Raw genomic sequence first — 55,454 nt, 5'->3', positions numbered from 1 at the left:
CTCGCCTGGAAAGTGAGTATGGGCCAAAAGCCCATCGAGGGTTCGAATCCCTCCCGCTCCGCCACGGCGTCAAGCTTCGCGCGCTCCAGCGCAAAGGTCCGATTTCGCGAGGTGCGCAGTCTGACTTAAACCCTTGTGCTCAGCCGCGAAAAAGCGTCGCGATATTGCGGCCTCGGCGCGAGTAATGGGGCTGGTCCTCGAGCGAACTCTTAGCTGGTCAGGTGAGCACTCACTCAACTACCTCCTTTTCGCTTTTTTGCTGTTCAATCGCAGTCAGGATGTTGCGGATCGCGTCGGTGATCGCCTCCGGCGCGTCGATCTCGATGTTGTGGTGGCTGCCCGGGACGATTCGGTGCGCGCCGCGGGTCGAGAGACGCGCAGTCTGTCGGTGAAGGAAAAGATCCGCTTGGTACGACGCGGCCTCAAACCGATCCTCGGAATCGTGGATGCCATGGGTGAGAACGATCAACGGTCTGTTGCCGAGCATCCCCGGCTGGAACAGCGCCGCATAAGCGACATCCGGCGTGGGTGGCCCATAGACGCTGTTGGCAATTTCGGAGGCCTGAGCCTGCTGGTAGGAATATCTCCCTTGAAGGCGCGCCCGCTCGGCCGCGATCGTCGGCCCGAGCTTTGGCCGTACGGGGTCGGTGCAGGAGCGGTAGATAGTCGACCCGGAAGCCAGATCGGCAACTCGCGCGGCGCTGGCGCACTCGCGATAATGGTCGATTAGCTTGTCAATCCAGGGCTGGTCGGAAAGCTCGATCCGAGCGGCCAGCGCGGGGCCATAGCGATTGCGCAGGAACGCACGGGAGCGCTCCGCCGCCCGCTCCTCGGCGGGATCGACCAGCACGAGACCTGCGACGTCCTCTGGGTAAAGCGCCGCGTAGAGCTTGACGTTGAAGCCGCCGAGTGAGTGGCCGACCAGGACCAGCGGCGTATTTAGCTCCGCGCGGTGGATAAGCGCATGTAGATCGTCAACGATCGCGATCGGGGAGCGAGGTCCCTTTGCAGGGTCGCTGTAGCCAAGGCCAGCGCGGTCGTAGGAGCAGACTCGCGCCTGCGTCGAAACGACGGGCTGAACCAGCGCCCAGATGACCGACCAGTCGCTTCCACCCGCGTCGAGCAGCACAGCTCGCGTTCCCTGGCCGCTGCAATACAGGTTAAGCTTTCTGTCCACTCCAATATCGACCAGTTGATGTGAGCGAACGAAGTCCGCCGCGATGCTCGGCCACACGAGCTGCGGCGCCACGACCTGCGCGGCCGCGGCTGGGGATAAAGTGAGGAGCGTAGCAGCAGCGAAAGCCCATATCGGACGCGTGGACCGCCTGCGCCCCGGTGCCCGAGAAAGCTGGGCGCCCGGATGATCGTTCATGCGCATGGGGGAGTCTTTTGGTGGCTCGGGCGTCAAAGCTCGACTGCTTTGACGGCGGTGGCCGGATCACCCGTGTTCGGCGTGTCGTTCGGGTCGAGAAGGATGAGTTTGACTTCGCCCCGCCGCGCAGCGGGACGATGCTCAACCCCCCGGGGGACAACAAGCAGTTCGCCAGGCCTCACCGTGACGCTGCCGTTCTTGAAGTCCATGTCGAATTCACCCTCGACGATCAGGAACAACTCGTCAGTCTCATCATGCTTGTGCCACACCCACTCGCCAGAGGTCTTTACCAGCCGCACCTCATTGTCATTATATCGCGCGACTATCTGCGGCGACCAATGGGCGTCAAATGCACTGAATTTATCAGCCAGCCTGACCGGCTTTGGGATTTTCACGTCCATCTTCAATGATCCATTTGCTGTTCGGCGCATAGTTGCGGGATCCGTTAGCGGGCGGGAGATGGACGATGGTCAATTAGCGGGGATATCTCGCCACCGCGCCAGTCGTTCTCGCATTCCGGAGCGTCGCGTTCACACCGCACTCTCGTGCGGCTCCGGGACCGGTCCGCGGTTTTTGAGGGCATCGCCTTGGCGGTGATCAGGCCGCTCGGAGAGCGCGGGCTCTCAGCTCGCGTGGGCCGAAACCAAAGCCGCGACGGATGAGCGCCCGCAACGTCGACGGCTCCGCATAGCCTACGCGAACGGCGATCTCCTCCAGCGGGAGGCGCGTCGTTTCGATCAGCTCGACCGCTCGTTCCACCCGGAGTTGCTGAAGGAAATAAACGGGCGACAAGCCGGTTGTGCGGTGAACGCGGCGTGCAAAGGTGCGCGGCGACATTCCTACTGCTGAAGCCACGTCATCGACGCTGATGCCCACGTCCAGCCTGGAGCGCGCCCAAGATGCTGCCTTGGACACGCTATCGTCGCCCGCCGAAAGCAGGCTTATCCCCATGTAAGGGGCCTGAGATCGGCGCTCATCGAGGATCATCGTTCGCGCGCACCCATCGGCAACCCGCGCACCGGCATGTCGGGCGATGACTCCGACCATCAGGTCCATTTGCGCCATCGCCGCGCCCGCAGTCGTGAAAGGGCCGTCAGTGGTCACGAGTTCTCGGGTGTCGAGCTGAACCTTTGGAAAAAGCTGCCGGAACGTCGGCGCGAGCCACCAGGCAGTGGTTGCCCGGCGATCATCAAGCAGCCCGGTGCTGGCGAGCAACAGGGTTCCCGTGCACGAACTTGTAATCCGCGCGCCTCCGCCCGCCGCGGCCTTGATCCAGTCGCCCGCTTCGGCGGTATCCGGTTCCGCCAGCCTCGAGGCAATGCACTCCGCTTTCGAAAAACCCTGAGCAGGAATGATAATCAGCGTCGCCGGCTCGTCGGAAATTGCGGGCGCGGCCACGAAATCGGCAAACGCTCGCGAACCGGAGCCGCGTAGGCGAATTTCAAAGGCATTTGGGCGTCCGTCGGCCCTGCAGATGCTATTGGCCATGGCCATAACATCGAGCGTGATCGCAACACTCGAGGCCATGGCGTTGGACAATATAATCACGTCGACCATAGTCATGGCGGATCATCCCCGATTGATGTCTATTTCGCCACTAGCGGACGCGATTATCCAGGGCCAGATATTTCACCTGCGGGTGAGGCTGCCCAAGGGAACACGAACTTGGATTGGATGCGGGGTTCGAGTGAAACCGGGCGGCGTGTGAGCCATGCCGGCAGTTTCTAATTCCACGTAAATTGAGAAAAGGAGGCGTGGCTAAATCGCCGCGACGCATGCATGAATGACAATATCTATCTGGCCCGCGAGTTTTTCCGCCGAGTGTGGGCACCTCCTCACGACCTTGAAGCCATCGATGAGTTGATGACCGAAGATTATCGGATCACGACCGCCGGCACCGTCATTAGTGGACGCCGGGCGTTCAAGGCGTGGGTTGCAAAGATGCAAGAAGCGATAGGCGATGCGACGAATGAGCATCTCGAGGTGTTCAGCAATGCCGCCGGAGATCGAATCGTATCCCGCTGGATTACTCGCGGCACAAACAATGGCGTGTTCGGTCTTCCTGCTGATGGCACGCCGATCGCGTTCACAGGAATTGCGATCTGGCGGGTAGCAGACGGTCGCTTCGCCGAATGCTGGATTGAGCGTGCCGCGCTTGAACTGCACAATCGTCTGAGCTGCGAAGGGTGATCGAGCGCCGAATTGGACGCATCGTAGCAGCGGCCCCTGGCTAATTCAGGGGATAACAGGGGACATGGGGGACCGGTTTGCAAGAGGGTCCGCTCCGCCACATCCTGCCTTACCACTGGCAACAATCGACAAATCGATTGAGGCCGGTCGGTTGATTTGCTTGAAGCCCGCGTGGCGCTGACCTGGACATTCGCGATTGTTCGCGGTGGAACGTTCACGGACATCGTATCGACTACTTCCGACGGGCGGCCGCGATCCGACAAGCTACTGTGGACAATCCCGGCGATTATGCCGGGGAACATTGGCTGGCTAGTTTCGCGCTGCTGGCTCTTCTGTGAGGTAACCGGCTAGGCGATCGGCTCGAATGACCATCATGCGTACGACAGCCAACACTATATGATCGGCCTCGCCGCGCTGTTCCTGCTGACCGCGACGCTTTATTCGACGGTCGGGTTTGGCGGCGGGTCGACTTACAGCGCCCTGCTGGTGCTGTGGGGCGCCGATTATCGCGTCGTCCCGGCGATTTCACTGGTGTGCAACCTGTTCGTCGTGACGCTCGGCAGCTGGCGTTTTGCGCGATCCGGCGCAGTTCCGTGGCGGCGAATCTGGCCGCTGTTCACGACCTCTGTCCCGCTGGCTTGGGTCGGAGGACGGCTGGTGGTCCCTCAATTGGCCTTCGTCGGCTTGCTTGCCTTGTCGCTGATCGCTGCCGGGCTGGCCATGCTTTGGCGGCCCCCGCCCGATCGGGAAGCCGTCGAGCGTCCGGCCGGCTGGCGAGAGCCGCTGATCGGCGGCGTGCTCGGCTTCCTTGCCGGCGTGGTCGGGATCGGCGGCGGCATTTTCCTCGCGCCGTTGCTGCATATGATGCGCTGGGGTCGGGCAAAGGACATCGCCGGCACCTGCGCGGTGTTCATCCTGGTCAATTCGGTCGCCGGTCTGGCCGGGCAACTGGCCAAGCCCGACGGATTCGACCGACTGGCCGCGCTGCACGATTATTGGCTGTTGGTCCCGGCGGTCGTCGTCGGCGGACTATTCGGCTCGATGATCGGCAGCACCAAATTGACCGCGCGTCATCTCTCGATCGCGACCGCGGTGCTGGTGCTTTATGTCGGCGCGCAACTGGCCTACCGCTTCGCCATCATGGTCTGGCAATGATGATCGACCCGTTCGGACGCAGCATCAGCTATTTGCGCGTGTCGCTGACCGACCGCTGCAACTTGCGCTGCACCTATTGCATGCCCGCGCGGATGCGCTTCTTACCGCGCGAGGAATTGCTCAGCCTCGATGAGCTCGACCGGCTATGCAGCGCGTTCGTGCGCAAGGGGGTGCGCAAGCTCAGGCTGACCGGCGGCGAACCGCTGGTGCGCAAGGATGCGATCGACTTGGTCGAGCGGCTGTCGCGGTTTCTCCAATCGGGCGAGCTCGACGAGCTGACGATGACCACCAACGGGCTGCTGCTGGCTGATCATGCCGCGGCATTGGCGAGCTTTGGCATGCGGCGGATCAACGTCTCGCTCGACAGCATCGACCCCGAAACCTACGCCCGGGTTACGCGCGGCGGACGTATCGAGCAGGTGATCGCCGGGATCGACGCGGCAATCGGGGCGGGGATCAACGTCAAGATCAACGCCGTGGCGCTGACGCAGGACAATCTCGACATGCTGGTTGGTCTTGCTGAATGGGCTCACGCTCGCGGTGCCGCGTTGACTGTGATCGAGGTCATGCCGCTTGGCGAGGTCGGCGAGGACCGCTCCGACCAGTTCGTCCCGATGAGCGAGATTCGGCGTCGTTTCGCCGAGCGCTGGACCCTGACCGACCTGGCGATGCGCACCGGCGGCCCGGCGCGATACGTGCGCACCAACGAAGGCGGGACGATCGGCTTTATCACCCCGCTGACGCATAATTTCTGCGGCGATTGCAACCGAGTGCGCGTGACTTGCACCGGACAGCTTTTCCAGTGCCTCGGGCAGGACGCCAACGCCGATTTGCGTACGCCGCTGAGGGCCAGCGCCGGCGACAAATTGCTTGACGCTGCGATCGATGCGGCGATTGGGCTTAAGCCGGAGCGGCATCACTTCGCTATAGCGCGCGGCGCCGCGCCGGCGGTGGCGCGGACCATGTCGCTGACCGGGGGCTGAGCCGATGCGGCTACAGTTTTTCGGACGGTTGACCGACATTGCGGGCCGCGCGCCGCGCGAGGTGATCCTGCCCGAGGGAGTAGAGGACGTCGCCGCCCTTCGTCATTGGCTGGGCGAATGCGAGTCGGAACTGGCCGTCGCGCTTGCTTCGCCGGGGGTGAGGGCAGTGGTCGATGATGCGATTGTCGATGAAGCGCACCTGCTGTCGGGCGCTCGCGAAATCGCCTTCATCCCGCCGGTGAGTGGCGGATGATCCGTCTTTGCGCCGAGCCATTCGATCCAGCGCGAGAGCTTGCTGCCTTTGCCTGTGGAGCGGCGGGGGCTGGGGCGGTGGCGAGCTTCACGGGTTATGTTCGGGGCGAAGGAGAAGAAGTCCAAGCGCTTGAACTCGGCCACCATCCTCGCCTGACGCCAGCAAGCCTGACCGCGGTCGAGGTCGCCACTCGCGAGCGATTCGCCAATGTCGATCTGCTGATCATTCACCGCCACGGCCGGCTGCTGCCCGGTGAGCCGATCGTGCTGGTGGCGGCTGCGGCGGGTCATCGACGCGCTGCGTTCGACGCGGTCGACTATGCGATGGACCGGCTGAAGACCGAAGCTGTATTCTGGAAAAAGGAAGTGCGCGGCGATGGCGATCGATGGGTCGACGCCCGTGCCGAAGACCGGGCCGACCGCCGCCGGTGGGAGGTTGCCGATGGCTAAGGTGCGAATAGCGTTGCTGACCGTGTCGGACAGCCGGACGAGTGAGACTGACACGTCGGGAGCCATCCTCGCTGATCGGATTGTCGCGGCCGGCCATGAGCTTGGTTCTCGGCGAATCGTGCCCGACAATGTCACCGCCATCCGCGCTGCTGCAAACGAGTGGATCGATGATCCTGAAGTCGATGTGATCATTTCGACCGGCGGCACCGGCCTCACCGGGCGCGATGTCACGCCCGAGGCGATGACGCCGCTGTTCGACAAGGTCATCGACGGCTTCTCGGTGATTTTTCATCAGGTGAGTTTTGCCAATATCGGCCTGTCGACGCTTCAGTCGCGCGCTTGCGCCGGTATTGCGCGCGGCACGTTTATCTTCTGCCTGCCGGGGTCGAACGGGGCGGTCCGTGACGGGTGGGACAAGATCATTTCGCACCAGCTCGACGCCGCCTACCGCCCGTGCAACCTGATCGAGATCATGCCGCGATTGATGGAGCGATGAGCGGGCTGACCCATTTCGACGGCGATGGCCGGGCGCGCATGGTCGACGTGTCGGGCAAGGTGGCGAGCGAGCGGGTGGCGATCGCGCGCGGCTTCGTGGCGGTGCCTGAGAAGGTGCTGGCGCGGATCGAGGCGTCCGGGAAAGGCGAGCCGATCGCGGTCGCCGAGCTGGCCGGGATCATGGGCGCCAAGCGCACCGGCGAGCTGATACCACTGTGCCATCCGCTCGGGCTGGACGCGGTGAGCGTGTCGATTTCGCCGGGGGACGGCGGGCTGACGGTCGAAGCCGAGGTCCGCACCACCGGCCGCACCGGGGTCGAAATGGAGGCGATGACCGCGGTGTCGATCGCCTGCCTGACGCTCTACGACATGCTCAAGGCGGCGGCGCGCGGGATCACGATCGAACGGATCGAGCTGGTCGAGAAGCGCGGCGGCAAGTCGGGGACTTGGCGGCGCGAATGAGCGGCCTGATCGCTCTTGATGAGGCTCGGCGGCTGTTGCTTGACGGGCAGGCGGCGCTTGAGATCGAAATCGTGCCGCTGGCCGAGGCAGCGGGGCGGGTGCTCGCCGAGGAGCTGGTGGCGGTCCGAAGCCAGCCGCCCGCACCGCTGTCGGCGATGGACGGCTATGCCGTGCAAAACGCCGACGTGGCCGCGGGCGCGCGGCTGCATTTAATCGGCGAGGCGCCCGCGGGCGCGCCGTTCGCCGGTGCGGTCGGGGCAGGCGAGTGCGTCCGGATTGCAACCGGCGGAGTGGTGCCCCATGGCGCCGACCGGGTGATCGTGCAGGAACATGTCGAGCGCGACGGCGACGCGATTGTCGTTTGCGATGCATCCGGGCCGATGTTCGTGAGGCCCGCGGGTTGCGATTTTGCGGAGGGCGATGTGCTGCTGCCTCGTGGCACATTCCTGGGCGCGGCGCGGCTCGGGCTGGTGGCCGCGAGCGGGAGGGCACGGGTCAGCATCTTCCGGCGCCCACGCGTTGCCATCCTCGCCAGCGGCGACGAGCTTATCGAACCGGGCGACCAGGCCGGGCCGGGCGCGATGTTCAACAGCGCGGCCTACGCGCTGGCGGTGCTGGTCGAGCGATGGGGCGGGCTAGCCGTACGGCAGGCAATCCTGCCCGACGATCTCGATGTTTGCATCGAGCGGATCGGCGCGCTGAGCGAGGTCGATTTGATCGTCCCGCTCGGCGGCGCCTCGGTCGGCGACCGCGATGTGATGCGCGCGGCGTTCGAGGCGCTGAGCGCCAGCCTCCGCTTCGAGCGAATCGCTGTGGTGCCGGGCAAACCGAGCTGGCATGCGCGCTTCGGCGACGGCCGCATCGTGCTCGGCCTCCCGGGCAATCCCTCCTCGGCGTTCGTCTGCGCCCATTTGCTGCTGAAGCCATTGCTGTTCGCGCTGACCGGCCGCGACCCGGCGGTTGCGGTTCGCTTGTCGGCGGCGCGTCTCACCGACAACGTCGGCGCCAACGGTGCGCGCGAGGCTTATCTGCGCGGAACAACGAGTATCGATGGCGAAGGGCAAATGACGGCGAAGATCGATCCCAGACAGGACAGCGGCCTCCAGACCCCGCTCGCCGCGGCGAACGCGCTGATCCGCCGTCCGCCCGGCGCGCCAGCGGCACGGGCCGGCGATCGGATCGACTTTTTGCCAATTTGAAGCGAGAGTAACCAGGCGCGCCCAGCCGCCGAAGGAACGTCAGATGACCGACCAAGCGCAAGCGACCGAACTGCCCGAGCCGGCCATCGCCGAACCGACCGCAGCCGGGCTTGCCGCGGGCGATGTGGTCAAGCGCCATCGCCTTTCTACCCGCATCTGGCACTGGACCAACGCGATCACCCTGTTGGTCATGCTGATGAGCGGACTGATGATCTTCAACGCCCATCCGCGCCTTTACTGGGGCAGCTACGGCGCCAATTTCGACCAGCCGTGGCTCGAGATCGGAAGCCATGGCGAGGCGGGGTATCTGAAACTCGTCGACCTCGAAATCCCGACCAGCGGCGTGCTCGGCGTATGGAAGGACGGCAACGGCCTAATTCAGCATCGCGCATTCCCGCATTGGGCGACGGTGCCTTCATCCTACAGCCTGGCCGACGGGCGGGTGTGGCACCTCGCCTTCGCTTGGCTGCTGGCATTGAGTCTCACTGCCTATATGATCTGGTCGCTGGTTAACCGCCACGTCCAGCGCGATCTCGCCATCCGCAAGGCTGAGATTGCGCCACACCACCTGTGGCAGGACATCAAGGACCATGCGCGTCTCAGATTCCCTACGGGGGCCGAAGCGCTGCGGTACAACATACTGCAGAAGCTGAGCTATATCGGCGTAATCTTCGTGTTGATCCCGCTGATGATCCTGACCGGCCTGACCATGTCGCCCAACCTCAACGCTGGCCTGTCGTTGCTGCTCGACGTGTTCGGCGGACGGCAGTCGGCGCGGTCGATACACTTCATCGCCGCCTGGGCACTGGTCGCCTTTTTCTTCGTCCACATTGCGATGGTCGTGCTCGCCGGACCGTTCAACGAAGTGCGCTCGATCGTCACTGGGCGCTATCGACTGCCTGGCAGGAAGGGAGGTAGGTCATGAGCGCCCTCATCGACCGTCGCCGCCTGATCGGTGGAATTGGCGCGGGCGCCGGCGGAATGCTGCTCGCCGGGTGCGACAAACTCTATTCGCAGCCTACATTCCAGAAGATGCTGCGCGACGCCGAGGGGCTGCATTACCGCAGCCAGCGGTTGATTTCGGGCGGCCAGTCGCTGGCGCGCGAATATGGCGCGGCCGACCGGTCGCCGGTGTTCCGGTCGAACGGCACCGCTATGCCGATGACGTCGGAATATCAGACGCATCTCAAAGCCAAGTTCGCCGATTGGCGGCTGATCGTCGATGGGCTGGTGACTCGACCGCTGGCGATCAGCCTGCCTCAATTGATGACGTTGCCGGTGCGGACCCAGATCACGCGGCACGACTGCGTCGAAGGCTGGAGCGCCATCGGCAAATGGGCAGGACCGAATCTATCGACCATCCTGCAACAGGCGGGCCTGTCAAGCCGCGCGCGCTTCATCGTCTTTCATTGCGCCGACATGATTGGCGGGCATCCCTATTATGAGTCGATCGACCTGGTTGACGCCTTCCATCCGCAGACGATCATGGCGTGGCGGCTCAACGACATAATGCTGCCGGTCGCCAATGGCGCCCCCGTACGGCTGCGGGTCGAGCGGCAGCTGGGCTACAAGCACGCAAAATATGTCATGCGCATCGAAGCCCGCGACACGCTCGCAGGGCTTTACGGCGGCAAGGGCGGGTTGTGGGAGGACCAGACCGGCTACGCCTGGTATGCGGGCATATGAGCGCGCGCCTTCTCCTTTCCGGCGCGATCTTCGCCTTCGCGGCCTGCTCATCCTCATCCGATTCGGCCATGGCGCCGGCCCGGCCAGAGAAGCGCGTGGTGGATGTCGCCAAGGGCGATGCGCGCCATTTGGTGGTGGTTGAGATTTATCAAAGCCAGGGCTGCTCCTCCTGCCCGCCAGCCATCGAAAATGTTAATTCGATCGCCGCCCGCGACGACATTCTGGCGCTTGATTTCGCCGTGACCTATTGGGACTATCTGGGTTGGGCCGACACATTCGCCAAGCCCGCCTATACCGCGCGTCAATGGGATTATGCCCATGCTTCTGGGCGGGGACGCGTCTACACGCCGCAGGTGGTCGTCAACGGGCGTGAGGCGTTGGTCGGCAACGTGAAGCCCGAACTGGATTCGGTCATCGCACGGCAGGGTTACCTCGTCGGTGGACCGGCGATCGACGTGGCCGGCCGTCAACTGGTGGTCGGTGCCGGGAAAGCGGCCGCAGGCACCAGCGTCTGGGCGGTCGATTACGACCCGCGAGACCAGCAGGTGGCGATCAAGGCGGGCGAGAATGGCGGCCGAACGCTGCCTCACCGCAATATCGTCCGGCGGCTGACGCGTCTCGGGGCGTGGACCGGCGCCCGGGCTAGCTTTGCGCTGGCCCTCCCCGAAAACCCCGCCTATCGCACCGCGATCCTAATTCAGCAGGGGGTCGGCGGGCCGATCATTGCCGCGCGCAAGCTGTGAACGGGCCGCCCCTCGATTGACAATCTAAGCCAACCGCTCTCGAAGCGGCGGGCGATGACGCGAAACCTGACCCATCTCGAGCGGCTCGAGGCCGAGAGCATTTTTATCATGCGCGAGGTGGCTGCCGAGGCCGAACAGCCGGTAATGCTCTACTCGGTCGGCAAGGATTCGGCGGTGATGCTGCATCTCGCGCGGAAGGCATTTTTCCCCGCGCCGCCGCCGTTCCCGCTGCTTCACGTCGATACGGCCTGGAAGTTTCAGGACATGTATGCCCTGCGCGATCGGATGGCGGCGGAGAGCGGCATGCGCCTGCTGGTCCATCGCAACCCCGACGCGGAAGCGCGCGGCATCAACCCGTTCGACCATGGCGCCCTGCACACCGATTTGTGGAAGACCGAGGGGCTGAAGCAGGCGCTCAATCTCCACGGCTTCGATGTCGCGTTTGGCGGGGCGCGGCGCGACGAGGAGAAGAGCCGGGCCAAGGAACGGATTTTTTCTTTTCGAAGCACAGCGCACGGCTGGGATCCTAAACGGCAGCGGCCCGAACTTTGGTCGCTTTATAATGCGCGCAAAAACAAGGGCGAGAGCATCCGCGTCTTCCCGCTGTCAAACTGGACCGAGCTTGACGTCTGGCAATATATCCAGATCGAAGAAATTCCGGTCGTCCCCCTTTACTTCGCCGCGCCGCGGCCGACGGTGGTGCGCGACGGGCTGATCCTGATGGTCGACGACGATCGATTTCCGTTCAAGCCCGGAGAAGTGCCGGTCGAGCGGACCATCCGGTTTCGGACCTTGGGCTGCTACCCGCTGACCGGCGCGGTTGAGAGCAATGCGACGACCGTCGCCCAAGTGATCCAGGAAATGCTGCTGGCCACCACCTCGGAACGGCAGGGTCGCGCGATAGACCGCGACGCGGGCGATGCCAGCATGGAGAAGAAGAAGCGCGAGGGCTATTTCTGATGGCCGATAAGTCGGCTTCTTATCGTCCGGACTCGCTCGTCGCTGACGACATCGACGCTTATCTGGAGGCGCACCAGCATAAGACGATGTTGCGGTTCATTACCTGCGGCAGCGTCGATGACGGAAAATCGACGTTGATTGGGCGGCTGCTCTACGACAGCCGGCTAATTTTCGAGGACCAGCTGGCAGCGCTCGAGGCGGATTCGCGGCGGGTAGGGACACAAGGCGACGCGATCGATTTCGCCCTGCTGGTCGACGGCCTGGCTGCCGAGCGCGAGCAAGGCATCACGATCGATGTCGCCTACCGCTATTTCGCGACGACCAAACGCAAGTTCATTGTCGCCGACACGCCGGGGCACGAACAATATACGCGCAACATGGTCACCGGCGCCTCGACCGCCGATCTTGCCGTAGTCCTGATCGATGCGCGCAAAGGCGTGTTGACCCAGACGCGGCGGCACAGTGCGCTGATCCGTCTGCTCGGAGTCCGGCAAGTGGTACTGGCGGTCAACAAGATGGACCTGGTCGATTATTCGCAGGATTTATTCGACGCGATTGTCGCGGACTATCGCACCTTCGCCGACGCCATCGGGATCGAGGCGTTCACGGCGATCCCCGTTTCCGGACTGAGCGGCGACAATATCGTCGATCGATCGGCGTCTATGTCCTGGTATACGGGTCCGACGCTGATCGAGCAACTCGAGGCGGTCGAGGTTGACACAGTCACGGAGCAGGCGCGGCCGCTGCGGATGCCGGTGCAATGGGTCAACCGGCCAAGCCAGGAATTTCGTGGCTTCGCGGGACAGGTATCGGCGGGCGCGGCGAGGCCGGGCGATGCGGTGCGGGTGCTGCCGTCCGGACGGACCTCGTCCATCTCGCGGATCGTCACGCACGGTGGCGATCTCGACGAGGCGGTCGCCGGACAGTCGGTCACGCTTTGTCTGGCCGACGAGGTCGACTGTTCGCGTGGCGACGTGATCGCTGCCGCCGCCGATCCGCCGCAGGCCGCCGATCAGTTCGACACGACGATCGTGTGGATGGACGAGGAGCCAATGATCCCGGGGCGCGGCTATTGGCTCAAGATCGGGACGCAGACGGTTTCGGCGACAGTCCATACCCCCAAATATGCGCTCAACATCGACACGATGGAGCATCTTGCGGCCAAGACGCTGGACCTGAACGCGATCGGCGTTGCCGAGATTGCGACCGACCGGCCGATCGTGTTCGAGCCCTATACCGACAGTCGGGCGCTTGGCGGCTTCATCCTGATCGACAAGATCGCCAACACGACTGTGGCCGCCGGGATGATCAACTTCAGTCTGCGCCGCGCCCAGAACGTTCATTGGCAGGCGCTCGACGTCACGCCCGAGGCCCATGCACGATTAAAGAATCAGCGCCCCGCAGTGCTGTGGCTCACCGGCCTGTCGGGTGCAGGCAAATCGACCATCGCCAACCTGGTGGAAAAGAAGCTCTACGCGATGGGGCGGCACACCTTCCTGCTCGATGGAGACAACGTCCGCCACGGGCTCAACCACGATTTGGGCTTCACCGAGGCCGACCGAATCGAGAACATCAGGCGCGTCGGCGAGGTGGCCAGACTAATGGCCGATGCCGGGCTGATCGTCATCACTGCCTTCATTTCCCCGTTCCGCGCCGAGCGCGAAATGGTGCGGGCGATGTTGCCCGAAGGAAGATTCCTGGAGATTTTCATCGACGCTCCGTTGGCGGAAGCCGAGCGGCGCGACGTCAAGGGGCTCTACAAAAAAGCGAGGGCCGGCGAGCTCGACAACTTCACCGGCATCGACAGCCCTTACGAAGCGCCCGAGGCGCCCGACCTGCATATCGACACGACCAAATTATCGCCCGAGCAGTCCGCGGACTTGATCGTCGCGAAGCTCGGCGGCTGACCTTCAGCTCATCGCCGCGAGCAATTCCTTGATCGGCAGGAACGCGAAACCGACCGAGCTGTCGGAAATTCCATAAGGCATGAACAGCTGGTCGCCGACGGTCATCGCCCCGCATGTATAGACGACGTTCGGGACATAGCCGTTGCGGTCATCATTCTCGGCGGTGAGTATCGGATGGCGGGTGCGACCGATGACCTTGCGCGGATCGTCGAGGTCGAGCAGCACCGCGCCGATCGCATATTGCCGCATAGCGCCGACGCCGTGGGTCAGAAGCAGCCACCCCTCGTCGAGCATGATCGGCGCACCGCAATTGCCGATCTGGATGAACTCCCACGGATATTTGGGGCTCATCAGAAGTTCGCCCTCGTCCCAATTGGTCAGGCTGTCGGACGTCAGCAGAAACAGGTTTTGCCCGTCCTGCCGCCCAACCATCATGTAACGGCCACCAATCTTGCGTGGGAACAACGCCATGCCCTTGTTGCGCGAGGCGGTTCCGGTCAGCGGGATTAGGTCGAACTTGCGAAAATCGCTGGTGCGCAGCAATTCGGAACGAATGTCGTGCCCCGAAAAGGCGGTATAAGTGCCAAAATATTCGATGCGGCCGTCGTCATGGACAAACGAGGTGAGGCGAAGATCCTCGATCCCGTTGGACTGGGCCGGAGTTACGGGAAAGATCACCGTTCCCGACAAATTGCTGTCCTCGTGGCGAAACACGGATATCGGGCCGTCCTCAAAAATGCCGTCGACATCGGGTGCGTCGGCGGCGGTCGCGAACGGTGGCTCGGGTGCAAGTTCGAACCCGCCCTTGGCCGAGACGAGTCCCTCGCGGAACGCGATCGAACTGATGTGCCCCTCGCCCACCGCGCGCAGCGACATCAGGACGCGGCAGGTGTGTTTGTCGAGCCCGCTCTGGTCAGGGTGTGGAACGATGCTGGGGTTCATGAGCGCCGCCGCGGCGTAGCTGTACTCGTGGCAGAAATAAGCACCAATCAGTTGCTGCCGCTTGTCGCCAACGCCCTCCAGCGACAGGTCGAGCAACGCGCAGATTTGCTTGAAGCGTTTCAGGAAAATCTTGCGCGTCTGCCAGTGACGCTGTTCGAAATCGCGCATCACCAGCTTGAGCTGTCGCCCGATTTCCCGGTCGTCTAGCGACAGCACAGCGCTGACCAGCCGGTTGGCGCGTCCCGAACCGGAGACCACCCCTTTCCAAGCGAGGTGGAATGGACGGACGACAACCCGGGACGGATCGGCCTTGAGCCGAAGCGGGTGCAGACTGGATTGGATCATGAACCTCAGGAAGCGTCGGCGAAAGGCCTCGCTTCTGAGGGCGTCGAACGCGTCTGTCCAGCCCGAACAGTCGCCCCGAACGTCAATTTCATCCGGAGTGCGGCAAGGTGGACCGACAGGATTGATTCGGCGCCCTGATTGCGATTGATGCCCGTAGCCATCAACCCGTCATGGCATCCGCCTTCATCCAGAATGGCGATGGGGATGCCGGCGTCATTGTCGCCGAAAAACCAGCCGAAGGCGTGGCTGGCGACATCGCGCCAATAGCCATCGCCCGTTGCTTCAAAGGCGGCGGCGGCGGCGTCGATGGTTGCTGCCGCCTCGAGCGGCTGCTGGTCGAATGCGAGCGGCGGGGCATAGGGGCGGCTGAACCCGTGGCAACCGATCGGCCGGAACGTGCCCCGCGGGCCCGTCTGCTGGCCAACCAGCCATTTGAGCGCGCCGACGCCGAGGTCGATCATGGCGGGCTTATCCAGTGCCTGTCCCGCGCGGATCAGCGCCTCGGGCAAGCGGGCATTGTCATAGGCCATCTCGGGCTCAAACCAGTTCCAATCGTGGCGCGAGGCGGCGCTATGATGGCGCAACAGTAGCTCGCTCGACGAGCGGAGGAAATTGAGCGCGCGGGCATGCCCGGGGCGAGCTGCGAGCAGCGCATAACCGCCAAGCGCGGCAAATGCCCGCGATCGCGTATGGGGCATGTCGTGGAGATGCGGAGCGGTCTGGTCGAACAGGTGCCGCGCCCAATCGCGGATCGCGGCCGAGGGAGATTGCGCCGCAGCGACCCCCAAGGCCCACAGAGTTCTGCCGTTACTATCCTCGGAGCCGGTCGTTTCGAGCCAGCGGCGATCATAACCCATGAAGTTGCGGAAGCGACCGGTGTCGGGATTCCAACCATGCTGCACAAACGCAGCATAGCGAGCTTCGTGACGACGTTCCTCTTCGCCCTCACCGCGGAGCGCCATGACCATCAGGGCCCGCGCATTGTCGTCAATGCAATAGCCATGGTCCCGGTCGGGAACGCTCAGGATGCCATGCTGCAACATGCCGACCGAATCGCTCATCCGCCGGATCGCATCCAGTGGGATGACCGGCATGGATCGGGCTTCGGCGGGCTTAGCGCGATCCTTGCGTTGCGGCCGCTCGGCAAGCGGCAGGAGCGTGCGCTCGACCATACTTGGCCACAACATGCCGCGGCCATGCGCGTGGGCCGCGCGCGCCATCGCCAGCCGGCGCTGGTCGTCCGATAGCAAGGCGTTGGCGGCCTCGGCGAGCGCAGCCGGATCTGCCGCGGGGACGATAATTCCGCGCTCCTCGGCCAATATCTCGCGGGCGTGGATATAGGGAGTGGCGATGACCGGCTTGCCGACCGCGACCGCGTAGCTCAGCGTCCCCGAGGTGACCTGGCCCATGTTGAGATATGGCGTGACGTAGAGGTCGCTGGCCTGGAGCATGTCGAGCAGTTCCTCCTGCTCGACAAACGAGTCGGTGAACCGGATATGCTCGCCCACGCCCAGTTGGCACGCCAGCGACATGAGCGCATGGCGATGCGCCTCGCCCTCATGGTGAACCAGATTGGGATGGGTCGCGCCCACAATGACGTACAACGCGTCGGGATGTGCCTCGACAACCGCGGGCATCGCCTCGATCATGTGCCGTATGCCCTTGTTTGGGGCAAGCAGGCCGAAAGTCATCAGCACCTGGCGACCCTGCCAGCCAAAGCGCCCCTTAAGCTCGTCGGGATCGCGCAAGGGACGGTCGGGCACGCCGTGCGGAATGAGCGATACGCGCCGCATGTCCGCGCCGTAACGGCGGCGGAGTATCTTGCGCCCCTGCTCACCCATCACCACGATATGCTCTGCGCGGGCGAGCAATCGCCGCATCACTTCTTCCTGCGCGGGCGTCGCTTCGTCGAGAATGGTATGGAGCGAGACGATCAGCGGCAAGCGGGTCGCCTCAATTAGCTCGAGGATATGCGAACCCGCCTCGCCACCGAAAATCCCATATTCATGCTGAAGCCAGATGGCGTCGGCGCCGCTACGTTCGATTTCGGCGGCCGCATCACGGTAAGCGGCGCGCGAGGAAGCGTCGATGGTGGTGATGTCGTGCGGATAGGCGACGCCGCTGCCATCATCCATCGCGTAATGGTCGAGTCGCATTGCCGGGTAGCGCAGGCGCAGCGCGTCGGCGACATGGCTGGTGAAGGTCGCCAGCCCGCATTTGCGCGGCAGGGCATTGCCGATCAGCGCCAGGTGCGCGACCGGGCTGCGGCGGCTCGCGGGTGGCGAATCGCGGTCGTTGGTCTCAATCAGTTGGTTGATGTCGAACATTACGCCCCGACTTTGTTTTGGTGGCGGGGCGAAACACATTTCGCACCCGACTCGACCAACGCCCGATTGAGGATGCGGTTGCACTTTATTTCGCACTTGCACAATAAACTAAGCGGTTCGCTGCGGCAGCCGGGCACAAAGCCGGGCTAAAGCGCGTCTCCAGCCGCGACGCCGCTCGTCCACGCCCATTGGAAATTATACCCGCCGAGCCAGCCGGTCACGTCGACCGCCTCGCCGATGATGAAAAGGCCGGGGATGTTCACCGCCTCCATCGAGCGCGAGGACAGCTCGGCGGTCGAAATGCCGCCGATGGTGACCTCGGCCTTGGCGAAGCCTTCGCTGCCATTGGGGGTGAAGGCCCAAGCGCGAAGCCTTTGCTCAGCCTCGTCGAGATCGCGGTCGGTCAGCTCCCCGAGGGGACCCGCGAGCCCGATACGTTCAGCTAGCGTTCCGGCGAGGCGCGACGGAAGGTAAGCCTCGAGCGGGCGATATGCGGGCTGTCGAGGATCAACGCGCTTGGCCTCTCGCAGCTGGCCGGGGACGTCGCCTGGCAGGAAGTCGACAGTTACTGCTTCACCGTTTCGCCAGTAGCTCGAGACTTGGAGGATCGCTGGTCCCGACAGGCCGCGATGGGTGAACAGCGCCGCCTCGCGGAAGGCGGGGCCGCGAGCAGCCTTTGCGACGACCTGGGTGGAGACGCCGGAGAGGTCACGGAACAGCAATTCATCGCCGGCCAAGGTCAGCGGCACCAACGCTGGCCGTGGCTCGATCAGCTTCAGCCCAAAACTCTTGGCCAAATCATAAGCGAAGCCGGTCGCGCCCATCTTGGGGATCGACGGCCCGCCGGTGGCCAGAACGAGGCGTGGTGCGAAGGCCGAGCGAGCACTGCAGCGAATAACAAAGCCCTCGCCGGCTCGTTCGACTTCCGCCGGATGGCCAAGCCACAATACCACACCCCCGGCCGCGCATTCGCCCCACATCATGTCGACGATTTGCCGCGCTGAGCCGTCGCAGAATAGCTGGCCGAGGGTCTTTTCATGCCAGGCGATCCCGTGGCGATCGACCAGGTCGATGAAATCCTGCGCCGTGTAGCGAGCCAGCGCCGATTTCATGAAATGCGGATTGGCGGAGATGAAGCGGTCGGGCGCGGAGTGGATGTTGGTGAAATTGCATCGGCCGCCGCCCGAGATCAGGACCTTCTTGCCGGGCGCATCGGCGTGATCGATCAGGAGCACTCGCCGCCCGCGCTGTCCGGCGACCTTCGCGGCCATCATGCCGGCGGCCCCGGCGCCGAGGATGATCGCGTCATAGTGTTGCATGACGGTTGCCAAGCGCGGTGCGCCGGGGTTCGTCAAGCCATTCGCTCGCGCAACAGCTCTTGGTGCGGCGCGCGGCTTTGCGCTAGGGCGACGGCGATGAGTGCGACGCTAATCTCCACTGAGGGCTGGCACCCCGCTTCGTGGCGTCGACGCCGCGCGCGCCAGCAGCCGACCTATGCCGATGCGCATGCGCTGGCGGCAGTCGAGGCGCGGCTGGCCGCCGCTCCACCAGTGATTGCGATCGACGAGGCGCGCCACCTTCGCATTGCCATGGCGACGCTCGCTGGCGATCGCGGCTTGCTACTCCAGGGCGGCGATTGCGCCGAAAGCTTCGACGATCCGGTCGCCGAGCGGGTCGCTAGCCTTGCCAGCCTGTTCGACGCGATGGCCGCGCGGCTCGACCCGGTCGCGGGCGGCCCGTTGATCGAGATTGCCCGCATCGCCGGTCAGTTCGCCAAGCCGCGCACGTCCGCCCTGGAGACGCAGGAGCATTCGACTCTGCCGGCCTATCGCGGCGACATCATCAACGGCGCAGCGTTCGATACCGTCGCCCGCCAACCTGATCCGGCGCGAATGATCCGCGCCCACCTCCAGTCGGTCGGCGCGGCCGCCAGCCTCGCCGCCGCGCGAGAGCCGGGGCGGCCGATCTTCACCAGCCACGAGGCGCTGCTGCTGCCCTACGAGCAAGCGCTAACTCGCCGCGACGCGGAGGGCCGTTGGTGGGCGACTTCGGGGCATATGCTGTGGCTCGGCGACCGCACGCGCGAGGTGGACGGCGCCCATGCCGATTATCTGTCGGGAATCGAGAATGTCGTCGGGGTAAAATGTGGGCCGGCGCTGGACGCCGACGATCTGCTCGCCTTGTGCGACCGTCTTGATCCCGCCAACCGGCCGGGCAAACTCGTGCTGATCGGCCGCTTCGGCGCGCGGACCATCGGCGAGGTGCTGCCTCCGCTGATGCGAGCGACGCGCGAAGCGGGGCTGGCGGCGATCTGGACGATCGACCCAATGCACGGCAACACCACAGTGGCGGGCACGCGCAAGATCCGCCGCTTGCCTGACATCCTCGCCGAGATCGATGCCTTCGTCGCCATCGCCCGTGTCGAGGGCGTTCATGCCGGCGGGGTGCACTTGGAAATGAGCGCGCTCGATGTGACCGAGTGCCTCGGCGGGCGCGGACCGGCATCGGTCGACGAACTGGACGCAAACTGGCTGACGGCGTGCGACCCCCGGCTCAATCGCACTCAAACGATCGACCTGGCCGACCATCTAGCCGCCCTGCTCGCCCCGGCGAAAGCGCGCACGGCGTGAGGCTGGTCGCCCGGCGGCGCGGTCCGCTCGGCGGCGAAGTGGCGATTCCCGGCGACAAGAGCTGCTCGCACCGGGCATTGATCCTCGGGGCAATGGCGAAGGGCGAGACGCGCATTTCCGGCCTGCTCGAAAGCGACGACGTGCTGGCGACGGCGCGAGCGGTGGCGGCGTTCGGGGCGAAGGTCGACCGGTTGGAACCGAACGAGTGGCGAGTCGAGGGCGCGCGCTGGACCTCGCCCGTTGATCCGGCCGATTGCGGCAATAGCGGCACCGCGGCGCGGCTGCTGATCGGCGCGGTGGCGGGGATGGAAGGGGTTAGCGTGACCTTCACCGGTGACGGTTCGCTGTCGGCCCGGCCGATGCGCCGGGTGATTGCGCCGCTGGGGCGGATGGGGGCATGGATCGAGGGCGACGATCGGCTGCCGCTGACGGTGCATGGCGCAAGGCTGGGCGGAATCGAGCATGTCAACGACCCGGCCTCGGCGCAGGTCAAGTCGGCGATCCTGCTGGCCGGATTGGGAACCGGCGCGCCAGTGGCGGTCATCGAGCCGGTACCGAGCCGCGACCATAGTGAGATCATGCTCGGCCAGTTTGGCTGTGAGGTATCCGTTCAAGAAGGCGTGGTCCGTCTGGGCAAGCCGCGCGGGCTCATCGGGTGCAACATTACAATCGGCGCCGATCCCTCGTCTGCCGCCTTTCCACTGGTCGCGGCGGTGGTCGTGCCCGGATCGGAAGTCGCCGCGCGCGGCGTGATCGTCAATCCGCTGCGGACCGGGCTTTACGAGACGCTCGAGGCGATGGGCGCGGACCTGTCGCTATCGCAGGAACGGCTGCAGTCGGGCGAGATCATCGCCGATGTTCGTATCCGGCATTCCCTGCTTTCGCCATGCCAGGTCAACGCTTCGCAAATTCCGGCGATGATCGACGAGATTCCTGCGCTGGCGGTCGCTTGCGCCTTTGCCGACGGCGAGAGCCTAATCGAGGGGCTGGCTGAACTGCGCGTCAAGGAAAGCGACCGCCTGGGCGCGGTGGTCGCCGGGCTCATCGCCTGTGGGGTGGCGGCGGTTGCCGACGGCGATTGCTTACGCATTTTTGGCCGTGGCGCGGTGCGCGGCGGGGCCAGCGTCGTTACCCACGGCGACCACCGCATCGCCATGGCCTTCCTCACTCTCGGTCTGGCCGCTGAACAGCCGGTCGAGGTCGATCAGGCCGAAATGATTGCCACCAGCTTCCCTGGCTTTATCGAGGTGATGCGATCCGTGGGGGCCGACATCCAATGAGCATCAACAGCTTTGGGCATCTATTGCGGCTGACGACCTGGGGCGAAAGCCATGCGCCAGCGATCGGCTGCGTGATCGACGGCTGCCCGCCCGGGCTGGGGCTCGACGAGGCGCACGTCCAAGGCTTCCTCGACCTGCGCCGGCCCGGCACCGACAAGAATGTCTCGGCGCGGCAGGAACCCGACAAGGTGCGCATCTTGTCGGGGGTTTACGAGGGCCGCACGACCGGCACGCCGATCGCGATGATGATCGACAATATCGATGCCCGCAGCGCTGATTATCCGGCCGATGCGCCCTATCGGCCGGGCCATGCCGATTATGCCTATGACGCCAAATACGGGTTTTTTCGCGATCCGCGCGGCGGGGGAAGAGCGTCGGCCCGCGAAACGGCGATGCGGGTCGCCGGCGGGGCGGTGGCGCGGCTGGTGATTCCCGAGATCGAAATTTCGGCGAGAGTGGTCGTGATCGGAGGCGAGGGAGATGCCGCCAGATGGGACGCCCTGCTCGATGAAGCGCGCATGGGTGGCGACAGCCTTGGCGCGGTGATCGAATGCGCGGCTACCGGCGTGCCTGCTGGCTGGGGCGCGCCGATCTATGCCAAGCTCGACGCCGAACTCGCAGCGGCGTGCATGGGGATCAACGCGGTCAAGGGTGTCGAGATCGGCGACGGCTTCGGTGCGGCACGGCTCAAGGGCAGCGAGAATGCGGACGCAATGCGGGCGGGCGCCGCCTTCGAGAGCAACCATGCCGGCGGGATTGCCGGTGGCATTTCGACCGGGCAGCCGATCGTCGTCCGGGTGGCGTTCAAGCCGACCAGCTCGATCCGCATCCCCATCGCCAGCATTGATGCGGCGGGCAACGAAGTCGAGGCCTCGACCAGGGGCCGCCATGATCCCTGCGTCGGCATTCGCGGCGCGCCAGTGGTCGAGGCGATGGTTGCGCTGGTGTTGGCCGACCACAAGCTCCTCCACCGCGGCCAATGTGGCTAGTGGCATTTGAAGCGGTCGAAGGGTTCGAGGCAGGCCTTGCAGCGCCACTGCGCCTTGCATGGGGTTGAGCCGAAACGGCTGACTTCCTCGGTGTCGGCCGATCCGCATTGCGGGCAGGTCGCCGCCTTGGCGAGGTCGGGCGGGGCGATGCCGTAGGCCTGCAATTTGGATTTGCCGGCGTCACTAATCCAGTCGGTGGTCCACGGGGGTGACAGCACCGTCTCAATGGCGACTTGGCGAAAGCCGGCGGCGTCGAGCGCTTCGCGGATCGATTGTTCGATAAATAGAGTCGCCGGGCAGCCCGAATAGGTCGGGGTGATCGTCACCTTTTCCTCGGTGACCTGTCGGACGATGCCGAGGTCGACCACCGATACCGCCGGGATTTCCGGATCGGGGACGGCGGCGAGCACCGCCTCGATGGCGGCAAGGTTGCTCACACCCGTTCGAGAGCGAGGGCGATGCCCTGGCCAACGCCGATGCACATGGTGGCGAGAGCGTAGCGGCCGCCGGTGCGCTGCAGTTCCTCGGTCGCCGTGAGAGCGAGGCGAGCGCCGGACATGCCAAGCGGGTGGCCCAAGGCGATGGCGCCGCCGTTGGGATTTACCTTCGGCGCGTCGTCGGCGATGCCGAGCTGGCGAAGCACGGCGAGGCCTTGGGCGGCGAAGGCTTCGTTGAGTTCGATCAGGTCGATCTCGTCCAGGGCGATGCCGAGCCGGGCGAGCAATTTCTTCGAGGCGGGGGCGGGACCGATCCCCATGATCCTTGGCGGCACCCCGGCAACCGCGGCACCAAGGATGCGGGCGCGGAGGGTCAGGCCGTGGCGCTTGGCCGCGTTCTCGGTGGCCACGATCAGCGCGGCGGCGCCGTCGTTGACTCCGCTGGCGTTGCCAGCGGTGACGGTGCCGTCCTTGCGGACGATCGGCTTCAATTTGGCGAGCGCGTCGAGGCTGGTCAGGCGCGGATGTTCGTCCTGGTCGACGAGCAGCGCACCTCCCTTGCGCTGGGGAATGGAGACCGGGACGATTTCGGTGGCAAAGCGGCCATTGGCATGGGCGGCGGCGGCGCGTTCCTGGCTGCGTTGGGCAAAAGCATCCTGGTCCTCGCGGGAGACGGAAAATTCGTCCGCCACATTTTCGGCAGTGCTCGGCATGGTGTCGTCGCCATAGGCGTCGCGCATCTTCGGGTTGACGAAGCGCCAGCCAATAGTGGTGTCGTAGATTTCCGCATTGCGGTCGAACGCCGCGGTTGCCTTAGGCATGACGAAGGGCGCGCGGCTCATGCTTTCGCTGCCGCCGGCGATGATCAGGTCGGCGTCGCCGCTGTGGATCGAGCGCGCCGCCATCGCCACCGCGTCGAGCCCCGAGCCGCACAGGCGGTTCAAGGTTACTCCGCCCGAACTGTCGGGCAGGCCGGCAAGGAGCGCGGCCATGCGCGCGAGGTTGCGGTTGTCCTCGCCGGCCTGGTTGGCGCAGCCGAGGATGACGTCGTCGAGCGCCGACCAGTCGACGTCGGGGTTGCGTTCGATCAGCGCCTTGATCGGAACGGCCGCGAGGTCGTCAGCGCGGATCGAGCTTAGTGCCCCGCCGTAGCGGCCGATCGGCGTGCGAACGCCATCGCAGATAAAGGCGTCTGTCATGCCTGTTAGATGACCCCTCGCCGCATCTGATCAAGCTCGATGCTCTCGAACAAGGCCTTGAAATTGCCCTCGCCGAAACCCTCATTGCCCTTGCGTTGGATGATCTCGAAGAAGATCGGGCCGATCACATTTTGGGTGAAGATCTGGAGCAACAGGCCCTGGTCCTCGGTCGGGGCGCCGTCGACCAGGATGCGACGCTTTTCAAGTTCGGCGGTCGGTTCGCCGTGGTCCTTCACCCGTTCGTCGACCAACTCGTAATAAGTGTCTGGCGTGTCCTGGAACGGAATGCCGCGACTGCGCAGGATGTCGACCGCGGCATAAATGTCGTCTGACCCCAGCGCGATATGCTGAATGCCTTCGCCTTTGTAATCGCGCAAAAACTCCTCGATCTGGCTCTTGTCGTCCTGGCTCTCGTTCAAGGGGATGCGAAGCTTGCCGCAGGGCGATGTCATCGCCTTGGAAATAAGTCCGGTCTGCTTGCCCTCGATGTCGAAGTAGCGGATTTCGCGGAAGTTGAAGAGCCGTTCGTAGAATTCGGCCCAATGGTTCATCCGGCCGCGGTTCACATTGTGGGTCAGATGGTCGAGGTAGGTGAGGTGGCTGGCGGCGTCGGCCTCCATCGCCTCGAAGCCCGGCTCGAAGTCGAAATCGACGTCGTAGATCGATCCGGCGGCGCCGTAGCGGTCGACCAGATAGAGGCGCGAGCCGCCGATGCCCTCGATAGCCGGAATGTCGAGCTCACCCTCGGCGACGTCCGATTTGAGGTCGATCGCGCCCAGTTCGAGCGCGCGGGCGTGCGCTGCCTTGGCATCCTTGACGCGGAACGCCATGGCGCAGGCGCACGGTCCGTGGTCCTTGGCGAATTCCTCGGCGAAGCTATTCGCCTCGGCGTTGATGATGAAGCTGATGTCGCCCTGGCGGTGGAGCGTGACATTCTTGCGCTTGTGGGTCGCGACGGCGGGGAATCCCATTTTGGCGAACAGCGAGCGCAGCAGCTCGGGGTCGGGCGCGGCATATTCGACAAATTCGAAGCCGTCGGTGCCCATCGGATTGTCGAGGCCGAGCGGGCTTTTCTCGGCGGTGGCGGTGGCCATGGCGAAAATCTCCTTTTCGGCCCGAGTCCCTGCTCCGCGAAGGGCAAATTGGCAAGGCCGGGAACGCGATCCGTTGGATTTCCACGGAGGGAAAGTTGATGAAGTTGATGGTGGAGCACGAATCCGTGCCGTTCGATGGCCGCGCGTGTTCTGGTCGCGCAAAGAAGGGTGATCCAGGAAGCAAGGGCGCACATCGAGCGACATATAACCTATACGGTTACAATAGGACAGGGTTTTCACACGACTCAGGACGCGATAACTAGCCCTCGTCCCTGGAGCCTTGGCATTTGGGGCATTCGCGCGGCATGGTCGGATAACCTGCCTGCGGAGCGGCGATTTTTGGGCCGCCCGCTATGGTTGGCAAGACGAGGAATGACCATGGACATCCCCGGCGGCTGGACCGCGAGCGGCGACGGCAAGGCAATCGAGAAGAGTTTTCGGTTCGCCGATTTTTCGGAGGCGTTCGCCTTCCTCACCCGCGTCGCGATGCACGCCGAGAAGGTCGACCATCATCCCGAATTCACCAATGTTTGGAATCGCGTGGACTTCCGCCTGACCAGCCATGATGCCGGCGGGGTGACCGAGCGGGATGTAGCGCTGGCGAGTGCGATCGACGCCCTCGCTTGACGCGTCAGCTCGCGATCAGGACTTCCGATCCGAGCTCGGTCACGCCATAAAGCTTGGCCGCGAATTTCGCCGGCAGGCGGACGCAGCCGTGCGAGGCGGGATAGCCGGGGTTCATGCCGGCGTGCAGAGCGATGCCATACTCATCAATCTGCTGCATGAACGGCATCGGCGCATTGTCGTATTTGCGGCTGTGATAAATCGGTTTCTTGGCTAGAATCGGGAAGATGCCGGTGGGCGTATCGTTGCCCGACTTGCCGCTGGAGATGGTCGACACTGCAACCAGCGTACCCCCGCGGTAGAGATAGGCCATCTGATCGGCGAGACTGATCACCACCCGGACCGGGCCCGAAGCGGGGGCGTCAGCGTCCCACAAATATTGGCCCGGCTTGAGTTGCTTGTCGCCGAACGTGGCAATCATGTCCTGGCGCGCCAGCTCTGCTGCGTCGAGCGCAGCCGTGCGCGCTTCTTCGGTCTCGACCGAGGCAATCGCGGGGGTAAGGGGCGCCGACAGGGCGAACGCTCCTGCCGCCAGTGCCAGGACTAACTTGTTCATTTCGCTGCTCTTTCGTTTGAATGCCTAATGCCGGCGTGGAACAAAAGTTCCACTAGTTTCGTTATCGCAACAAGCGATGTCCGCTCGGACAGCTAGCGTTCAGCGGGTTAAGGCGATAAGGAGGAGCCATGAACCGCCTCGCCGATCAGTGCCGCTCGCTTCTTCGCTCCTCCCCGGCCGCGGCGGTTTCCTATTATCCTGGCGCGGTGGAAACCGGCTGAGGCATCGTGTCCCGGTCCGACCCACCGCCCGCCAAGCCTCGCTCCGGCGGGGTTTTTTATTGCCCATTCAAGGAGCGTCCGATGTACCAATCCGATTTCAGCAACGCCGATCGCCCACCCGCCAGTTGGCGCGACTATCTGGTGCCGCAGGATTGGGCGCGATTCACGGCGGAAGAGCATCGCGTTTGGGACACGCTGTTCACACGGCAAGTGCCGTATCTCGGGAACCGGATCGTGGCCCCGTTTCTGGCCGGAATCCCGGCGCTGGGGCTCGACGAGCCAGGGATTCCCGAGCTTGGGCGATTGAACGCTCGGCTTCAACCCGAGACCGGTTGGGGGCTGGCCTCGGTCGCGGGCATCGTCCCGGACGCGGCCTTCTTCGCGATGCTGGCCGAGCGGCGATTCCCGATCGGCAACTTCATTCGCGGCGCCGACAACCTCGACTATTTGACGGAGCCCGACTGCTTCCACGACATCTTCGGCCACGTGCCGATGCTGGCGCACCCGCCGGTGGCGCGGCTGATGCAGGCGCTCGGGCGGCTCGGCGTGGCGGCGATCGCGGCCGGGCATGGCGAGATTATCGCCCGGCTATATTGGCACACGGTCGAGTTCGGGCTGGCGCGCGAGGCGGGAGAGGTGAAAATTCTTGGCGCCGGGCTCGCGTCGAGCTTTGGCGAAGCGCATGTCGCGCTTGAAGCGGACTTGTCGCGGCCGCGCTTTACGCTGCCTGCTGCCGCGAACACGCCCTATCGCAACGATGTCTTCCAGCCGCTCTATTTCGTCTCGGATTCACTCGAAGGCACGGCGGCGGCCCTTGAATCGCTCGATCTGGCGGGCTTGAGCGCGCTGGCTAGGTGACAGGGGCAACGGGCTGCCGCTATGGCGACGGCGATGAGTGACGCCGCCTTGCCGCAGGAATATCGCACAGGGTCCGATCCGCGGACGCTGCGCGATGCGCTTGGCTGCTTCGCCACCGGGGTCACGGTGGTGACCTGCCTTGATGACGAGAAAAATCCGGTTGGCCTGACCGCCAACAGCTTCACCGCGCTCAGTCTCGACCCGCCGCTACTGCTGGTGTGCGTGGCGCTTAACTCGGCCAGCGCGGCGGCGCTCGGGCGGGCCGAGCGGTTCGCGGTCAATGTACTCCAAACCGGGCAGCAGCCGGCTTCGATTACCTTCTCGACCCGGGTCGAAGATCGCTTCGGGCTGACCGAATGGTCAATGGGCGAGCACGGGGTGCCGGTGCTGATGGACTCGTTGTCGGTGTTCGAATGCGCTCGGCACGCGGTGCACGAGGGAGGCGACCATTTCATTCTGGTTGGTGAGGTGGTCAAGGCGACCTTCGAGCCGGGGCTTGATCCGTTGCTCTATTTTCGCGGCCGCTATCGGCGGCTGCATTTCGACTGAACATCGAGTCGTTCACCCGACTTATCCACAGGGTGCGTGACTCTCCCCTTAAATGAGAGCAGTTTTTGGCCATGGCGCACCGGGGGGTAAGCGAGTCGACGACCGACAAGCCAGCGGGCGATGCGTCCCCCGCACCCGCCATGTTCGACTTCCACGGCATTTTGGCGATTGCCGATTCGCTGCCGGTGATGATCGCCTATGTCGATCGGGATCTGGTCTACCGCTTTCTGAACCGGCCGATCGCCGATTGGTTTGAACGGCCGCGCGCAGAAATTCTCGGCCGTTCGGTGCGTGAGGTGATGGGCGAGGCCAATTATGAAATCCGCAAGGAAACGCTCGAAGCCGCGCTGAACGGCGAAAAACAATGGTTCGCAGCTGCTTTCGACCATCCCACTCGCGGACCGTTGGCGACCCAGGCGCAATATGTACCTCACTACCTGCCGGACGGCAGCGTTGGCGGCGTCATCATGGTCGTGGAGGATGTGACCGAGCAGCGCGCCTCGGAAGCGGCGCTACGGGAGAGTGAGGCGCGGTTCCGCCGAATTGCCGATTCAGCACCCTTGCCGATGTGGGTCAGCCGGCTCGACCGCACACGCGACTTCGTCAACGACGCTTATGCGGAGTTTGTCGGGCTTGGCATCAAGGAAGCCTGCCTGTTCGACTGGCGGACCGCGCTTCATCCCGACGACCTCGACCGGGTGACAGCCGACAGCATCGCGGGTGAGGCGAGCCTTGCCCCGTTCACGCTCGAGGCGCGCTACCGCGGCCCTGACGGTGAATATCACTGGCTTCGATCGGTGTCGCAGCCCCGCTTCGGGCCGGACGGCGAACTGATCGGGTTCATCGGTGTTGCGATGGACGTCACCGCCGAGAAGGAAGCGGAAGGCAACCTCAAGGCGCTGGTCACCGAGCGGACGGTCGAGTTGACCGCGAGCGAGGCCCGCTTCCGCGCGATCTTCGACACAGTGATGGAAATCGTCGTCTTGTTGAAGCCCGACGGCACGGTGGTCGAGGTCAACAAAACGCCGGCGACATGGCGTGACGAGGATCCGCGCCGCGCCATCGGCCTGCTGCTGTGGGAGTCGCCGACGGTCAAACATTTTCCCCAGCATGTGGAAACGTTGAAAGAGGGCGTGGCCAGCGCGGCCCGCGGCGACATCTTTCGCGCCGAAGTGCTGATGGAGCGGGAGGGCGCACCGACCTCGGTGCTCGACGTGTCGATTCAACCGGTGCGCACCGGCGACGGCGATATACCCTATTTGCTGTTCGAAGCGCGCGACATCACCGACCTGAAGCAGGCCCAGGACCAGCTCCGCCAAAGCCAAAAAATGGAAGCGCTCGGCCAGCTCACTGGTGGGATAGCGCATGATTTCAACAATTTGTTGACCGTCGTAGTTGGTGGCCTGGACCTGATCCAAAAGGGGATCGAGGACAAAAGGCTGCAACGCTACGCGGCCAATGCTTTGTCGGCGGCCGAGCGCGGGGCGCGGCTGACCGCTCAATTGCTGGCCTTCAGCCGGGTCCAGAGGCTGGAGGTCAAGCCGACTTATGTCGCGCCGCTGATCGAGGAAATGGGGCCGATCCTGCGCAACGTGCTGGGACCGGGGATCGACAAGAAATTCGACCTCGACGATTATCTCATCCCGGTGATGGCCGACCCGACCCAGCTTGAGGTCGGCGTGCTCAATCTCGCGATCAACGCCCGCGACGCGATGCCCGATGGCGGCACGTTAACATTTACCAGCCAGCTAGTCCGGGTCCAGGATGACCCGGAGTTGGATTCCGGCGATTATATCGAGTTGGCGATTGCCGACACCGGCAGTGGCATGACGCCGGACATTGCGGCGCGCGCGTTCGAACCATTCTTCACCACCAAAGAGGTCGGTAAGGGCACCGGGCTGGGCCTGTCGATGGTTTATGGCATGGCGCGTCAGTCGGGCGGCACCGCTCGGATCGAGAGCGAGCCTGGGGTCGGCACGACGGTCAAGCTGTTCTTCCGGCGAGCCGAGCAGGACGGAGAAGTACCACTGAGCGGTGGCAGGACGGGTGATGAGCTTCGCCGCGAGCGCGGCGGTGCATCGGTGCTGGTGATCGACGACGACGACGACGTGCGCAGCTTCATCGCCGCTACCTTGGCCGAATATGGCCACCGCGTGATCGAGGCGGCGGACGGCAAACAGGGTATCCGTCGCTATGCCGAGACAAAGCCCGACCTGGTAATCATCGATTATGTCATGCCTGGCCTGTCCGGGGCCGAGGTCGCGCAACGGATTCTCGCCAGCACGGCCGACCAGCCGATCTTGTTCGTTTCCGGTTACAGCGAGACCGAGGCGATACGCGCCGCGGCACCCGGAGCGATCATCCTCGCCAAGCCGTTTCGCCCCGCCGCGCTCGACCAGGCGGTGAGGGATGCGCTCCAGACCTAGAAGTCGACCGACAGGCTGGCGTTGGCTCGCCGGGGTGGGACGCGGCGAAAGCCGCCACCACCGGTCACATTCCACGCATAATCATTGAACAGGTTGGTCAGCTGCAAGCGGAGCGTTGCTGGGAAATCCGCGAGTTGGAAGCGGTAGCGGGTACCCAAATTGACGAGCGTACGGCCAGGAACGATCAGCGAATTGTCAACGTTGGCCGGGCGCTTGCCAAGATGCTGAACGCCGAGGTTCAGGGATAATCTAGGCGTCCACGGCAGGCGATAGTCCAGATAGAGGCTGACCGAGCGCTCGGCCTGGCCGACTGGTTTCTTACCGATGAGGCCGAGATCCACCCCAGGCCCGCTGACTCGCGGTTTCATCATTACCGCGCCAGCGACCACGTTCAGCCCCTTGATCGGTTCGCCGGCGAGCGAGATTTCGAGGCCGCGGTGGCGGACCGTGCCGAGCTGGGCATAATTGAGGTCGGGGCCAAGGTTGAAATAGGGTTTGCGAACGTCAAAGCCGTCGACCACCAGCCGCATCGGCCCGATCGCATAGCGCAGGCCAATGTCACGCTGTGACGTGCGGAGCGCGGGAGGGGCCTCGCTGCGGTTGACCGCAATCTCCGGCGCAACTCCGCTGTCCTCCAGGCCTTGGGTGTAGCCGGCATAGGCGACTAACCCCTTTGCAAGATTGACGGCCAGCGTTCCGTTCCACAGCCACGGGTCCGCGCGGGTGATAATTGCCGGATCTTGGGGCGGCTCCACGGTTTTGCGGTAGCGGGTCTTTTGAATGCCGACGCTGATCTCGCCGACGCTTTGCCAACGGCCGTGATAGGCTAGCCCGGCCGTATATTGGCGCACCTCGTCCTTGGTTTCATCGCCGAACTCGACGTCCGGCTCAGGGAATGCCGGCGGAACCTCGCTGAGGTTGACTGTGCCGAAATCGACGACTTGCTCCCCGCCGAAATCACCGGTCCGGGACCGGCCCTTAAGCGAAAAGTGAACAACATGATGCCGCGGACCCTCGTCCAATTGACGCGACAGTCGGATTTCGCCGGCGTTGGAGGTGGTCGTGCGCCGCGGATGGATGTTGACTATATAATGGGCGCTGCCGTTGCTCTGGGCGTTGACGAACAGCGTGTTGTAGCTGCGCTTGCTGTCAATCACATGATGGAACAGGCCACCGCTCAGCCGCCAGTTGCCAAAAGTGGTGTGGCCGAACAGTCCCGTCGTATCAAACCGGTTCTTCCAACCGGCCCATTTCTGGCCTTGGAAATGGTTGGGAAGTTCTGGCGGAAGCTCCGACCCGGCGACGAAGGTGAAAGGCGTGCTGCGATCGGTCGGGCCGAATTGAACGCCATAGTAAGCGCGCACCTCAGTCCCCTCGCGCGGGCGCCAGGCCGGGGCGATGCCAATGTCCAGATAATCGCCATAATCCCCGCCCGGGAAGTCGATATAGCGGTTGAAGGCGATGCCCCCTGCCAAGCTCAGCGTGTTGCTGATCGGCAGCTGCCCGTCGAGATCGAACCCGTTCTGGCCTGCGATACCGCCGTAAAGAACGCCGGAAAGGGCCGGCTCCGTTCCTGCCGGGCGCAGGGACAGCTCTACAATGCCGGTCGGTGCGGGGAAGGGGTAGCCTTGAGCCGACAAGCCGACGCGAACGGTTGACCCCGACTGGATGCGCTGATTACCGATGACGATCCCGCCGAGATAAAGGCCGTCAATTCGGATGTTGCCGGCCGCCGCCGGGCTGAAGCCCCGGACCTCGTCGGTGCTGTATAGCCCGATCGTCTCATTGCCGACGCTGGTGCCAAACGCATCATCGGCAGCTGTAACCGCATTTTCACCGGTTCGCTGAGCGACCGCCGGGGCCGCGATGGCACAAGCCGCGATCGACAGCGCGGCCATGCGGGCGGTCAATAAGCGGCTCAATTCTTCCCCCTGAATCGCGCCGATGGAATACGTCTACTCGCGCCGGGCCCGTTTGCCAGAATCGGAATGAATGGTGAGCCCCGATTCACCCCAGTGGTCGTTGGGAGATAGTCGTTCGTAGAAAATTCGGGCCCGTGGCGGCATTCGACTCGGGTAGCCTGGTCAGCCAGCCATCCGCTTGGCGCTCAGGCCCTGGACCATTTGATTGGCGCGCTCGTAGCTTAGGGGTCGGCCAAAAAGATAGCCTTGGATGGTATCGCAGCCGAGGTCGCGCATCCGCTCGAAGTCCTCGGCGGTTTCGACCCCCTCGGCGGTGATCGACATGCGGAACGACTTGGCGAGCTGGACGATCGACTGGATGATCGCGACATTCTCAGGCCGCGATCCGGCTTCGCGGACGAAACTGCCGTCGATCTTCAATTTGTGGAACACCGCCTTGTTTAGATAGCCGATCGACGAGTAGCCGGTGCCGAAATCGTCGAGCGCGATGCCGACGCCGAGCGCCCGGAGGCGCTTCAGGACGTCGAGCGTGGCGCCATTGTCGCCCAGAAACACGCCTTCGGTCACTTCGAGTTCAAGACGGTTGGCCTGGATCTTGTTGCGGCCGATCGCCTGGCTGACGATGTTGGGCAACGCCGGCAGCACGATCTGCTTGGGGCTGATGTTGAGCGCGACGGTAATCGGCTCGGGCCAGGTGGCGGCGGTGCGGCAAGCCTCTTCGATGACCCATTCGCCGATCACCGGCATCAGGCCGGCTTCCTCCGCGACCGGAATGAACACGTTGGGGGGCACCAAGCCGCGTTGCGGGTGGTTCCAGCGGATCAGCGCCTCGAACCCGACCAGCTTCTGCGTCTTGGCATTGACCAACGGCTGGTAAACTAGATGGAATTGCTTGGCGGCGATGGCGCCGCGCAGGTCGGTCTCGAGACGGATACGGTCGTCCTGCTCGGTCTGCAGCTCCGACGAGAAATATTTGGCGACGCCGCGGCCGGCGCCCTTGGCCTCGTAGAGTGCGAGGTCGGCTTTGAGGATCAGATCGTCGACCGTCGCTCCGTCGATCGGGCCGAAGGCGCAGCCGATCGACACGCCGATGCGGATTTCGGTCTGATCGATCATATAGGGCGCGGCGATCGAGGCGATGATGCTGTCGGCCAGCTGCTCGACCGCTTGGCGCGACTGTGCGTCGGTGAGGACGATGGCGAATTCGTCGCCGCCCATCCGGCCGACATGGCCCTCGGGGCCGACTTCCTCACACAGCCGCTTGGCGACCGCCTGCAACACGGCGTCCCCCTTGGGATGGCCGAAGGTGTCGTTGACCGGCTTGAACCCGTCGAGATCGAGGAACAGGATCGCGCAGGGGACATTGCCGCTGGTCGCGGCGCGCAGCGCTTCGCCCAGCAGCTGGCGGACGCGGCCGCGGTTGGGCAGGCCCGACAACACATCCATGTTGGCGAGATTGGTCAGCCGTTCCTGCGTCTGGCGTACGTCGGTGATGTCGCTGCCGACCCCGCGGAAGCCTTCGAAACGCCCAGCGGTGTCGACGATCGGGTCGCCGGCGATCGAAATCCAGCGCGGGCCGCGTGCCGTCTTCAATTCCATCTCGAGCGAATTGAACGGCTGCTTTTCGAGCAGCACCCGGCCAAGGTCGGCATTGCCGCCAAGCAGGGCGGGGAGCGAATGGCCAAGCAATTGGGTCGCCGGGCGGCCGAGCAGGGAGGTCATCCGGCTGGATATGTAGGTCACTCGGTTTTCGCTATCGACCTGCCACAGCCAGCCGACGCCGCGCTGCTCATATTCCTGCAGCAGCAGGCTGGCGCTTTCCGACTGGGAGCCGAAATCGGCATTGGTCTTCAATTGGCCGAACGCCCAGCGGGCGACGGTCAGCACTCCGAAAATGGCCACGCCGAGGATGAACAGGATAGCGAGCATGCTCTGGAAGGGTATTGAGTGGCGACCGACCAGAAGCGCGTAGCTCAAGCCGGCGGTAAACATCGCCATCCAGCCGGTCACGCAGGAAGGGACGACGACCAGGCCAAGGGCGCCAATTCCGAGGCCAGCCATCAGCGAAGCGGCGACGACCTGATTCTCAGCTCCTAGAGTGGGGAAGGCAAGCACCGGGAGCGACATCCAGACAGCGGCGCGCAGTACGACTTCCCCGATCATCAGCCAGTGCGGCACCTTGCGGCCCGACCGGCCGACGTGGGTAACGGCCTGGGTGCGGGCGAGATGCATCGCGCCGACGTTGAGTCCGACGACCGCCAACGCCCAGCCGCCCAGATAATAGGATGGTACGTGGCCGATTAATATCATTGCCATCAGCACCGCGGCGACGCTGTTGGCGGCGGCGAAGAAGGGGGCCAGCTGGCCGCGCGCGATGAGCTGCACATCGCGCAGCGGGCTGCTGCCCTCATCGCTTTCGCGCGAGGTAACGCCCAGCGATTCGCCGCCAGGCAGGCGCGCCGCGATCATTCGTTTGTAACGGTCAGGGGCCTCGTACATTCGGTCTTCCGCTTGGTGAACGGCCAAGGGATAGAACAGGGAGCGTTACGACCCGGTTAAAAATTGGGCGGTTTCGGCTCCGGCCCGATGCCGAGCTTGTCGATGTCGCGGACCGTCACGGGATGATAGAGCGGCCGCGTTTTGGCATAGATTCGGACCGCGATCGGCCGGCCCCACGCTCCGTCCTTAGCCATCGTCTCCAGCAACGGTTTGACGAACCTTCGCCGCCCCTGGATCGTCACGAACTCCTCGAGCGCCGGAATCGCCGGATCGAAACGATTTTCGACGGCCAGGCTGAGGAAGGCGAAGCGCAGTTCGCTGTTGCCGGAACGCGACAAATTGAACGACTTGTCGAGCGCGGCAAGTCGGTCGGCCGGTTGCTTGCGGTCGATTCGGTTGAGGAAGCGCAGCCGCTCATCGGTCGTCCAGCCAGCCCAGTCCGTAGGCATCGTCCGCTGCTTGAAGGCGGCGACGGCGGCGTCGGCCGCGGCGAAGGCCTGGGGGTCGGCGGCGGCGAGGTTGTCGGGGATGCTCGGGCGATAAACCCAACGGTCGAGCTGCAGCCGCGCCTCGAGCGTCTTGTCACCCTTGATCAGGTGCTGACGGATGTCGGCGAGAAAGATCGAGCTGGTCACCGGCTGAAACATGTGGCGCGAAAACCAACCCTTGAGCCACGTGTCGAACCGGTCGCGCCCGACGCTCGCCTCGATCGTGCGGAGGAAGGCGGCGCCCTTCTCATAGGCGATGTCGGTGGTGGCGTCGTCAGGGTGACGACCCTTGAGATTGAGGCGAAGTTGAGTGTCAGCACCGGTGGGGCCGCCATGCTCCTTGATCGCCTCATTCATCGCGTCCTGGCCGAGTGCGATCTGCTGCTGCGCGACTTTGGGTCCATAGACCGCCTCGACGATACGGCTGGTGGCATAAGTCGTCATGCCCTCGTTGAGCCAGAAGTCGGACCAGGTGGCGTTAGTAGCGAGATTGCCTGACCAACTGTGCGCGAGTTCGTGGGCGATCAGGCTGGTGAGGCTTTTGTCGCCCGCAATGAAGGTAGGGGTGAGGAAGGTGAGGGTCGGGTTTTCCATGCCTCCGAACGGAAAGGACGGCGGCAGGACGAGCATGTCGTAGCGGCCCCATTGATAAGGACCGTAGAGCGCCTCGGCGGCGTCGACCATTTTTTCGGTGTCGGCCAGCTCGGCGGCGGCCTTGTCCACCGTCGCCGGCTCGGCCCAGACGCCGGTGCGCGGCCCGAGCAGGCGGAACTTGAGATCGCCGACGCCGATCGCGATCAGATAGGGCGCGACCGGATGGTCCATGCGGAATGAGAAAATGCGGCTGTTGCCTTTGGTCGCCGGATCGGCAGCGCGGGGCGCCGACATGACCGCGGTCAACGGTTGGTCGACGCGGATTTTTGCTTCCCAGCTTTGGCGGACGCCGGGCGAATCCTGGGTCGGGATCCAGCTGCGGTTGGCGATCGATTCGCCCTGGCTGAACAGGAATGGTTGCTTCTTGCCCGCGGTCTGTGCCGGTGTGAGCCATTGTAGCGCGTCGGAATCGGCGGCCGATTTGTAGCGGATCAGTATCTTGCGCGCGGCGCCGAGTTGGATGGTCAGCGGCGCTCCCAGGTTGGGGTCGACGGCGCCGACCGCATAGGGCAGCGCCTTGCCGGCCGGGTCGGTGATCGACTCAATCTCCAGCCCGCGATCGTCGAGGATGATTTCCCTTGCGTCGGGCTTCGCCTGCACGTCGAGCGTCGCAGTGCCGCCGATCCGTTTAGTCCTGAAGTCGACGCCGAGGTCGAGCGCGACGTGGGTGATGCGGGCGATCAAGGGCTTTGCGTAGCTATGGATGTCGACCGCGTCGGGCGCGTCGAGGATCGCGGAGACCTTCGCGGCCGCAGCGGCGGGCGGGGCGTCCTTGTCGGCGCCTTGGCACGAAGCGAGCGATAGCGCGGCCGCGGCGGCGAAAATCAAGCGAAAGCTCAAGAATTTCTCTCCGAAGAAGGCTCAGCCGGACTCGGCCACGGCCTTGTAGACGCTGTTGACCGGCCGGGCGAACACGCGCCGCACCATTGGCTCGAAAAACTCGAGCGGCGCGCTGTCGTAGGAACCGTCGAACGCGTTTTGGTCGTAAAGCTCGCAAAAGCGCGCCGTGTCCTCATAATGTTCATGGCCGCGAAACGCTTCGCGCATGTCGCGGTTCATTCCGAGGTAGTGGAAGAAATAATAGCCCTGAAAGATGCCGTGATGCTCGGTGATCCAATGCAGCTTATCGTTGACGAACGGCTTCAAAATCGCGGCGGCGATATCGGGATGATTGTAGCTGCCGAGCGTGTCGCCGATGTCGTGCAGCAGGGCGGTGACGACATATTCCTCGCTCTCGCCGCCGCGATGGGCGCGGGTCGCGGTCTGTAGGCTGTGCTGCAACCGGTCGACCGGAAAGCCGCCATAGTCGCCGTCGAGCAATTTGAGATGGGTCAGGACGCGATCGGCGAGGCCATTGCCATAGGAGAAGAAGTTGGCGCCGATCACCTGCCAGTCTTCGGCCGTCGATTCCTCCATCGACCTAAAGGTCGCGCGGGCGGTAGGCTCGTTCATGGTCCATCTCCTCGTCGCCACCCTAGACCCGGACCCGTGCGGACGCCAAGCCTAGGCGCGGCGGCAAGCCGCGACTATAGCGCGCTGATGCGAAGCATTGAGGCGATCAAGGGCGGGCATGGCGAGCGATAGCGTGCGCGCGCTGGCCGAGGCGGCCGCGGAAAATCGCCTCGCCCGCCCGCGCGGCAAGGGGCCGGCGCGGCCGTTTCTCGAGGGCGTCGGGCTCGACCGGCCGTTCTTCGACGACAAAAATCGCGCCTTCTGGGTGCTGCAGTCGATCGGCTGGTCGGGCTATTTCGTGCTTCGCTCGGTGTCCGGGTTCGCCAATTCGATGGGGGCGATGTTCGTCGTCCATACGCTGCTCCTCACCGCGACCGGCTATTCGCTGACGCTGCTCATGGCTTCGCTCTACCGACGCCTTATCGTGATGCGGGCGATGTGGACGGTGGTGATTAGCCTGGCGACGGTGGTCTTGGCCTCGGCGGCCTTCTCGTTCATCGAGACGTGGAGCCTGGCGACCTTTATCAACCCTGAGGCGCGGCCGGCGGGGGTGCAATTCTTCGGTGCGATCATCCTCGATTTCTCGCTGCTCGCGGCCTGGTCGGCGCTTTATTACGGGATCAATTATTATCTGCTGTTGGAGGGCGAGATCGACCAGCGCTCGCGGCTCGAGAGCCAGGCGTCGACGGCACAGCTGGCCATGTTGCGCTACCAGCTCAACCCGCATTTCCTGTTCAATACGTTGAACAGCATTTCGACACTGGTGCTGCTCAAGCAGACCGAGCGCGCCAACGCGATGCTGTCGCGGCTGTCGTCGTTCCTGCGCTATACGCTGGTCAACGAGCCAACCGCGCAGGTGACGCTGGTGCAGGAGGTCGAGACGCTGAAGCTTTACCTCGAGATCGAGAAGATGCGGTTCGAAGATCGGCTTCGGCCGCACTTCAAGATCGATGGCGAAACGATCGGCGCGCGGCTGCCGTCGCTGCTGCTCCAGCCGTTGGTCGAAAATGCGATCAAATATGCCGTTACCCCGGCCGAGAACGGCGCCGACATCTGGGTCACAGCCCGGCGCGAAGGCCGCGCTGTGCGGATCGAGGTCGCCGACAGCGGTCCCGGCTCGGGCGGGGCCCCGATTGATACCCAGTCGATGGGGGTTGGCCTGGCCAATATCCAGGACCGGCTGGCGCAGGCCTATGGCCCGGCGCATGCATTTTCAACGCGAGCGAACGAACGGGGTGGGTTCAGCGTTATCATCGAACTTCCCCTCGATTCCGACCAAAGGGACCAGTCATGACTATCAGGACCATTCTCGTCGACGACGAGCCGCTCGCCACGCAGGGACTGCGCCTGCGGCTCGAGGCTCACGACGATGTCGAGGTGGTGGCGACCGCCGCCAACGGGCGCGAGGCTATCCGCGCGATCAAGACCCATAAGCCCGACCTCGTCTTCCTCGATATTCAGATGCCTGGGTTCGACGGTTTCTCGGTCATTTCAGGCATGATGGACGTTGAGCCGCCATTGTTCGTGTTCGTGACTGCCTACAACGAGCATGCGCTGCGCGCCTTCGACGCGCAGGCGGTCGATTATCTGATGAAGCCGGTCGACGAAGACCGGCTGGCGACCACGCTCGACCGGGTGCGCACGCGCCTGGCCGAGAAGCGTGGCTCAGAGGAGGCCGAACGGCTCAAGGAAGCGCTGGTCGAGCATGCGCCGGAGGCAGCCGAGACGCTGGCCGAGGAGAGTGCCGCCGAGGGACCCGCCGCCAACCGCTTCGAGAAGATGATCAACATTCGCGACCAGGGGCAGATTTTCCGGGTCGACGTCGACACCATCGAGCGGATCGACGCGGCGGGCGACTATATGTGCATCCAGACCGGTGAGAACACGCTGATCCTGCGCGAAACGATGAAGGACCTTGAAAAGCGCCTCGACCCGCGCCGCTTCCAGCGCGTCCACCGCTCGACCATCGTCAATCTCGACCTCGTCCGCCAGGTCAAGCCGCACACCAATGGCGAATGTTTCCTGGTGCTCGATTCGGGCGCTCAGGTGAAGGTCAGCCGCAGCTACCGCGACGTCGTCGCGCGGTTCGTGCATTAGCGGTAGAGATGAGCGATAGGGGGAAGAGATGATCGATGCGCTGCTTGGGTTGCTTGCCGCGGCGTCGGCTGCCGAGCCCGTCGTCTGGTCCGCGCCGCCGATTTCCACCGGCCAGTTCGAATCGCATCCGGCCTTCGATCTAAGGACGGGCGATCTGTGGTTCGTTCGCTCCTCCCCGCAATTCTCCGGCTGGCGGATCAAGCGCAGCCGCTGCGCACAGGACGGGTGGAGCAAGCCGGTCGACGCGCCCATCGCCGGCGACGGGGTCGAGGCTGATCCTTGGTTCTCCCCCGATGGCCGCACGCTGTGGTTCATCTCGACTCGAACAACCGACGGGGTGGCGAAAAAGGATCTCGACATCTGGCGCGCACGGCGCGGCAGGGACGGCAAATGGGGCACAGCCGAGCGGTTGCCCGCGCCGGTCAATTCAACCGGACAGGAATGGTTTCCGCGGCACGACCGCGACGGCTGGCTTTACTTCGGCTCGGACCGTCCCGGCGGACTTGGCAAGACCGATATCTGGCGCGCTCGCGAAGAGGGCGGCGGGTGGGTCGTCGAGAATGCCGGCCCGGCGCTCAACACCGCCGAGCATGAATATGAACCGCTGCCTTCGCCCGACGGGCGGTGGATGCTGCTGAGCGGCGGCGACGGCTATTATCGGAGCGAGCGGACGGCCAAGGGTTGGAGACCGCGCGTGAAGCTGGGTCTGGAGATCAACCGCAACGGAAGCGAAATCGGCGCCGCCTTTGCACCCGACGGCAAGAGCTGGCTCTTTTCGCGTGACGTCAAGGACGGGCGGTCGGGCGAAATGCTTCTGGTGAACGGACGAAAGGGCTGGCCGCCATCCTGTTCGCGTCAACCAGCAAGGCGGCGGTAGTCGAGGGGAGACAAGACAATGGCTAGGATCACCGGTCTGGGCGGAATCTTCTACAAGGTCGCGGACACGGAAGCGACCAAGGCCTGGTACCGAGACAATCTCGGCGTCGGGGGCGAGTGGGGAGCAATGTTCCCGTTCAAAGACGACCTTCCCGATGGCTTCACCCTGCTGTCGCCGTTCAAGGCCGCGACCGACTATTTCGCGCCAAGCGAGGCACCGTTCATGATCAATTTGCGGGTCGACGACCTCGACGCGATGATCGCCGACCTCGCCGCCAAGGGGGTTTCCATCCTCGGGCGGCAGGATGAGGATTATGGCCGCTTCGCGTGGATCCTCGACCCGGATGGAATCAAGGTCGAACTGTTCCAGCAAATCGGCGGCGGGGAGCCCGAATGACCAGCAAGTATGAGACCTTCGCCGCGCTCCACGTCCCCGGCGATCCGGTCGTGCTGTTCAACATCTGGGATGTCGGCAGCGCGAACGCGGTGGTCGCGGGCGGGGCCAGGGCACTGGCGACGGGAAGTCATCCGGTGGCTGACGCCCATGGCTGGCCCGACGGCGAGCAGGTGCCGATCGACTTCGCGCTGGCCAATGCCAGGCGGATCGTCGAGGCGGTCGAACTGCCGGTGACGGTCGATTTCGAGGGTGCCTATTCGGCCGATCCCGAAGAGGGCGGACGCAACGTCGCGCAACTTGCCGCCACCGGCGCGGTAGGCTGCAATTTCGAGGACCAGGTCCTCGGCGGCGAGGGGCTTCACTCGTTGGAGCTGCAATGCCGCCGCATTGAGGCGATCCGCCGCGTGGTCGGAGAGGCTTTCTTCATCAACGCCCGCACCGATTTGTTGCTCAAGAACAAGGAAGCCGACGACGCGTTAATCGACCAGGTGATCGAGCGCGGCAAGGCGTTCGCCGATGCCGGCGCGAGCGGCTTCTTCGTGCCGCGGCTGGGCGATCCTAAGCAGATGGAGCGGGTGTGCAGGGCGGTGCCATTGCCGGTCAACGCGGTCGCTTTTCCCGGCGCTCCGCCCAAGGCCGAGTGGGCGGCGGCGGGGATAGCACGGATCAGCCACGGCCCATTTCCGCACCGCGCACTGATGGCGCAATTGGAAGAGGCGGCGCGGAACGCGATTGGTTGACGTTGCTAGCGCTGCCCCGGTTCCACGATCAGCTGGACGGTGCCGTTGAGCGTGGCAACTAACAACTCCGTGTGACCGAAAGGAGCGCTGATGAAAGCGCCGTCGAAAGCCAGGGCGAGCTGCGCGCCGACGGCGTCAGGACGCTTTAAATCCAGGCGTTTGGCGAGGACCGAAAGGTGTCCGCGCATCTTGTCCTTGTGCGCCTGGGCGATCCGCCGCGCGGGATGATCCGGGTCGCGCAGTTCGGCAGCGACGTTGAGTTGAGGACAGCCACAATAGCCCGGCCTCCGCAGCCGTTCAGCCATCCATTCCAGATAGGCCGCAAGCTCGGCTTCGGGGTCATCCTGATGGCGATCGGCGATCGCGCCCCATTGGCGCCAGAAGTCGGCATCCTCCCGCTCGAGGAAGGCAGCGATGAGGGCGTCTTTGCTTCCAAAATGTCGATAGAGGCTTGTTTTTGCGATGCCGGATTTCTTGACGACCAAGTCGACGCCGACCGCGTGCACTCCCTCCCGGTAAAACAGGCTAGATGCGGTATCGAGAATCCGATCACGAAGGGCGGCGATCGGCTCTCCCGCCTTTGCGGGACTATCCGGCCTCCGCTGATTCATCGCTTATCTCCCTGGACCTGCGTCTTCCGGCGAAATCAGGCTTGACACGATACAGGTCTGTAGCAATACGATACAGACAAGTCTGTAGTGAGATCGATAATGCGCGGAAATGTAACTGTCTACGGGGCTTATGGGCACACAGGTCGCTTCGTGGTTGCGGAGCTGAAAAGGCGGGGCTGGACGCCGGTCCTGTCTGGGCGTGATCCCGACAAGCTCAACAGCTTGGGCGTGCAACTTCCGGATTTGGACGTCCGGGTCGCCGCGCTCGAAGACTCGGCAGCGCTGGATCGGGCGCTGTCGGGTTCGGTCGCCGTGATCAATTGTGCCGGCCCGTTCGCCGAAACCGTACCGGCCGTGGTCGAAGCCGCCCTTCGATCAAAGATCCATTATCTGGATATCGCCGCCGAGATTGAGGCCAACCTCGACACCCTCGCCAACTATGGAAATAGCGCGCGGGACGCCGGAATTGTGATTTTGCCGGCAATGGCCTTCTTCGGCGGGCTTGGCGACCTGCTGGCGACGGCTGCGATCGGCGATTGGCCGAACGTCGACGAAATATCGATCGCCTATGGCCTTGCTAGCTGGCACCCGACTGCGGGAACGCGAGCAGCCGGCAAGGTGTCGAGGGAACGCCGAGGGGGTCGACGCATCGCCTTTGCCAACGGCCGTCTCGAACATCGCGATGGTCCGGCGCCAGTCGGAGAATGGACTTTCCCCCAACCGCTCGGCAGGCAGCGCGTGGTAACAGAATTCACCATGGCCGATGCGGTCACCATTCCGCATCATATACCGGTCGCCGAGTTCCGTTCATATATGACTGTCGCGGCGGTCAGCGATGTGATCGATCCCTCGGTACCGCCGCCCATAGCGGCGGACGACAGCGGGCGGTCTTCCCAGACCTTCATTGTCGATGTGGTCGCTCGGTTGGGGAGCGCGGTGAGGCGCGCGGTGGCAGGTGGGCGGGACATTTACGCCGTGTCGGCACCGATTGTGGTGGAAGCGCTTGGCCGTCTTTTGAACGATACCGCGGCGGCACCCGGCGTCTACACGGCTGGCGAGATTTTCGACGCGCGGGGCTTCCTTGAAGCTCTTTCCCCCCAGCCTCTTTCGATTGAGCTTTTCCTTGAAGGTCAAAAATTTGACCTCGCATCCTGACAAGGCGCGGCGATTCGCCGCATTGCACGCCCGCGGAGGTCCCCTTGTGCTTTACAATGTGTGGGACGCGGGTAGCGCGCAGGCGGTAGCCAAGGCAGGGGTGGGGGCAATTGCCACCGGCAGTGCCTCCGTCGCAATGGCGAACGGGTTTGGCGATGGCGAACTGGTGCCGATGGAGTTCGCGCTGAGCAATGCCAGGCGCATCGTCGAGGCGGTCGAGTTGCCCGTCACCGTCGATTTCGAGGGCGCCTATTCGGACGACGCCGCCGAAGGCGCCCGCCATATCGCCCGATTAGCCGAAACCGGAGCGATCGGTTGCAATTTCGAGGATCAAATCGTGGGCGGCAAGGATTTGCACCCGATTGCGGTCCAGGCCCAACGCATCTTGGCAGCGCGAGAGGCGGTAGGCCCAGATTTCTTCATCAATGCGCGGACCGACCTCTTCCTCAAAACACCGCAGGAAACGCATGACGATGCCATGCTCGACGAAGCAATCGCACGCGCCCGGGCCTATGCCGAAGCCGGGGCAAGCGGCTTCTTCGTGCCGATGCTGGGCGATCTCGGCCTGCTTCGGCAGCTATGCGGCGATTCTCCAATCCCGGTGAACTTCATGACTTATCCCGGGTGTCCGTCCGATGACGAGGTCGCCGCTACTGGTGTCTCGCGGATAAGCCACGGGCCCTTCCCCTATATGGCGTTGATGGAACAGCTGACCGAAGCGGCGAAGGCAGCGATCGGCTAGACCGTCACCCGCTTCTGCCATGGCCAGCGCCAGGCGGGACCGGATTTGAGCACGCTGCGGCGGAAGATGGCCGACGCGCCCTTGAGGATCAGCGCCACCCACAGCGCCTGCCACGCTAGCGCCAGCGCGTGCGGCCAAAGCGCCGCTTCCTCCGACGCACGGGCGATCATCGCGAACGGGCTCGACAGCGGGAAAACAGCGGCACCGATCGCCTCGGCGCTTGCGGGCTTGCCGACGCCGATCGAGGCGAAACCGAATAGCAAGACCTGCGACATGGTGACCGGCATCGACAGCGTCTGCACCTCGCGGACCGTCGAAGCCTGCGCGCCGATGCCGAGGAAGGTCGCGCCGATCAGCAGATAGCTCATCGAGAAATAGAGCAGGACGAAGGCCAGGAAGGCCGGCCAGCCGACCGCGGGAGGGGGCAGGATCGACAAGCCGCCGTTGGCAAAAATGGCGACCGCAGCCGCGCCCGCGCTGGTCCAAACGGAAATTCCGACCAAGGACATGGCAAGCATAGCGAACAGCTTGCCAAGGAAAATCGCGTCGACCGGCACCGCGGCGGCGAGCACCTCGATCACCTTGCTCGATTTCTCTTCAATCAGTTGCGACAGCAGCATGCCTGCCAGCAAGATAGTGAGCACGAACAGGATCGTCTGACCAAGCCTAGCGGTCAGCGTGCGGGCAAAGGCAAGCGAGCCAGCTGAACTTTTGGTCGGGGTGGTCGCTAGCGGGCTGCCCCCGACCGTCGGCAATTCCTTGAGCCGCCGGGCCTCGTCGATGAATAGACTGATTTGGCTGACCGTGCGTCCGTCGCCTCCCCGCAAGCCCGTGAAATGGGGGGCGATCAAGCCGCCGTCGAGGACCCCGACGACGCTGCTTTTCTCGTCCGACAGCAGGCGCGCGCGCTGTCCGGCGGTGTCCTGTTCAGGGCGGACCAGGCGCAGCTGGATCACCTCGCGGCCCCCGCCCAGTGGTGCGAGGCGCGTCCGGGCGGCGTCGAGCAGCTCATAATCCGTCTGCGCCGCGATCACCGCCACCGTCGGCGGCGCCACGTTCCGGTCGACCTGCGCCCCGATGCCGCCGAACGTGAAGCCGAGCAGGATCGGGAAAAGTGGGCCGAGCAGGAACAGCAGGAAGGTCTTGCTGAGGACCGTCGCAGTGAAATCGCGCCGGGCGATGACGAAGGCGGCGCGGATCGTCTCGGGGAGCTTCACGACGCCATTTCCTCGGGCGGACGCTGGCCCATCGCCCGCGCCGCTGCTTCACCGGCGATGGCGATGAAGGCGTCGTGCAAGCCGGGCCGCTCGATGCTCAACGTCTCGATCCCCGCGCCACCGTCGAGCAGCGCCCGGAGCATCGGCTCGGGCCCACCCTCGGGCAGTTCGAAGCGCCATTCGCCCGCGATCTGCTTGGCGCGGACGGGAAGGATCGATCGCCACGGCCCATCCTTGGCGCGGGTGCGCAAATGGACGATCGGGCGGAGGCGGCCGCGGGCTTCGTCGACCGCGCCTTCGAACGCGGCCTTGCCCTCGGCGATGATTACGACCCGCTCGCACAGCCGCTCGGCATGGGCGATGACATGGGTCGAAAAAATAACGGTGATACCGGCTGCCGCCTGGTCGCGGATTAGCTGCTCGAGCTTTTCCTGGTTGAGCGCGTCGAGCCCGGCGAATGGCTCGTCGAGGACGATCAGCCTCGGCTTGTGGATGATTGTGCCGAGCAACTGGACGGTCTGCGCCATGCCTTTGGACAAGGTGCGAATCGGGCGCTTTGCCCAATTCTCATGGCCGCGATCTTTGAGCAAGGCGACCGCGCGTCGCCGACCCTCGGCGATCGGGACGCCGCGCAGCGCGCCCATGAAGGCGATGGCCTCGGCGGCGAGCATGGCCGGATACAGTCCGCGTTCTTCGGGCAGATAGCCGACCTGACGCGCCGCCTCGAGCGGGCGGTCGTGACCAAGCAGCGAGCGGCTGCCCGAGGTCGGATCGATAATGCCGAGCATCATGCGGAGGGTGGTGGTTTTGCCGGCGCCGTTGGGGCCAAGAATGCCGGTGATGCTGCCTTCTGGGACGGTCAGGCTGACACCGTCGACCGCGCGCTTGCCGTCGAACAGCTTGACGAGTTGCCGAGCTTCGGCGGCGATGGCTCTTTCCCCCATGTCGCGTATGGGTAAAGGCTGTCGGGGTCATGGCAAGCCTCAAGCAGAGCATTATCGACAAGGCGATGGAGCTGGGGTTCGTTGCCTGCGGATTTGCCCGCGCCGGCGCGGTGCCCGCAGCGGGCGAGCAACTGCGCGACTGGCTGGCTGCCGGGCACCATGGAGAGATGGGGTGGATGGAAGCGCGCGCCGATCAACGCGCCAGCCCGACCGGCCTGTGGCCCGAGGCGAAGTCGGTGATTGCACTAGCGATGAGCTATGCGCCGGCGACCGATCCGCTGGCTTTGGCCGAGGCAAGGGATCGGGGCCGTGTCTCGGTTTATGCGCAAGGGGCCGACTACCACAAGGTAATCAAAAAGGCGCTCAAGGTGCTTGGCCGCTGGCTGGCCGACGAATGCGGATGCCGCCTAAAAGTGTTCGTCGACACCGCGCCGGTGATGGAAAAACCGCTGTCGGCGGCCGCGGGTATCGGCTGGCAGGGCAAGCACACAAATTTGCTGAACCGCGAACACGGCAGCTGGTTGTTCCTGGGCGTGATCTACACGACGCTCGATCTGGAGCCCGACGAGCCTGCCAGCGACCATTGCGGGAGTTGCACGCGCTGCATCGCTGCCTGTCCCACCCAGGCGATTATCGCGCCGGGCCAGATCAACGCGCGGCGCTGCATTTCCTACCTGACGATCGAGCATGCCGGCCCGATCCCGTACGAGTTTCGCGAAGCGATCGGCAACCGCATCTACGGCTGCGACGATTGCCTGGCGGTGTGCCCGTGGAACCGGTTCGCCAGCCAGGCGCAGGTCAACATGGCGTTCACGCCGCGCGCCGAACTGGCGGCGCCGGCGCTGGCCGACCTGCTTGCGCTCGACGATGCCGGCTTTCGCGAGCTTTTCTCGGGATCGCCGATCAAGCGCATCGGCGTGGCGCGGATGACCCGCAACTGCCTGATCGCGGCGGGCAATAGCGGGGAGCCGGCGCTGGCGGGGGCGGTCGAGCGGCACCTGGCGAGCGACGATCCGGTCGTCGCCGACGCGGCGCGCTGGGCGGCGGATCGGCTCAGCGCGTCTCTATCGCGGTGAGGCAGCGGAGTTGATCGGTGGCGCGACCATCGCGCGTGCGGGTGTCGACGTGGGTGACGCGGCCGATCCCCTGGCCGGCCGGCGGCGGGTAGAGGTAGGCGTCGAGGATGCAGGCCGGCGCGGAGAACTGCAGTTTGGTGCCGTCGCCCTCGCGAATCTGAAGTCGCGGCGTTCCGAGGCGCGCGACAAGCTCGTTGGCGCCGAGCCCGATAAGCGCGCCCTGCTCGGATGTCTCGACCACCGCCGGCTTGGCCGGAACGACCGGCACGGGCGGGGCAGTGGCGCAGCCGGCGAGGAGCAGGGCAGAGGCGGGAATGAGGCGGCGCATGGCCGCGTTGTGGCGGGCCTTGGGGATGCTGGCAAGCTTGCGGCGCGGACCCGGCGCCGCTAGGCGGCGCGGCTTACCCCTTTCAGCAGGATCGAGATTTAATGACCCAACACCGTTTCGACGTGCTTTGCGTGGGCAATGCGGTCGTCGACGTGATCGCCGATGCCGATGATGCTTTTCTCGCCGCCCAAGGACTGGACAAGGGATCGATGCGGCTGATCGACGAGGCCGAGGCGGTGCGGCTCTATGGCCAGATGGGGCCGGGGCGAGAATTGTCGGGAGGGTGCGCCGGCAATACGGCGTCGGGTCTGGCCGCGATGGGCTTGAAGGCCGCGTTCATCGGCCAGGTCGCGGACGACCAGTTGGGGCGGATTTTCGAGCATGACATCCGCGCGCAAGGCGTTGAGTTTCGGACGGCGCGGCGAGCCGATGTCGGTGCGACGGGACGATCGCTGATACTCGTCACTCCGGATGCCCAGCGGACGATGAACACCTTCCTTGGAGCGGCGCAGCGTCTCGGCAGCGAAAGCATCCGTTCGGACGAAGTCGCTTCGGCGAAGATACTCTACCTCGAAGGCTATCTGTGGGATCCGGTCGAACCGCGTGCGGCGATGGAGCTGGCGATCTATGCCGCCCGAATTGCCGGAACCAAAGTCGCGTTCAGCCTGTCCGACAGCTTTTGCGTTTCCCGTCACGGCGGCGATTTCAAACGGCTGATCGACGCGGGCAGGATCGACATCTTGTTCGCCAACGAGGCCGAAATCCTGGAGCTCGCCGGAGCCAAGGATATCGATGGCGCCGTCGCGATGGTCGCGCCGAAAGTTTCTGTGCTAGTGATCACGCGCGGCGAGCACGGCGCGGTCGCGGTCGCCGGCGGCGAACGCGCTGCGGTTCCTGCCGAGCCGATCGAGCAGCTAATCGACACCACCGGCGCCGGTGACTTGTTCGCGGCGGGGTTCCTCGCCGGGCAGGCGCGCGAGCTGGGGCTGAAGGCCTCGCTCAAGCTCGGCGCGATCGCCGCGGCCGAGGTTGTCCAGCATTATGGCGCGCGGCCGGAAGCGGACCTCAAGGCGCTGGCGGGCAACCTTTTGTCATAAAAAGGGGAGGCCGAAGCCTCCCCTTTCATTCAATTTTCGAAACGGCAGCTCAGGCCTGCGTTCCACCCGGCGTTGGCGCGCCGGGCATCGGCGGGACCGGCAAAGGTGGGGCATCGCTGTCGGTCTCATGCACCTCGATGATCCCGCGGCCGACGTGGCTGTGACCACGCGAATAGCCGAAGTAGACGATCAAGCCGAGCGCGCCCCAGCCGAACAGCACCATCTGCGCCAGAAACGGCAGGTAGAGGTAAAGGCCAAGGCAGCCCAGGATTGCCAGCGGAGCGACGATCGCAACCGCAGGGGTGCGGAACGGACGATGGCGGCCCGGATCCTTCTTGCGCAGCACTAGCACCGCCAGCGCGACCATAGCGAAGGCAAACAGCGTGCCCGAGTTGGAATAATCGGCCAGCTTGCCGACCGGAAGGAAGGCTGCCGCCAGCGTCACCACGACGCCGGTGAAGGCGGTGACGACGTGCGGGGTCTTGAACTTCGGGTGGACGCTGGCGAGCTTTTCGGGGAGCAGCCCGTCGCGCGCCATCACGAAGAAGACACGGGTTTGGCCGAACATCATCATCAGCACGACCGATGGCAGGGCAATGAAAGCGGCCACGCCCATCAGGTCGCCGATCCGCTGATAGCCGATCGAGCGGAGAACATGGGCCAATGCCTCTTTCGAGCAGACCAAAGGTTCGTTGGCGCCACTGGCGACAATCGCCTGGCACTGGGCGGCTAGCTCAGTCGAGCCGGGCGCCAGCACGACGCCGGCGGCGGAGCGGACCGGGTCGCCCCCCATCGCCCCGATCGCGCCGGCTGATACCAGCAGGTAGAAGATGGTGCAGAACAGCAAGCTGCCGATCAAGCCGATCGGGACATTGCGTTGCGGGTTGACGGTTTCTTCGGCGGCGGTCGAGACAGCGTCGAACCCGACGTAGGCAAAGAAGATCGACGAAGCCGCACCTACAACTCCATAGGTCCCCCATCCATTCGGAATGAAGGGCGTGAAGTGAGCGCCGTTGAGCACCGGCAAGGTAAGGATGATGAACACGGTCAAGGCGAACACCTTGACGAGCACGAGCGCCGCGGTGAAGCGCGCGCTTTCCTTGGTGCCGAGGATCAGCAGCAGGGTAACAAGGATAGCAATCGCCGCTGCCGGCAGATTGAAAATACCGCCCTGAGTCGGGCCTACCGCGAGGGCGGTCGGGACAATGATGTCCCAACTTTTGAGCAACCCCACAAAATAGCCCGACCAGCCGACCGCGACGGCCGATGCTCCAACCGCATATTCAAGGATTAGCGCCCATCCGACCATCCAGGCCAGCAGCTCGCCCATCACGGCATAGGTATAGGTGTAAGCCGAGCCCGATACCGGGACCATCGAGGCGAGTTCGGAATAGCACAGAGCCGCGACCGCGCAGACCGAGCCAGCGATGATGAAGCTCAACATCATTGCCGGGCCGGCCTTTTGCGCCGCCTCCGACGTCAGCACGAAAATGCCCGTGCCGATCACCGCGCCAATGCCGAGCAGGGTCAGCTGAAACGCGCCCAAGGAGCGGTGCAGCCCCTTCTTCTCGGCAGTCGCCAAAATGGCGTCGAGCGATTTAACGCGGTCGAGCAGCATATCATTCCCCTTACAATGGCGGCGCTGGTCGAAGGCGCCGTTGTTTGGGACAGGAACCTAGCGCCTCATTCGACGGGCGCAATCCCCTGTTATCGCGCCAACATTGGCCCCAGCGGCGCTCCGCCGAAGACATGGACATGGAGGTGGGGGACTTCCTGGCCCGACCGTTTGCCGACGTTGGAAAGGAGGCGATAGCCCTGCGCGTTGGCCCCTGTCATTCGCGCCACCTCGCCCACCGCGCGGACGAAATCGACGATTTCGGCATCCGACGCCTTGGCGGCGAAATCGTCCCAGCTAACGTAGGGCCCCTTGGGGATCACCAGTACATGGATCGGCGCCAGCGGTGAAATATCGTGGAAGGCGAGGCTGTGCTCGGTCTCCAGTACGGTCTTGTTGGGCAGTTCACCGCGCAGGACGCGGGCAAAGATATTGCCCTCTTCATAGGGCCGCTTGGCATCGATCGGCATCGAACAATCATACTCCGCTTGACCGGTTGGCGATGCTCGCTACCACGAAAAGCGATGGCCGACGACACACCTGAAAGTTTGATTCCCTACGACGAGATCGTCCAGGAAGCTCTGCGCGACGTGGTCGGGCGGGTGCTTCACGAGGTTGAGCAGGTCGGCGGGCTGCCGGGGGCGCACCATTTCTACATCACCTTCAAGACCCGCATGCCGGGTGTGTCGATCCCAAAGCATCTCGCCGAGCGCTTCCCCGATGAGATGACGATCGTCATCCAGCACCGCTTCTGGGATTTGAAAGTCCAGGGTGACATCTTTACCGTGGGCCTCAGCTTCGGCGGAGTGCCGTCGACGTTGACCGTGCCGTTCGCCGCAGTCACCGACTTCGTCGACCCGGCGGTGGATTTCAGCCTTAAATTCCAGGCCAATGGCGCGGCTGACGGCCATGAGGACCATGACGAGCCGGAAAATGACTCGCCCCTCGCCGAGACGGTCGAGGACGGGTCGAACGTCGTTTCGGTGGATTTCACCAGAAAGAAGTGACGCGCGCAAAATGTCCTGGGGACATTCGAGCACGTCGCCGGTGACAGAGCAAAGGTGGATCGCGGCTGCAGGCCGGGATGACGGAGGAAAAATGTCGAGCATCACCCGGACCGAGACCGACAGCTTCGGACCGATCGAGGTTTCCGGCGACAGCCTGTGGGGTGCGCAGACCGAACGCTCGATTGCCAATTTCCCATTCGGCGAGCGTGAGCGGATGCCCGCCGAGATCGTCCACGCGCTGGGCTATGTGAAGCAGGCGGCGGCGCGGGTGAACGCGCGCATCGGCGGGCTCGATCCGCAGCTGGCAGAGGCAATCCAGCAAGCAGCGGCCGAAGTCGCCCGCGGCGACCTCGACGGGCAATTTCCGTTGGTCATCTGGCAAACCGGGTCGGGTACTCAGTCGAACATGAACGCCAATGAGGTGATCGCCGGGCGCGCCAACGAACAACTGACGGGGAACAAGGGCGGCAAGGAGCCGGTCCACCCCAACGACCACGTCAATCAGGGTCAGTCGTCGAACGACAGCTTTCCGACTGCGATGCACATCGCTGCAGGGATCGCCGCCTATCGCCAGCTGCTGCCGGCGTTGCGGAAAATCCACGCCCGGCTGGCGGATCAAGCCAAACGATGGGATCACCTTGTCAAGATCGGCCGGACCCATTTGCAGGATGCGACCCCGCTGACGCTTGGCCAGGAATTTTCGGGCTACGCGGCGCAGATCGAGGACAATATCGCCAGGGTCGAAGGCGCGCTGCCGCGCGTCCTTCGCCTTGCGCAGGGCGGAACCGCGGTCGGGACGGGCCTCAATGCGCCGCAGGGATTCGGCGAAGCGTTCGCCAAGGAAGTCGCCAACCTAACCCGCCTGCCGTTTACCTCGGCGCCGAATAAATTCGCCGAACTCGCCGCGCATGATACGCTGATCGAGCTGTCGGGGGTGCTCAACACGATTGCCGTGTCCTTGAGCAAGATCGCCAATGACATCCGCCTGCTCGGATCGGGTCCGCGTTGCGGCCTCGGCGAATTGAAGCTGCCCGAGAATGAGCCGGGCAGCTCGATCATGCCGGGCAAGGTCAACCCGACCCAGTGCGAAATGCTGACGATGGTCGCGGCGCAGGTCATGGGCAACCATGTCGCGGCGACCATCGGCGGGTTGCAGGGGCATCTGGAACTGAATGTCTTCAAGCCGCTCATTGGCGCGAACGTCATCCGCTCGATCAATTTGCTGTCGGTGGGCATGGAAAGCTTTACCGAGCGGGCGCTCGACGGACTCGAACCGGACGAGGCGCGGCTCGATGAGCTGATGAACAAGTCGCTGATGCTGGTCACCGCGCTGGCTCCTGAAATCGGCTATGACAATGCCGCCAAGATTGCCAAGCACGCCCATTCGAACGGGCTGACCTTGAAAGAAGCGGGGCTGGAATTGAAACTGGTCGATGGGGAGACCTTCGATCGAGTGGTCAAGCCGCAAAATATGCTGGGGAGATAAAGATGAGACTAGTGCGCATTGCCGCTTTGGCCTTGGGAGCGATATCCGCTCTCGCACTGCCCAGTTGCTCGAGCAACCAACCCGCTCTGCCTCGCCCGGTTGCCGCCGCGCCGGTCGTTCGATCGATCGCGATCAGCCCCACCGATTATATGGCGAGGGCCGCATCGGCATCCCTGTTCATCATCAAGGCGTCGGAACAGGTCCTCGCGCGGGAAGGCGATACGGGGCTTGGCCAGTTCGCCCGCAAGTCTCAAGCTGAGCAGCAAGGGGTAGGGTCGCAGCTGTCGTTTGCCGGCCGTCGCCTGAATCTGTTGCCATCGGCCGCGCTGCTTCCGTCCGATCACGCAATGCTCGAGGAGCTGGCCGCGAGCGGCGACCCGGGTGGAGTCTATGTTAGTCAAATGAAACGCGTCCTGTCGCAAACGCTTTCGATGCATCGTCAATATGAGCGGTACGGGACCAGCCCGACCCTGCGGCCGGTTGCGGCAATGGCTGCCCCGGTGTTCGCTGCCGAGCTAGAGGCCATCAAGCGTTTTTAACGCCAACCGCTGGATTGTGATTGATTTGCAGGCCGACTACGATCGCCGGCGTGAACTCCGCACCCTCACGATCCGATGCCGATGAAGCGCGCCAGCGGCTGGTCGAGGCACTGGTCGCGACCGGAGCCGAGGACCGCAATGCATTCCGCACCCTCTATCGCCTGACGTCGGCGAAGCTATTCGGCGTGTGCCTGCGTATCTGCGGCGAGCGGGGCGCGGCGGAGGATGTGTTGAGCGAGGTCTACCTGACCATCTGGAAGAGGGCGGGGGCGTTCGAACCGGGGCGGGCCAGCCCGATCAGCTGGCTGGCGACAATCGCGCGCAACCGCGCGATTGACTGGCGCCGCTCGGCCGGGCGCCATCGCCTCGCGCCGGTAGAGGAGATCGACGACCTGCCCGACGAGCGGGTCAGTGCAGAAGACCGGATGCTGCTCGACGAACAGGAAACCAGGCTTCACCTGTGCCTCGACAAGCTGGAGGAACGGCAGCGAGACGCGATCCGCACCGCCTTCTTCAATGGCCTGACCTATGCCGACCTCGCCGAGCAACGATCGGTGCCTCTCGGAACGATGAAAAGCTGGGTCCGGCGTGGGCTCATGCACCTCAAGAACTGCCTGAGTAGCGACGAGGGTTATGATGACTGAGCCCTCCGACCGCGACGTAATGGCCGCTGAGCAGGCGCTCGGCTTGCTCGCCGGCGACGATCGAGCGGCAGCATTGCGACGCCAACTCGCCGAGCCGGATTTCGCGCGCGAGGTCGAAAGATGGCGTGACCGGTTCGCTGCCTTGTTCGCCAGCATCCCCGCGATTGAGCCATCGGCCGCTCTTGGTAGGCGGATCGAGGCGAGAATTGACGGGCGGCTATCCTTGGCTGGGCGATGGTGGAGGCCGACGGCCATCGTCTCGTCGCTGGCCGCGGCAAGTTTGCTCGGAGTGGTGCTGCTCAGGCCGGACCCGACCGTTGGTCCGACGCCGGCTGTCCAGCCGACCCCGGCGCCGCTGGTGGCTGCTTTCTCGCTTCCCGGCCGCGATATGCCCGTGGTCGCGGTCTATGATGCCCGGGCCGGCAGGCTGACAATGCCGGGGCCGATGGACATTCCCGCCGGGCACGATGCGCAGCTGTGGGCCATCGCCGGCACGAATGCGCCGCAACCGTTGGGCCTGTTCCATGCCGCCGGGACCGACATTGTCGCCGACGCCAAGGCGGCCGCGCCGTTCGCACCGGGCACGACCTTCGCCGTCTCGATCGAGCCTGTGGGCGGATCGCCGACCGGCGCGCCGACCGGGCCGGTCATCGCCAGCGGGGCACTGTCGAAAGTCTGACTGGCTGCATCCGCGCGGGCGGATGCGTCGTATCTCCCCCCGAGACGCCAATGCGGCGCTCATCGGCAAAAAGGGAATATGTCATGCTCAACGTCAACCGTCTTGTCCTCGCCGCACTTGCCGCCGCGGCGATCGCGGCGCCGGCTGCCGCCAAGAACCCGATGGTCGGCGGGGCCGCCATGTACGCGACGAAAAATATCGTCCAGAATGCGGTCAACTCGAAGGCCCACACGACGCTGGTCGCGGCGGTCAAGGCCGCCGGCCTGGTTGACACGCTGTCGTCCAAGGGTCCGTTTACCGTGTTCGCGCCGACCAATGCCGCCTTCGCCAAACTTCCCGCGGGCACGGTCGGGACGTTGGTCAAGCCGGAGAACAAGGCGACACTGACCTCGATCCTGACCTACCACGTTGTCCCCGGCCGGATCACCGCCGGCCAGATTGCGTCGATGGCCGCCAAGCATCGCGGCACCGCGACCTTAAAGACGGTGCAGGGCGAGAACCTGAAGTTCACCAAGGCTGGATCGGGCTGGCGGATCACCGACGCCAAGGGCGGCTCGGCGCGGATCACTATTGCCAACGTTATGCAGTCGAACGGCGTCATCCATGTCATCGACACGGTATTGATGCCGTAGCGAGGTCGGCCGGCGTCCCAACGCCCCGGGCCGCCGGCCGATACCTTCAAATAAGCGCCTAGAGCGCCAGGTTGAGGCGAACCCCGACGTTGTCGATGCCGGGGTTCTGCCCGCCGAACAGCTGCCCATGGCTCAAATGCACGAGGCTGGCCTCGGCTGTCAGTCGAGGCGCCAGGCGCATTCCTACGCCCAGTTCCGGTTCGAACAGCAACCGGCTGCCCAGGGC

Annotated in this window: 56 protein-coding genes and 1 tRNA gene (1 of these 57 running past the window's edge); 36 read left to right on the top strand and 21 right to left on the bottom strand. The window is 64.3% G+C overall.

Annotated elements, in window-relative coordinates; translation table 11 throughout:
* A tRNA-Ser gene (locus H0W65_RS03230) sits at positions 1-64 on the top strand; it begins 27 nt to the left of the window's first position.
* Between the two features lie 165 nt (positions 65-229).
* On the opposite strand, the gene H0W65_RS03225 is transcribed toward H0W65_RS03230, so the two are convergent.
* The 3 genes from H0W65_RS03225 to H0W65_RS03215 all read right to left on the bottom strand — a co-directional run bounded on the left by H0W65_RS03225 (position 230) and on the right by H0W65_RS03215 (position 2,911).
* Positions 230-1,177, bottom strand: a complete 948-nt coding sequence (locus H0W65_RS03225; RefSeq protein WP_294003728.1) for an alpha/beta hydrolase — start codon at positions 1,175-1,177, stop codon at positions 230-232.
* A gap of 227 nt (positions 1,178-1,404) precedes the next feature.
* Complete coding sequence (locus H0W65_RS03220; RefSeq protein WP_294003726.1) at positions 1,405-1,773, bottom strand: cupin domain-containing protein; 369 nt, start codon at positions 1,771-1,773, stop codon at positions 1,405-1,407.
* Between the two features lie 196 nt (positions 1,774-1,969).
* A complete protein-coding gene (locus H0W65_RS03215) occupies positions 1,970-2,911 on the bottom strand; it encodes a GlxA family transcriptional regulator (RefSeq protein ID WP_294003724.1) in 942 nt (313 codons plus the stop codon).
* 240 nt (positions 2,912-3,151) lie between these two features.
* On the opposite strand from H0W65_RS03215, the gene H0W65_RS03210 reads away from it, so the two are divergent.
* The 13 genes from H0W65_RS03210 (at position 3,152) to cysN (ending at position 13,854) form a co-directional block, all read left to right on the top strand.
* Positions 3,152-3,562 carry a nuclear transport factor 2 family protein gene (locus H0W65_RS03210; protein WP_294003722.1) on the top strand — a complete coding sequence of 137 codons (411 nt, stop codon included), beginning with the start codon at positions 3,152-3,154 and terminating at the stop codon, positions 3,560-3,562.
* Between the two features lie 396 nt (positions 3,563-3,958).
* Positions 3,959-4,717: a sulfite exporter TauE/SafE family protein gene (locus H0W65_RS03205; RefSeq protein ID WP_294003720.1), complete on the top strand. Its 759-nt coding sequence runs from the start codon at positions 3,959-3,961 to the stop codon at positions 4,715-4,717.
* Positions 4,714-5,700 carry a GTP 3',8-cyclase MoaA gene (gene moaA / locus H0W65_RS03200; RefSeq protein WP_294003718.1) on the top strand — a complete coding sequence of 329 codons (987 nt, stop codon included), beginning with the start codon at positions 4,714-4,716 and terminating at the stop codon, positions 5,698-5,700. The genes H0W65_RS03205 and moaA overlap by 4 nt, the downstream gene beginning before the upstream one ends.
* A 4-nt stretch (positions 5,701-5,704) precedes the next feature.
* Positions 5,705-5,953 carry a MoaD/ThiS family protein gene (locus H0W65_RS03195; protein WP_294003716.1) on the top strand — a complete coding sequence of 83 codons (249 nt, stop codon included), beginning with the start codon at positions 5,705-5,707 and terminating at the stop codon, positions 5,951-5,953.
* Positions 5,950-6,402: a molybdenum cofactor biosynthesis protein MoaE gene (locus H0W65_RS03190; RefSeq protein ID WP_294003714.1), complete on the top strand. Its 453-nt coding sequence runs from the start codon at positions 5,950-5,952 to the stop codon at positions 6,400-6,402. Before H0W65_RS03195 ends, H0W65_RS03190 begins: the two co-directional genes overlap by 4 nt.
* Positions 6,395-6,898, top strand: a complete 504-nt coding sequence (gene moaB / locus H0W65_RS03185; protein ID WP_294003712.1) for a molybdenum cofactor biosynthesis protein B — start codon at positions 6,395-6,397, stop codon at positions 6,896-6,898. The genes H0W65_RS03190 and moaB overlap by 8 nt, the downstream gene beginning before the upstream one ends.
* On the top strand, positions 6,895-7,359 hold the full coding sequence (gene moaC, locus H0W65_RS03180; RefSeq protein WP_294003710.1) for a cyclic pyranopterin monophosphate synthase MoaC: 465 nt from the start codon (positions 6,895-6,897) through the stop codon (positions 7,357-7,359). Before moaB ends, moaC begins: the two co-directional genes overlap by 4 nt.
* The gene (locus H0W65_RS03175) at positions 7,356-8,558 is read left to right on the top strand and encodes a molybdopterin molybdotransferase MoeA (protein WP_294003708.1); all 1,203 of its coding nucleotides are present in this window, start codon (positions 7,356-7,358) and stop codon (positions 8,556-8,558) included. Before moaC ends, H0W65_RS03175 begins: the two co-directional genes overlap by 4 nt.
* A 43-nt stretch (positions 8,559-8,601) precedes the next feature.
* Complete coding sequence (locus H0W65_RS03170) at positions 8,602-9,483, top strand: cytochrome b/b6 domain-containing protein (RefSeq protein ID WP_294003706.1); 882 nt, start codon at positions 8,602-8,604, stop codon at positions 9,481-9,483.
* Positions 9,480-10,244: a molybdopterin-dependent oxidoreductase gene (locus H0W65_RS03165; RefSeq protein WP_294003704.1), complete on the top strand. Its 765-nt coding sequence runs from the start codon at positions 9,480-9,482 to the stop codon at positions 10,242-10,244. Before H0W65_RS03170 ends, H0W65_RS03165 begins: the two co-directional genes overlap by 4 nt.
* On the top strand, positions 10,241-10,987 hold the full coding sequence (locus tag H0W65_RS03160) for a thioredoxin family protein (protein WP_294003702.1): 747 nt from the start codon (positions 10,241-10,243) through the stop codon (positions 10,985-10,987). Before H0W65_RS03165 ends, H0W65_RS03160 begins: the two co-directional genes overlap by 4 nt.
* 15 nt (positions 10,988-11,002) lie before the next feature.
* Positions 11,003-11,947 (top strand): sulfate adenylyltransferase subunit CysD, encoded by a 945-nt coding sequence (gene cysD, locus H0W65_RS03155; protein ID WP_294003736.1) that lies wholly within the window; start codon positions 11,003-11,005, stop codon positions 11,945-11,947.
* Positions 11,947-13,854, top strand: a complete 1,908-nt coding sequence (gene cysN, locus H0W65_RS03150) for a sulfate adenylyltransferase subunit CysN (protein WP_294003700.1) — start codon at positions 11,947-11,949, stop codon at positions 13,852-13,854. Before cysD ends, cysN begins: the two co-directional genes overlap by 1 nt.
* 3 nt (positions 13,855-13,857) lie before the next feature.
* Here the strand turns inward: cysN and H0W65_RS03145 are convergent, their stop codons facing one another.
* The 3 genes from H0W65_RS03145 to H0W65_RS03135 all read right to left on the bottom strand — a co-directional run bounded on the left by H0W65_RS03145 (position 13,858) and on the right by H0W65_RS03135 (position 18,787).
* Entirely contained in the window at positions 13,858-15,141 is a 1,284-nt protein-coding gene (locus H0W65_RS03145) for a glycoside hydrolase family 130 protein (RefSeq protein WP_294003698.1), read from the bottom strand.
* A 5-nt stretch (positions 15,142-15,146) separates the two neighbouring features.
* The gene (locus H0W65_RS03140; RefSeq protein WP_294003696.1) at positions 15,147-17,468 is read right to left on the bottom strand and encodes a glycosyltransferase family 4 protein; all 2,322 of its coding nucleotides are present in this window, start codon (positions 17,466-17,468) and stop codon (positions 15,147-15,149) included.
* 146 nt (positions 17,469-17,614) lie between these two features.
* On the bottom strand, positions 17,615-18,787 hold the full coding sequence (locus tag H0W65_RS03135) for an NAD(P)/FAD-dependent oxidoreductase (protein WP_294003694.1): 1,173 nt from the start codon (positions 18,785-18,787) through the stop codon (positions 17,615-17,617).
* A gap of 96 nt (positions 18,788-18,883) precedes the next feature.
* Here H0W65_RS03135 and H0W65_RS03130 point away from each other — a divergent pair, with 96 nt between their 5' ends.
* The 3 genes from H0W65_RS03130 to H0W65_RS03120 are packed head-to-tail and all read left to right on the top strand — an operon-like array spanning position 18,884 to position 22,367.
* Positions 18,884-20,098, top strand: coding sequence for a 3-deoxy-7-phosphoheptulonate synthase (locus tag H0W65_RS03130; protein ID WP_294003692.1), 1,215 nt, complete (start codon positions 18,884-18,886; stop codon positions 20,096-20,098).
* Positions 20,095-21,378: a 3-phosphoshikimate 1-carboxyvinyltransferase gene (gene aroA / locus H0W65_RS03125; protein ID WP_294003690.1), complete on the top strand. Its 1,284-nt coding sequence runs from the start codon at positions 20,095-20,097 to the stop codon at positions 21,376-21,378. Before H0W65_RS03130 ends, aroA begins: the two co-directional genes overlap by 4 nt.
* Entirely contained in the window at positions 21,375-22,367 is a 993-nt protein-coding gene (locus H0W65_RS03120; protein WP_294003689.1) for a chorismate synthase, read from the top strand. The genes aroA and H0W65_RS03120 overlap by 4 nt, the downstream gene beginning before the upstream one ends.
* Here H0W65_RS03120 and paaD read toward each other — a convergent pair.
* The 3 genes from paaD to hppD are packed head-to-tail and all read right to left on the bottom strand — an operon-like array spanning position 22,364 to position 25,097.
* The gene (paaD, locus tag H0W65_RS03115) at positions 22,364-22,804 is read right to left on the bottom strand and encodes a 1,2-phenylacetyl-CoA epoxidase subunit PaaD (protein ID WP_294003687.1); all 441 of its coding nucleotides are present in this window, start codon (positions 22,802-22,804) and stop codon (positions 22,364-22,366) included. The two genes, H0W65_RS03120 and paaD, sit on opposite strands and share 4 nt — an antisense overlap.
* Positions 22,801-24,003 carry a 3-oxoadipyl-CoA thiolase gene (gene pcaF, locus H0W65_RS03110; RefSeq protein ID WP_294003685.1) on the bottom strand — a complete coding sequence of 401 codons (1,203 nt, stop codon included), beginning with the start codon at positions 24,001-24,003 and terminating at the stop codon, positions 22,801-22,803. The genes paaD and pcaF overlap by 4 nt, the downstream gene beginning before the upstream one ends.
* Positions 24,004-24,008: 5 nt before the next feature.
* A complete protein-coding gene (hppD, locus tag H0W65_RS03105; protein ID WP_294003683.1) occupies positions 24,009-25,097 on the bottom strand; it encodes a 4-hydroxyphenylpyruvate dioxygenase in 1,089 nt (362 codons plus the stop codon).
* A 372-nt stretch (positions 25,098-25,469) separates the two neighbouring features.
* Between hppD and H0W65_RS03100 the strand changes: the two genes are divergently transcribed.
* Positions 25,470-25,724, top strand: a complete 255-nt coding sequence (locus H0W65_RS03100; protein ID WP_294003681.1) for a 4a-hydroxytetrahydrobiopterin dehydratase — start codon at positions 25,470-25,472, stop codon at positions 25,722-25,724.
* A 4-nt stretch (positions 25,725-25,728) separates the two neighbouring features.
* Here the strand turns inward: H0W65_RS03100 and H0W65_RS03095 are convergent, their stop codons facing one another.
* Entirely contained in the window at positions 25,729-26,277 is a 549-nt protein-coding gene (locus H0W65_RS03095) for a L,D-transpeptidase family protein (RefSeq protein WP_294003679.1), read from the bottom strand.
* A gap of 302 nt (positions 26,278-26,579) precedes the next feature.
* On the opposite strand from H0W65_RS03095, the gene H0W65_RS03090 reads away from it, so the two are divergent.
* The 3 genes from H0W65_RS03090 to H0W65_RS03080 all read left to right on the top strand — a co-directional run bounded on the left by H0W65_RS03090 (position 26,580) and on the right by H0W65_RS03080 (position 30,331).
* Entirely contained in the window at positions 26,580-27,356 is a 777-nt protein-coding gene (locus H0W65_RS03090; protein WP_294003677.1) for a phenylalanine 4-monooxygenase, read from the top strand.
* Between the two features lie 33 nt (positions 27,357-27,389).
* Positions 27,390-27,905 carry a flavin reductase family protein gene (locus tag H0W65_RS03085; RefSeq protein WP_294003675.1) on the top strand — a complete coding sequence of 172 codons (516 nt, stop codon included), beginning with the start codon at positions 27,390-27,392 and terminating at the stop codon, positions 27,903-27,905.
* A 71-nt stretch (positions 27,906-27,976) separates the two neighbouring features.
* Positions 27,977-30,331, top strand: a complete 2,355-nt coding sequence (locus H0W65_RS03080; RefSeq protein WP_294003734.1) for a PAS domain-containing sensor histidine kinase — start codon at positions 27,977-27,979, stop codon at positions 30,329-30,331.
* On the opposite strand, the gene H0W65_RS03075 is transcribed toward H0W65_RS03080, so the two are convergent.
* The 4 genes from H0W65_RS03075 to H0W65_RS03060 form a co-directional block, all read right to left on the bottom strand.
* Positions 30,328-32,253: a TonB-dependent receptor gene (locus H0W65_RS03075; RefSeq protein ID WP_294003672.1), complete on the bottom strand. Its 1,926-nt coding sequence runs from the start codon at positions 32,251-32,253 to the stop codon at positions 30,328-30,330. The two genes, H0W65_RS03080 and H0W65_RS03075, sit on opposite strands and share 4 nt — an antisense overlap.
* Positions 32,254-32,415: 162 nt before the next feature.
* Positions 32,416-34,752 carry a bifunctional diguanylate cyclase/phosphodiesterase gene (locus H0W65_RS03070; protein WP_294003671.1) on the bottom strand — a complete coding sequence of 779 codons (2,337 nt, stop codon included), beginning with the start codon at positions 34,750-34,752 and terminating at the stop codon, positions 32,416-32,418.
* Between the two features lie 56 nt (positions 34,753-34,808).
* Positions 34,809-36,734: a M1 family metallopeptidase gene (locus H0W65_RS03065; RefSeq protein ID WP_294003669.1), complete on the bottom strand. Its 1,926-nt coding sequence runs from the start codon at positions 36,732-36,734 to the stop codon at positions 34,809-34,811.
* 21 nt (positions 36,735-36,755) lie between these two features.
* Positions 36,756-37,346: an HD domain-containing protein gene (locus H0W65_RS03060; protein WP_294003667.1), complete on the bottom strand. Its 591-nt coding sequence runs from the start codon at positions 37,344-37,346 to the stop codon at positions 36,756-36,758.
* Between the two features lie 118 nt (positions 37,347-37,464).
* On the opposite strand from H0W65_RS03060, the gene H0W65_RS03055 reads away from it, so the two are divergent.
* The 5 genes from H0W65_RS03055 to H0W65_RS03035 are packed head-to-tail and all read left to right on the top strand — an operon-like array spanning position 37,465 to position 41,456.
* Positions 37,465-38,640 carry a sensor histidine kinase gene (locus tag H0W65_RS03055; RefSeq protein ID WP_294003666.1) on the top strand — a complete coding sequence of 392 codons (1,176 nt, stop codon included), beginning with the start codon at positions 37,465-37,467 and terminating at the stop codon, positions 38,638-38,640.
* Complete coding sequence (locus H0W65_RS03050; protein ID WP_294003665.1) at positions 38,637-39,443, top strand: response regulator; 807 nt, start codon at positions 38,637-38,639, stop codon at positions 39,441-39,443. Before H0W65_RS03055 ends, H0W65_RS03050 begins: the two co-directional genes overlap by 4 nt.
* 28 nt (positions 39,444-39,471) lie before the next feature.
* A complete protein-coding gene (locus tag H0W65_RS03045; RefSeq protein WP_294003664.1) occupies positions 39,472-40,320 on the top strand; it encodes a hypothetical protein in 849 nt (282 codons plus the stop codon).
* 18 nt (positions 40,321-40,338) lie between these two features.
* Positions 40,339-40,716: a VOC family protein gene (locus H0W65_RS03040; RefSeq protein WP_294003663.1), complete on the top strand. Its 378-nt coding sequence runs from the start codon at positions 40,339-40,341 to the stop codon at positions 40,714-40,716.
* Positions 40,713-41,456 (top strand): isocitrate lyase/phosphoenolpyruvate mutase family protein, encoded by a 744-nt coding sequence (locus H0W65_RS03035; RefSeq protein ID WP_294003662.1) that lies wholly within the window; start codon positions 40,713-40,715, stop codon positions 41,454-41,456. Before H0W65_RS03040 ends, H0W65_RS03035 begins: the two co-directional genes overlap by 4 nt.
* Positions 41,457-41,461: 5 nt before the next feature.
* On the opposite strand, the gene H0W65_RS03030 is transcribed toward H0W65_RS03035, so the two are convergent.
* The gene (locus tag H0W65_RS03030) at positions 41,462-42,067 is read right to left on the bottom strand and encodes a TetR/AcrR family transcriptional regulator (protein ID WP_294003661.1); all 606 of its coding nucleotides are present in this window, start codon (positions 42,065-42,067) and stop codon (positions 41,462-41,464) included.
* Positions 42,068-42,166: 99 nt separating this feature from the next.
* On the opposite strand from H0W65_RS03030, the gene H0W65_RS03025 reads away from it, so the two are divergent.
* A complete protein-coding gene (locus H0W65_RS03025; RefSeq protein ID WP_294003660.1) occupies positions 42,167-43,222 on the top strand; it encodes a saccharopine dehydrogenase NADP-binding domain-containing protein in 1,056 nt (351 codons plus the stop codon).
* Positions 43,149-43,964, top strand: coding sequence for an isocitrate lyase/phosphoenolpyruvate mutase family protein (locus H0W65_RS03020; RefSeq protein WP_367120114.1), 816 nt, complete (start codon positions 43,149-43,151; stop codon positions 43,962-43,964). Before H0W65_RS03025 ends, H0W65_RS03020 begins: the two co-directional genes overlap by 74 nt.
* Here the strand turns inward: H0W65_RS03020 and H0W65_RS03015 are convergent.
* Positions 43,961-45,181, bottom strand: coding sequence for an ABC transporter permease (locus H0W65_RS03015; RefSeq protein ID WP_294003658.1), 1,221 nt, complete (start codon positions 45,179-45,181; stop codon positions 43,961-43,963). The two genes, H0W65_RS03020 and H0W65_RS03015, sit on opposite strands and share 4 nt — an antisense overlap.
* Positions 45,178-46,125, bottom strand: a complete 948-nt coding sequence (locus tag H0W65_RS03010) for an ABC transporter ATP-binding protein (protein ID WP_294003657.1) — start codon at positions 46,123-46,125, stop codon at positions 45,178-45,180. The genes H0W65_RS03015 and H0W65_RS03010 overlap by 4 nt, the downstream gene beginning before the upstream one ends.
* Before the next feature lie 29 nt (positions 46,126-46,154).
* Between H0W65_RS03010 and queG the strand changes: the two genes are divergently transcribed.
* The gene (queG, locus tag H0W65_RS03005; protein ID WP_294003656.1) at positions 46,155-47,201 is read left to right on the top strand and encodes a tRNA epoxyqueuosine(34) reductase QueG; all 1,047 of its coding nucleotides are present in this window, start codon (positions 46,155-46,157) and stop codon (positions 47,199-47,201) included.
* On the opposite strand, the gene H0W65_RS03000 is transcribed toward queG, so the two are convergent.
* Positions 47,179-47,529, bottom strand: a complete 351-nt coding sequence (locus H0W65_RS03000) for a hypothetical protein (RefSeq protein WP_294003655.1) — start codon at positions 47,527-47,529, stop codon at positions 47,179-47,181. The genes queG and H0W65_RS03000 overlap by 23 nt on opposite strands.
* A 101-nt stretch (positions 47,530-47,630) precedes the next feature.
* On the opposite strand from H0W65_RS03000, the gene H0W65_RS02995 reads away from it, so the two are divergent.
* Complete coding sequence (locus H0W65_RS02995; RefSeq protein ID WP_294003654.1) at positions 47,631-48,626, top strand: adenosine kinase; 996 nt, start codon at positions 47,631-47,633, stop codon at positions 48,624-48,626.
* Between the two features lie 49 nt (positions 48,627-48,675).
* Here the strand turns inward: H0W65_RS02995 and H0W65_RS02990 are convergent, their stop codons facing one another.
* Complete coding sequence (locus H0W65_RS02990; RefSeq protein WP_294003653.1) at positions 48,676-50,244, bottom strand: amino acid permease; 1,569 nt, start codon at positions 50,242-50,244, stop codon at positions 48,676-48,678.
* An 89-nt stretch (positions 50,245-50,333) separates the two neighbouring features.
* Positions 50,334-50,711: an HIT domain-containing protein gene (locus H0W65_RS02985; RefSeq protein ID WP_294003652.1), complete on the bottom strand. Its 378-nt coding sequence runs from the start codon at positions 50,709-50,711 to the stop codon at positions 50,334-50,336.
* Between the two features lie 54 nt (positions 50,712-50,765).
* Here H0W65_RS02985 and H0W65_RS02980 point away from each other — a divergent pair, with 54 nt between their 5' ends.
* The 6 genes from H0W65_RS02980 (at position 50,766) to H0W65_RS02955 (ending at position 55,228) form a co-directional block, all read left to right on the top strand.
* On the top strand, positions 50,766-51,248 hold the full coding sequence (locus H0W65_RS02980; protein WP_294003651.1) for an SspB family protein: 483 nt from the start codon (positions 50,766-50,768) through the stop codon (positions 51,246-51,248).
* Positions 51,249-51,339: 91 nt separating this feature from the next.
* Positions 51,340-52,734, top strand: coding sequence for a class II fumarate hydratase (gene fumC / locus H0W65_RS02975; protein ID WP_294003650.1), 1,395 nt, complete (start codon positions 51,340-51,342; stop codon positions 52,732-52,734).
* A gap of 149 nt (positions 52,735-52,883) precedes the next feature.
* Entirely contained in the window at positions 52,884-53,273 is a 390-nt protein-coding gene (locus tag H0W65_RS02970; RefSeq protein ID WP_294003649.1) for a DUF4142 domain-containing protein, read from the top strand.
* Between the two features lie 50 nt (positions 53,274-53,323).
* Positions 53,324-53,917: a sigma-70 family RNA polymerase sigma factor gene (locus tag H0W65_RS02965; RefSeq protein ID WP_294003648.1), complete on the top strand. Its 594-nt coding sequence runs from the start codon at positions 53,324-53,326 to the stop codon at positions 53,915-53,917.
* Entirely contained in the window at positions 53,907-54,596 is a 690-nt protein-coding gene (locus H0W65_RS02960; RefSeq protein ID WP_294003647.1) for an anti-sigma factor, read from the top strand. The genes H0W65_RS02965 and H0W65_RS02960 overlap by 11 nt, the downstream gene beginning before the upstream one ends.
* A gap of 83 nt (positions 54,597-54,679) precedes the next feature.
* Complete coding sequence (locus tag H0W65_RS02955; protein WP_294003646.1) at positions 54,680-55,228, top strand: fasciclin domain-containing protein; 549 nt, start codon at positions 54,680-54,682, stop codon at positions 55,226-55,228.
* Between the two features lie 58 nt (positions 55,229-55,286).
* On the opposite strand, the gene H0W65_RS12175 is transcribed toward H0W65_RS02955, so the two are convergent.
* On the bottom strand, positions 55,287-55,439 hold the full coding sequence (locus tag H0W65_RS12175; RefSeq protein WP_367120115.1) for an acyloxyacyl hydrolase: 153 nt from the start codon (positions 55,437-55,439) through the stop codon (positions 55,287-55,289).
* Positions 55,440-55,454: the final 15 nt, after the last annotated feature.

Origin of the sequence: Sphingomonas sp., from assembly GCF_013816785.1 — a bacterium.
In the GTDB taxonomy this organism is placed as follows: domain Bacteria; phylum Pseudomonadota; class Alphaproteobacteria; order Sphingomonadales; family Sphingomonadaceae; genus Sphingomicrobium.
The sequence above is the reverse complement of the archived record's forward strand: the minus strand, read 5'-3'. Positions and strand labels throughout refer to the sequence as shown.

Excerpts from the sequence above, each read along its gene's own strand:
- H0W65_RS03220 (WP_294003726.1), bottom strand. The coding sequence starts at position 1,773 with ATGGACGTGAAAATCCCAAAGCCGGTCAGGCTGGCTGATAAATTCAGT.
- H0W65_RS03210 (WP_294003722.1), top strand. The coding sequence starts at position 3,152 with ATGAATGACAATATCTATCTGGCCCGCGAGTTTTTCCGCCGAGTGTGG.
- H0W65_RS03205 (WP_294003720.1), top strand. The coding sequence starts at position 3,959 with ATGATCGGCCTCGCCGCGCTGTTCCTGCTGACCGCGACGCTTTATTCG.
- moaA (WP_294003718.1), top strand. The coding sequence starts at position 4,714 with ATGATGATCGACCCGTTCGGACGCAGCATCAGCTATTTGCGCGTGTCG.
- H0W65_RS03195 (WP_294003716.1), top strand. The coding sequence starts at position 5,705 with ATGCGGCTACAGTTTTTCGGACGGTTGACCGACATTGCGGGCCGCGCG.
- H0W65_RS03190 (WP_294003714.1), top strand. The coding sequence starts at position 5,950 with ATGATCCGTCTTTGCGCCGAGCCATTCGATCCAGCGCGAGAGCTTGCT.
- moaB (WP_294003712.1), top strand. The coding sequence starts at position 6,395 with ATGGCTAAGGTGCGAATAGCGTTGCTGACCGTGTCGGACAGCCGGACG.
- moaC (WP_294003710.1), top strand. The coding sequence starts at position 6,895 with ATGAGCGGGCTGACCCATTTCGACGGCGATGGCCGGGCGCGCATGGTC.
- H0W65_RS03175 (WP_294003708.1), top strand. The coding sequence starts at position 7,356 with ATGAGCGGCCTGATCGCTCTTGATGAGGCTCGGCGGCTGTTGCTTGAC.
- H0W65_RS03170 (WP_294003706.1), top strand. The coding sequence starts at position 8,602 with ATGACCGACCAAGCGCAAGCGACCGAACTGCCCGAGCCGGCCATCGCC.
- H0W65_RS03165 (WP_294003704.1), top strand. The coding sequence starts at position 9,480 with ATGAGCGCCCTCATCGACCGTCGCCGCCTGATCGGTGGAATTGGCGCG.
- H0W65_RS03160 (WP_294003702.1), top strand. The coding sequence starts at position 10,241 with ATGAGCGCGCGCCTTCTCCTTTCCGGCGCGATCTTCGCCTTCGCGGCC.
- cysN (WP_294003700.1), top strand. The coding sequence starts at position 11,947 with ATGGCCGATAAGTCGGCTTCTTATCGTCCGGACTCGCTCGTCGCTGAC.
- H0W65_RS03145 (WP_294003698.1), bottom strand. The coding sequence starts at position 15,141 with ATGATCCAATCCAGTCTGCACCCGCTTCGGCTCAAGGCCGATCCGTCC.
- H0W65_RS03140 (WP_294003696.1), bottom strand. The coding sequence starts at position 17,468 with ATGTTCGACATCAACCAACTGATTGAGACCAACGACCGCGATTCGCCA.
- H0W65_RS03135 (WP_294003694.1), bottom strand. The coding sequence starts at position 18,787 with ATGCAACACTATGACGCGATCATCCTCGGCGCCGGGGCCGCCGGCATG.
- H0W65_RS03130 (WP_294003692.1), top strand. The coding sequence starts at position 18,884 with ATGAGTGCGACGCTAATCTCCACTGAGGGCTGGCACCCCGCTTCGTGG.
- H0W65_RS03120 (WP_294003689.1), top strand. The coding sequence starts at position 21,375 with ATGAGCATCAACAGCTTTGGGCATCTATTGCGGCTGACGACCTGGGGC.
- pcaF (WP_294003685.1), bottom strand. The coding sequence starts at position 24,003 with ATGACAGACGCCTTTATCTGCGATGGCGTTCGCACGCCGATCGGCCGC.
- hppD (WP_294003683.1), bottom strand. The coding sequence starts at position 25,097 with ATGGCCACCGCCACCGCCGAGAAAAGCCCGCTCGGCCTCGACAATCCG.
- H0W65_RS03100 (WP_294003681.1), top strand. The coding sequence starts at position 25,470 with ATGACCATGGACATCCCCGGCGGCTGGACCGCGAGCGGCGACGGCAAG.
- H0W65_RS03095 (WP_294003679.1), bottom strand. The coding sequence starts at position 26,277 with ATGAACAAGTTAGTCCTGGCACTGGCGGCAGGAGCGTTCGCCCTGTCG.
- H0W65_RS03090 (WP_294003677.1), top strand. The coding sequence starts at position 26,580 with ATGTACCAATCCGATTTCAGCAACGCCGATCGCCCACCCGCCAGTTGG.
- H0W65_RS03085 (WP_294003675.1), top strand. The coding sequence starts at position 27,390 with ATGAGTGACGCCGCCTTGCCGCAGGAATATCGCACAGGGTCCGATCCG.
- H0W65_RS03080 (WP_294003734.1), top strand. The coding sequence starts at position 27,977 with ATGGCGCACCGGGGGGTAAGCGAGTCGACGACCGACAAGCCAGCGGGC.
- H0W65_RS03070 (WP_294003671.1), bottom strand. The coding sequence starts at position 34,752 with ATGTACGAGGCCCCTGACCGTTACAAACGAATGATCGCGGCGCGCCTG.
- H0W65_RS03060 (WP_294003667.1), bottom strand. The coding sequence starts at position 37,346 with ATGAACGAGCCTACCGCCCGCGCGACCTTTAGGTCGATGGAGGAATCG.
- H0W65_RS03055 (WP_294003666.1), top strand. The coding sequence starts at position 37,465 with ATGGCGAGCGATAGCGTGCGCGCGCTGGCCGAGGCGGCCGCGGAAAAT.
- H0W65_RS03050 (WP_294003665.1), top strand. The coding sequence starts at position 38,637 with ATGACTATCAGGACCATTCTCGTCGACGACGAGCCGCTCGCCACGCAG.
- H0W65_RS03045 (WP_294003664.1), top strand. The coding sequence starts at position 39,472 with ATGATCGATGCGCTGCTTGGGTTGCTTGCCGCGGCGTCGGCTGCCGAG.
- H0W65_RS03040 (WP_294003663.1), top strand. The coding sequence starts at position 40,339 with ATGGCTAGGATCACCGGTCTGGGCGGAATCTTCTACAAGGTCGCGGAC.
- H0W65_RS03035 (WP_294003662.1), top strand. The coding sequence starts at position 40,713 with ATGACCAGCAAGTATGAGACCTTCGCCGCGCTCCACGTCCCCGGCGAT.
- H0W65_RS03030 (WP_294003661.1), bottom strand. The coding sequence starts at position 42,067 with ATGAATCAGCGGAGGCCGGATAGTCCCGCAAAGGCGGGAGAGCCGATC.
- H0W65_RS03025 (WP_294003660.1), top strand. The coding sequence starts at position 42,167 with ATGCGCGGAAATGTAACTGTCTACGGGGCTTATGGGCACACAGGTCGC.
- H0W65_RS03010 (WP_294003657.1), bottom strand. The coding sequence starts at position 46,125 with ATGGGGGAAAGAGCCATCGCCGCCGAAGCTCGGCAACTCGTCAAGCTG.
- queG (WP_294003656.1), top strand. The coding sequence starts at position 46,155 with ATGGCAAGCCTCAAGCAGAGCATTATCGACAAGGCGATGGAGCTGGGG.
- H0W65_RS03000 (WP_294003655.1), bottom strand. The coding sequence starts at position 47,529 with ATGCGCCGCCTCATTCCCGCCTCTGCCCTGCTCCTCGCCGGCTGCGCC.
- H0W65_RS02995 (WP_294003654.1), top strand. The coding sequence starts at position 47,631 with ATGACCCAACACCGTTTCGACGTGCTTTGCGTGGGCAATGCGGTCGTC.
- H0W65_RS02990 (WP_294003653.1), bottom strand. The coding sequence starts at position 50,244 with ATGCTGCTCGACCGCGTTAAATCGCTCGACGCCATTTTGGCGACTGCC.
- H0W65_RS02985 (WP_294003652.1), bottom strand. The coding sequence starts at position 50,711 with ATGCCGATCGATGCCAAGCGGCCCTATGAAGAGGGCAATATCTTTGCC.
- H0W65_RS02980 (WP_294003651.1), top strand. The coding sequence starts at position 50,766 with ATGGCCGACGACACACCTGAAAGTTTGATTCCCTACGACGAGATCGTC.
- fumC (WP_294003650.1), top strand. The coding sequence starts at position 51,340 with ATGTCGAGCATCACCCGGACCGAGACCGACAGCTTCGGACCGATCGAG.
- H0W65_RS02970 (WP_294003649.1), top strand. The coding sequence starts at position 52,884 with ATGGCGAGGGCCGCATCGGCATCCCTGTTCATCATCAAGGCGTCGGAA.
- H0W65_RS02960 (WP_294003647.1), top strand. The coding sequence starts at position 53,907 with ATGATGACTGAGCCCTCCGACCGCGACGTAATGGCCGCTGAGCAGGCG.
- H0W65_RS02955 (WP_294003646.1), top strand. The coding sequence starts at position 54,680 with ATGCTCAACGTCAACCGTCTTGTCCTCGCCGCACTTGCCGCCGCGGCG.